The sequence below is a fragment of the Caenispirillum bisanense genome, from assembly GCF_900230255.1.
GTDB classification, from domain to species: domain Bacteria; phylum Pseudomonadota; class Alphaproteobacteria; order Rhodospirillales; family Rhodospirillaceae; genus Caenispirillum; species Caenispirillum bisanense_A.
Genome location: NZ_OCNJ01000009.1, coordinates 112698 through 169260, shown reverse-complemented (window position 1 = coordinate 169260; position 56563 = coordinate 112698). Strand labels below are relative to the sequence as shown.

The following is a 56563-nucleotide window of genomic DNA, read 5'->3' as shown; positions in this document are numbered from 1 at the left end:
GCTGCTCAATTTCATCGTGCTGCTGTTCGTGTCCATGATGCTGGAAGGGCCCATGAAGGACCCCATGGCCATGGGCTGGCCGCAGAGCGCGCCCGTCGTCTCCGACGCCGAGCTGCCGCGCCTGGTGCCGCGCACCCGCCTGCACCTCGGCCTCGTGATCGCCGTGCTGGCGGCGGTGGCCGTGTGGGTCATCAAGTCGCGCACCGTGTTCGGCTACGAGATCCGCTCCGTCGGCAGCAACCCGCGCGCCGCCGCCTTCGCCGGCGTGCCGGTGAACTGGGTGGTGCTGCGCGTCGCCCTGCTGTCGGGCGGCCTCGCGGGCCTCGCGGGCGCCAGCGAGGTCATGGGCCGCACCGGCTACCTGACCCTGGATATGTCGCCCGGCTACGGCTACGGCGGCATCGTCATCGCCATGCTGGCGCAGTTGAACCCGCTCGGCTGCATCGCCGCCGCCCTGCTGGTGGCCGGCGTGTTCGTCGGGGCGGATGCCATGAGCCGGGCCGTCGCCGTGCCCAACTACATCGCCGACGTGCTGGTCGCGGCGTCGCTCCTCTGCATGCTGGTCGGCATGCTGCTGGTGCGCTACCGCCTGCGCTGGCGCTGAGGACGGGGACCGACGACCATGGACATCTTCCTCGACATCCTCATTTCCGCCAGCCTGTGGGCGACCGTGCTGCGCATCGCCACGCCGCTCATCCTCGGCACCCTCGGCGAGCTGGTGTGCGAGCGCGCCGGCGTGCTCAACCTGGGCATCGAGGGCATCATGACCCTCGGCGCCATGGTCGGCTGGATGACCGTCTACCAGGGCGGCGACCTGTGGACCGGCGTGCTGGTGGCGGCCCTCGCGGGCATGCTGGCGGGACTGCTGCACGCGGCCCTGACCGTGCCGCTCGGCCTGTCGCAGCACGTGACGGGCATCGGCGTGACTCTGCTGGCGACCAGCCTGAGCTACTACACCTATCGCCTCGTGCTGCCGCAGGCGACGACGCCGCCCACCGTCACCCCCTTCCAGCCCATCGGCGACGGCAGCCTGCTCGGCAGTCTGCCGGTGATCGGGCCGGTGCTGGCGCAGCAGACGCCGCTCACCTACTTCGCCCTGGCGGCGGTGGTGGTGGTGGCCTGGGTGCTCCATCGCACGCCGGTCGGGTTGGCGGTGCGCATGGTGGGCGAGAACCCGGCCGCCGCCGACGCGCAAGGCCTGAACGTCACCGGCGTGCGCATCGGCGCGGTGATGGCGGGCAGCGCGCTCATGGCCGTCGGCGGGGCGTTCCTCACCCTCTCGGCCTTCAACGCCTTCTTCTTCAACATGATCAACGGGCGCGGCTGGATCTGCATCGCGCTGGTGGTGTTCGCCTCGTGGCGGCCCGGCAAGGCGCTGCTCGGAGCCCTGCTGTTCGCCCTGTTCGACGCCCTGCAGACGCGCCTGCAACAGGTGTCGGGCGCCGCCATCCCCTACCAGATCTACCTGATGATGCCCTACGTGCTGAGCATCGTCGCCCTCATCGTCATGTCGCGGCGCGCCGCCTATCCGCGCGCCCTGATGGTTCCGTTCCGCAAGGGAGAACGCTGACGCCATGTCCGCCCCCGACCTGATCGTCCGCAATGCCACCCTGCCCGACGGCCGCACCGGCCAGGACATCGTCGTCGCGCAGGGCCGCATCGCCGAGGTGCGCCCCGCCGTCGAGGCCGCCGCCGCGACCGAGATCGACGCCGCCGGCCAGCTGGTGACGCCGCCCTTCGTCGACGCCCATTTCCACATGGACTCGACGCTGTCCTACGGCATGCCGCGGGTGAACCTGTCGGGCACGCTGCTGGAGGGCATCGGCCTGTGGGGCGAGCTGAAGCCCGACCTGACGCAGGAGGCCATCGCCGCCCGCGCCCTGGAATACTGCGACTGGGCCGTGGCCCGCGGCCTGCTCGCCATCCGCAGCCACGTCGACGTCTGCGACCCGCGCCTGCTGGCGACGGAAGCCCTGCTGGCGGTGAAGCAGCAGGTGGCGCCCTACCTCGACCTGCAACTGGTGGCCTTCCCGCAGGACGGCCTGTCGCGCTCGCCCAACGCCGAGGCGCAGTTGCTGCGGGCGCTCGACATGGGAGTGGACGTCGTCGGCGGCATCCCGCACTTCGAGCGCACCATGGCCGACGGCGCCGCCAGCGTCCGCCGCCTGTGCGAGATCGCCGCCGAGCGCGGCCTGCTGGTCGACATGCACTGCGACGAGAGCGACGACCCGCTGTCGCGCCACATCGAGACCCTGGCGGCGGAAACCCACCGCCTCGGCCTGCACGGCCGGGTGACGGGCTCGCACCTGACCTCCATGCACTCCATGGACACCTACTACGTCAGCAAGCTGATCCCGCTGATGGTCGAGGCGCAGGTGGGCGTGATCGCCAACCCGCTCATCAACATCACCCTGCAGGGCCGCCACGACACCTACCCCAAGCGCCGCGGCATGACGCGGGTGCCGGAACTGATGGCGGCCGGCCTGACCGTCGCCTTCGGCCACGACTGCGTCATGGACCCGTGGTACGCCATGGGCACCGGCGACATGCTGGAGGTCGCCCACATGGGCCTGCACGTCGCCCAGATGACCGGCGTCGACGGCATGCGGGCGAGCTTCGACGCCGTGACGGTGAACCCGGCCCGCCTGCTCCACCTGGAGGGCTACGGCCTGGAACCGGGCTGCCGCGCCGACTTCGTCCTGCTGCAGGCGCGCGACACCGTGGAGGCCCTGCGCCTGCGGGCGGAGCGGCTGGCGGTGGTGCGCGGCGGGACGGTGATCGCCGAGGCGCCGCGGCGCGAAAGCCGCCTCACCCTGCCCGGCCGCGCGCCGACGACGGTGGACTTCCGCCGCCGCGTGGGGTGAAGGGGTGGCAGCGGGCTTGCCTCGTCGCCCTCCCCCCGCCCTCTCCCTCCTGTCGTGGCCGGACGTGATCCGGCCATCCACGGCTCCCCGGACGGCTGCCGTGGATGACGGCGCCGCAGCGGCGGCTGGCGACGGTGACGCCGTGGATGCGCGGATCGAGTCCGCGCATGACACTGGGGGTGGGTGGGGAAGGCGGTGCGCCACCACCGCCGCCGCCCTCGCCCACGACGCGCGCCACCTGCTCGTCACGCCCGCGACCACCCTCCCCCCGCCCTCTCCCTCCTGTCGTGGCCGGACGTGATCCGGCCATCCACGGCTCCCCGGACGGCTGCCGTGGATGACGGCGCCGCAGCGGCGGCCGGCGCCGGTGACGCCGTGGATGCGCGGATCGAGTCCGCGCATGACACAGGGGGTGGGACGCGCGCCACCTGCTCGTCACGCCCGCGGCCGCCCTCCCCCCGCCCTCTCCCTCCTGTCGTGGCCGGACGTGATCCGGCCACCCACGGCTTCCCCGGCGACCGCCGTGGATGACGGCGCCGCGGTGGCGGCCGGCGACGGTGACGCCGTGGATGCGCGGATCAAGTCCGCGCATGACACTGGGGGTGGGTGGGGAAGACAGTGCGCCACCACCGCCGCCGCCCTCGCCCACGACGCGCGCCACCTGCTCGTCACGCCCGCGACCACCCTCGCACCGCCCTCTCCCTCCTGTCGTGGCCGGACTTGATCCGGCCACCCACGGCTCCCCGGACGGCTGCCGTGGATGACGGCGCCGCACCGGCGGCCGGCGACGGTGACGCCGTGGATGCGCGGATCAAATCCGCGCATGACAAAGGTGGAAGACGGGGGACGCGGGCGCTCCGCCGCCGACAGATGCCCCACCCGAATCGCCTCGCCCCTCCCCACACACGAAAACGCCCGGCTCCGTGAGGAGCCGGGCGTCGTCTGTCAGCAACCGATCATGCGCCTCAGCGGGCCGCCTGCATCTGCTGCACCTTTTCGCTCAGCAGCTTGTTCAGGCCCGACAGGCCCGAGCGGCCGACGATGGAGTCGTATTCCGAGCGGTAGGTCAGCGCCATGGAGACGCCTTCCACCACGATGTCCACCACCTGCGGCTGGCCGTTGCTCTCGCGCAGGCGCCAGACGATGTCGATGGGCTGACTGCCGCCCGAGTCCACCACCTGCGATTCGACGAAGATGCCCTTGTCGCCGTCCGGCTGGGTGCCGGTGACCTGCAGCGACTGGCCCTTGTAGTCGCCGAAGCGCTGCGACCAGATCAGGATGTTGTACTCGCGGAAGAGCTTCTTGAACTCATCCAGCTCGCCGGCATCGGCACCGCGGGAGTGGCGGCCGAGGACGAAGCGGGCGGTGGCGTCGACGTCGAAGGTGTCGATGAACATGTCGCGGAAGCGCTGGGTGCGCTCCTGCTCCGGCACGTCGGCGGCCAGGATGTTGTTGATGCCGCGCTCCGCGACCGTCGAGATGAACTGCTTGGCCTGCTCGGGCGCGATCTCGGCTTGCGCCGCCACCGGGGTGGCCACCAGGGCCGCCACGAGGAACAGCGGCGCGATCATACGGCGGATCATGGGACGTCCTTGCTATGTCAGCGTCAGCGGTGCCTTACGGTACGCGCAGGAGAGCCGATCGGATGCGCGCCGCCTCAGCTGGCGGGCTTGGCCGGCGTCTCCGCCGGCTCGTCCGGCACGTCGAATTCGTAGTTGGGCAGCTGGGCGTCGCCGGTTTCCTGGTTGCGGATCTCCGCCGCCCGGCGCTGGCCGTAGGCGCTGCGCAGCGTGGCGTAGAAGTCGACCGAGCTGTCCCGCAGATCGTCGTAGTACGGGATGAGGCGAGCACGACGGTCGATGCCCTCGGCGGCCAGGCGGCCGTACATGAAGCCTTCCCAGTCGTTGTGGCGGGCCGCCCAGTTGAACGGGTCGGCGAAGCTGTCGACCACGCGGCCGACGGCGTCACGCGGGTTGGTCGGGCCGATCAGCGGCAGGAAGATGTACGGGCCGCTTTCCACGCCCCACACCGCCAGCGTCTGGCCGAAGTCCTCGTCATGGGCGGGGAAGCCGGCTTCGGTCGCGAAGTCCAGCGTGCCGCCGAGGCCGAAGGTGGAGTTCAGCGTGAAGCGCATGAACGTGTTGAAGGCACGGTCGCCGTTGCCCTGCAGCACGTCGTTCAGGAACACCACCGGGGCGCCCAGGTTGGTGAGGAAGCTGTGGATGTAGTACTGGAACTGGTTCGGCAGCACGTTCTTGTACGTCCACGCCACCGGATAGACGACCGCCTGATCCAGCACGTCGTGGACCTGGAACATCGCCCGGTTGAACGGCTCGATGGGGTCGTTGTCGACCGGCTGCACGTCGGCCGCCTGCTGCGTCGAGGCGCAGGCCGTGAGCGTCATGGCGAAGACGGCGGAGACGATGGTCTTGGCGGTGGTTTTCATACCGGTCCAGCTCTTCAAAATACACGTTCCGGATCGTCCGACCGGCGGCACTCGGCCCATCCCGCCACGGTTGATCCCCCATCGTCGGCGCAGGGGGAGGCGCAGACGCTCTTATAGATGGAGGTATCATAGCCGCCTTTCCATTACCAGTTTGCCAACAAGGTCTTGGCCACACGGCGGAGGCGGCTGTTGCACAAATGCCGCAGTGCGGCGGGACCATAGGGGGCAGGACTGCCTCGACTCCGCGCTGGACAATCATATAAAGATATCTTTATATCATGATCCGAGTTTGATTTCGCCACGGAAGGAGAGGAGACGCGGTGAACGGGACCCTGGAGTCGGTGCTGTCGGGCCTGCGCGGCGCGGGGGAGGAAACCCGCCTGCGGCTGCTGGCGTTGTGCGCCCGCGGCGAGCTGACGGTCACCGACGTCACCCGCATTCTCGGCCAGAGCCAGCCGCGCGTCTCGCGTCATCTCAAGGTGATGGTGGAGGCCGGGCTGCTGGAGCGCTTCCGCGAAGGCGCCTGGGTGCTGTACCGACTCGCCTACGACGGCCCCGGCGCCGCCGTGGCGCGCGCCATCACCGCCCTGCTCGACCCCGAGGACCCGACGCTGGCCCTCGATATGCAGCGACTCGCCGCCCTGCGGGCCGAGCGCGACGCCGACGCGGCCGCCTACTTCAGCCGCAATGCCGCCGAGTGGGACCGCATGCGCAGCCTGCACGTCGACGACGCCCTGGTGGAGCGCCGCCTCACCGCCCTGCTGCCGCCCGAGTCGGCGGGCGAACTGCTCGACATCGGCACCGGCACCGGGCGCATGCTGGCGCTCTACGGCCCGCATGTGGAGCGCGCCGTCGGCATCGACCGGTCGCGCGAAATGCTGGCCGTCGCCCGCATGAACCTGGACCACGCCGGCCTCGCCAACTGCATGGTGCGGCAGGGCGACATGTACCAGCTGCCGGCCGCCGACGCCGGCTTCGACAGCGTCGTCGTCCACCAGGTGCTGCACTTCGCCGAACGCCCCGCCGACGCCATCGCCGAGGCCGCCCGCGTGCTGCGCCCCGGCGGCCGGCTGGTGGTGGTGGACTTCGCGCCGCACGCGCTCGAAGAGCTGCGCGAGGCCCACAGCCACCGCCGCCTCGGCTTCGCCGACAAGGAAGTGTTCGACTGGTGCGCCGCCGCCGGCCTGACGCCGCGCACCGCCGAGCACCTGCCCGGCGAGCCGCTGACCGTGACCCTGTGGCTGGCCGACAAGCCCGCCGCCGCCGCCGCTTCCCATTCGCCGCCGTCCGCGGCCACCGCCGTTGCCGAGGAGACCCGCCCGTGACCACCGCCGCCGACTCGACGCTCGCCGCCCTGCGCGCCGGCCTGCCCATCGCCGCCCCGTGCGACGGGCCCATCGACGTCAGCTTCGAGTTCTTCCCGCCGAAGACCGACAAGATGCAGGAAAGCCTGTGGACCTGCATCCGGCGCCTGGCACCGCTGCGCCCCAAGTTCGTGTCGGTCACCTACGGCGCCGGCGGCACGACGCGCGAGCGCACCCACGAGACCGTGGTCGACATCCGCCGCAAGACCGACCTCGAGCCCGCCGCCCACCTCACCTGCGTCGGCGCGACGCGCGAGGAGGTGGACGCCGTCGCCCGCCACTACTGGGAGGCCGGCATCCGCCACATCGTCGCCCTGCGCGGCGATGCGCCCGAGGGCGCCGGCGGCTACGGCCCCCACCCCGGCGGCTACGCCTATGCCGCCGACCTGGTGGCGGGGCTGAAGAAGGTCGCCGACTTCGAGGTTTCCGTCGCCGCCTACCCGGAGACGCACCCGGAGGCGCAGTCGCCCGACGCCGACGTCGAGAACCTGAAGCGCAAGGTGGATGCCGGCGCCACCCGCGCCATCAGCCAGTACTTCTTCAATCCGGAAGACTTCCTGCGGTTCCGCGACCGGGTGCGGGCGGCCGGCATCACCGTGCCGCTGGTGCCGGGCATCCTGCCGGTGACCAACTTCGCCACCGTCTGCAAGTTCTCCGCCGCCTGCGGTGCCGGCATCCCGCCGTGGATGCACGGCCTGTTCGACGGCCTGGACGAGGACCCGGAAACCCGCAAGCTCATCGCCGCCACGCTGGCGATCGAGACCTGCCGGGCGTTGGCGGCGGAAGGGGTGGGCGAGTTCCACTTCTACACGCTGAACCGCGCCGACCTCACCTACGCCATCTGCCACGTGCTGGGCGTGCGGGCCCGCGCCGCCGCCGCGGCCACCCCCGCCGCCGTCTGATCCTGCCCTTTCTCCTGCCAGTGAAGCGACCGACGCCATGACCGATTTCCTCGACCACCTGAAGAACCGAGTCCTGCTGTGCGACGGCGGCATGGGATCGCTGGTGCAGGCCATGTCCCTGTCGGTGGAGGAGGACTTCCTCGGCAAGGAGAACTGCACCGAGATCCTGTCGCGCTCCCGCCCCGACGTGGTGCGCGAGATCCACCGGCAGTACTTCGCCGCCGGCGCCGACTGCGTCGAGACCAACACCTTCGGCGGCAGCCCCATCACGCTGGGGGAATTCGACCTGTCGGACGAGGCCTTCGACCTCAACAAGCGGTCGGTGGAAATCGCCCGCGAGGCGGCGGAGGAATTCGCCGACGGCCGCCGCCGCTTCGTGCTGGGCGCCGTCGGCCCCGGCACCAAGCTGCCGAGCCTCGGCCACATCGATTACGACCGCCTGGAAGCGGCCTTCGCCGTGCAGGCCGACGGCCTCATCGCCGGCGGCTGCGACGCCATCCTCGTCGAGACCTGCCAGGATCCGCTGCAGGTGAAGGCCGCCGTCAACGGCGCCAAGCTGGCGCGCGACAAGGCCGGCGTCGCCATGCCGATCCTGGTGCAGGTGACCGTCGAGACCACCGGCACCCTGCTGGTCGGCACCGACATCGCCGCCGCCGCCACCATCATGGAAAGCCTCGGCGTCGACTCCATGGGCCTCAACTGCGCGACGGGTCCGCAGGAAATGGCCGAGCACGTCAAGTGGCTGGCCGAGAACTGGCCGCGCGCCATAACCCTGCAGCCCAACGCCGGCCTGCCGGAGCTGCGCAACGGCCAGACCTTCTACCCGCTGACGCCCCGCGAACTGGCCGACTGGCACCGCCGCTTCATCCTGGAGGACGGGGTGAACATGGTGGGCTCGTGCTGCGGCTCGACGCCCGAGCACACGGCGGCGGTGGACGCCATGCTGCGCGACCTCGGCAAGGGCGAGCGGCCGCGCGTGGTGGAGCGCTCGGTGGTGTGGGTGCCGGGTGTCGCCTCCCTCTACGGCCGCGTCGACCTGCGGCAGGAGAACGCCTTCCTGTCCATCGGCGAGCGTTGCAACGCCAACGGCTCCAAGAAGTTCCGCGAGCTGCAGGACGCCGAGGACTGGGACGGCACCGTCGCCATGGGCCGCGACCAGGTGAAGGAAGGCAGCCACACGCTCGACGTCTGCACCGCCTTCGTCGGCCGCGACGAAATCAGCGACATGACCAACGTGGTGTCCCGCCTTCGCGGCTCGGTCAACGCGCCGCTGGTCATCGACTCGACAGAAACGCCGGTGCTGGAAGCGGCGCTGAAGCTCTACGGCGGCAAGGCGATCATCAACTCCATCAACTTCGAGGACGGTGAAGGCCACGCCGCCGAGCGCCTGAAGCTGGCGAAGAAGTACGGCGCCGCCGTCATCGCGCTCACCATCGACGAGGAGGGCATGGCGAAGACGGTCGACGCCAAGCTCGCCATCGCCAAGCGGCTGTATGACTTCGCCGTCAACCAGCACGGCCTGCCGGCGTCGGACCTGATGTTCGACCCGCTCACCTTCACCATCTGCACCGGCAACGACGACGACCGCCGCCTCGGCTTGGAGACGCTGGACGCCATCGAGCGCATCGCGACCGAGCTGCCCGAGTGCCAGATCATCCTCGGCCTCTCCAACATCTCCTTCGGCCTGAAGCCGGCGGGCCGGCACGTACTCAACTCGGTGTTCCTGGACCATGCGGTGAAGCGCGGCATGACGGGCGCCATCGTGCACGTCTCCAAGATCATGCCGCTGCACAAGATCCCGGCCGAGGAAGTGAAGGCCGCCGAAGACCTGATCTTCGACCGCCGCGCCGAGGGCTACGACCCGCTGCACGCCTTCATCGACCTGTTCAAGGACCGCACCGTCGCCGCCGCCGTGAAGACCCGGCCGGAAACGGTGGAGGAGCGCCTGAAGCAGCGCATCGTCGACGGCGACCGCCAGGGGCTGGAGGACGACCTCGCCGAGGCCATGAAGACCTACCCGCCGCTGGAGATCATCAACTCCCTGCTGCTCGACGGCATGAAGGTGGTGGGCGAGCTGTTCGGCTCCGGCCAGATGCAGCTGCCCTTCGTGCTGCAGTCGGCCGAGACCATGAAGACCGCCGTGGCGTGGCTGGAGCCGCACATGGAAAAGGTCGACGGCCAGGCCAAGGGCACCATCGTGCTGGCGACCGTGAAGGGCGACGTCCACGACATCGGCAAGAACCTGGTCGACATCATCCTGACCAACAACGGCTACCGCGTCGTCAACCTGGGTATCAAGCAGCCCATCGCCACCATCATCTCGGCGGCCAAGGAACACAAGGCGGACGCCGTCGGCATGTCGGGCCTGCTGGTGAAGTCCACCGTCATCATGCGCGAGAACCTGGAAGAAATGACCCGCGAGGGCCTCGACGTGCCGGTGATCCTGGGCGGCGCGGCGCTGACGCGCGCCTACGTCGAGACCGATTGCGTGAATGCCTATGGCGCCAAGCGCGTCGCCTATGCCCGCGACGCCTTCGACGGGCTCAACCTCATGGCCCGCATCGCCGACGGCCAGTTCGACACCGTGCTGCAGGAGGCGCAGGCCAAGCGCGCCGCCAAGCCGTCCAGCCGCAACCCCGCCAAGGTGGCCGCCGAAGCCGCCAAGCAGGTGCAGCGCCCGGTGGACTGGGAGGTGGTGAACCTGCGCCGCCGCGAGCTGGCGGCCAACGCGCCGGTGCCGACCCCGCCCTTCTGGGGCGCCCAGGTGGTGGAGAACGTGCCGGTCAAGGCGCTGGTGCCCTACCTGTCGGAAACCATGCTGTTCCAGTTCCAGTGGGGCTTCAAGAAGGCCGGCCGCTCGCTGGCCGAGTGGAAGAAATGGGCCGACCAGGAAGTCCGCCCCATCCTCAACCGCCTGGTCATGCAGTGCGAGGCCGAGCAGATCCTCCGCCCGCAGGCCATCTACGGCTACTGGAAGGCGGCCTCGCACGAGAACACGCTCATCGTCTTCGACCAGGACGGCGAGACGGAACTGACCCGCTTCGAGTTCCCGCGCCAGAACGCCGAGGACGGCATCTGCATCTCCGACTTCTTCCGCGACGTGAACGCCGGCGAGCGCGACGTGGTCGGCTTCCAGGTGGTCACCATGGGGCAGCAGGCGTCCGACATCGCGCGGGAGTGGTTCGCCGAGAACCGGTACCAGGACTACCTCTACCTGCACGGCCTGTCGGTGGAGATGGCCGAGGCTCTGGCGGAGTACACCCACAAGCGCATCCGCGCAGAACTGGGCTTCGCGAGCGAGGAAGGCCGCGACATCGAACGCCTGTTGAAGCAGGAATACCGCGGCAGCCGTTACAGCTTCGGCTATCCGGCCTGTCCGAACCTGTTCGACCAGGAAAAGCTGCTCGCCCTGCTGGGCGCGGAGCGCATCGGGGTGGTGATGGCCGACGAGGGCCAGCTGCACCCCGAACAATCGACCTCGGCCCTTGTGTGCCACCATCCGCAGGCCAAGTATTTCAACGTCTGACCCCAGACGCGGACCACGAGACCAACGGAGCGGCTCTGCATGTTGAAGAACGTCCTCGCCAGCATCGGTATCGGCGGCATGAAGGTGGACACCATCGTGTCGGAAACCACCGTCGAGCCCGGCGGCCGGCTGTCGGGCACCATCGGCATCGTCGGCGGCGACGTGCCCCAGCGCATCGACGCCATCGAGCTGGCGCTGGTCACCCGCGCCATCGTCGAGACCTCGGGCGACAACAAGGTCTACGGCGAGGTGACGGTGGCCGTCGCCCGCGCCGCCGACCGCATGGAGGTCGCCCCCGCGCAGCGCCTGGACCTGCCCTTCACCCTGGAGGTGCCGCCGAGCGCGCCCTTGTCCATCGGCCCGGTCCACACGGCGCTGCGCACCCGGCTCGACGTGCCCATGGCGCTCGACCCGCGCGACAGCGACGCCGTGCGCATCGTGCCGGACGCCGCCCAGCGCTCGGTGTTCGAGGGCATGCAGCGCGCCGGCTTCCGCCTGGGCGAGGTGGAGGTGGAATACAAGCCGCGCCGCGTGCCGCCCTTCCTGCAGGAGTTCGACTTCAAGCCGACGTCCTTCCGCGACTGGGGCGTGGAGGAAGTGGAGGTCGCCTTCCTGCCCCGCTCCGGCGGCGGCTACGAGGTGCTGCTGACGGTGGACAGCCGCGGTGGCCTGTTCAGCATGGGCCTGGAACGCGGCTACCGCCTGGCCGTCCCCGCCACCGGCGCCGACCCCGAGGACGTCGCCGCGGCGGTCCGCCAGGCCATCGGCCGGCGGTGAGGGGTGCGAGGGCGTCGTGGGCGGGCGACGATCGTGGATCGCCGCTCACGGCAAGTACTTGATTTAGAATAGAAATTTGTCATGGCCGGGCCTGACCCGGCCATCCACGGCGGCACCGGCGGCGGCGGCCCGGCACCGTCCTCCACGACCGCCGACAGGGGAGGCGTGGATGGCCGGCTCGGAGGCCGGCCATGACAAGTCCCTAATGCAGCGCCACCGCGGTGATGCAGAAGGCGGCAGCCCTGCCCTACGACCTCGCCCCGCGATGGACCCGGCCATCCACGGCGGCACCGGCGGCGGCCGCCCGGCACCGTCCTCCACGGCCGCCGACAGGGGAGGCGTGGATGGCCGGCTCGGAGGCCGGCCATGACAAGTCCCTAATGCAGCGCCACCGCGGTGATGCAGAAGGCGGCAGCCCGTGCGCGACGGCGCCGGCCGACCCCGCCGGTCAGAAGGCGAAGAGCCGCGGACCGTCCGGACCGTCCTCCACCGTCACGTCGCCCATGGGCAGCACCGCCGCCCGCCCCGTCGGGAACAGCAGCACGTTGACCAGCCGGGCGCGCTCGCCGTCGCGGTCGCAGACGGCCGAGATGACCATATAGGCGGGATGTTCCTGCGGCCGGCGCAGCAGGTGGTCGATGCGCTCGCAGCGCAGCGAGGCATCGTGTGCCAGATCGGCCACGGCCTCGCGCAGGGGCGCGGTCGCGTCCGGCGGCAAGGCGGCATCCACCGGCGCCGCCGTCACCAGCGTCACCAGATCGGCATAGGCGCCGCGGTCACCGACCACGGCCCCGTGGGACGTCTTCACGGCCTGCGCCGTTCCCCCAAACCCGAACGCGGCCCCCGTACCCGCCGCGCCGAGCAACAGCGCCGCCGCCAGTACGGCGATGCGGCGCATGGTCCGTCACTCCCCAGTGCACGGTGTTGCTTGTGGGCAGAAGTTTACCCACAAGCTGCACAGGGTCAATAGGCCGAACGTCAGAGGCGAAAAGGGTTACGCCGCCAGCCGGGTCTTCACGCTGTCGAAGCTCTCCAGCTTGTCGAGCGGGCCGAGGGCGGCCATCGTCAGCGGCGTCTGCACCATGCGGCGGGCGAGGCGCGTCATGTCCTCCACCGTCACCGCATCCATGGCCGCCGCCATTTCCTCGACCGAGATGGGGCGCCCGAAGGCCAGCAACTGGCGAGCCAGCTGTTCGCAGCGGTTGGAGGTGCTTTCCATGCCCATGAGCATGCCGGCCTTGAGCTGCGCCTTGGCGCGCGCCAGTTCCGCCGCGTCCACCGACTGCCCGACCTTGAGGATCTCTTCGGTCATGACGGGCACCAGTTCCGCCACTTCCTTCTCGCCGGTGCCGGCGTAGATGCCGAACAGGCCGGAGTCGCGGTAGCTCCAGGTGAAGCTGTAGATGGAGTAGACGAGGCCGCGCTTCTCGCGGATCTCCTGGAACAGGCGCGACGACATGCCGCCGCCGAGCAGCTGGCTCAGCACCTGGATGCCGTAGAAGTCGGGGTCGTCGTAGCGCACGCCGTCGAAGCCGAGCACCACGTGGGCCTGCTCCAGGTCGCGGTCCTCGCGGTATTCGCCGCCGGTGTAGGTGGCGTCTTCCTCGGGCGCGCCGGCGTTGGTCGGCAGGTTTTCGAAGGCCTTGGCGACCATGTCGACGAAGGCGTCGTGCTCGATGTTGCCCGAAGCCGACAGTACGATGTGCGGCGCCGTGTAGCGCTTGCGCATGAAGTCGATGAGGGTGTCGCGCGTCAGGCTGGTGACGATGTCCTCGGTCCCCAGCACCGGCCGGCCGAGCGGCTGGTTCGGGTAGGCGGCGGCCTGCCAGTGGTCGAAGATGATGTCGTCGGGGGTGTCTTCGGCCTGGTTGATCTCCTGCACCACCACGGCCTGCTCGCGCGCCAGTTCCTCGGGGTCGAACACCGAGTGCTGCAGGATGTCGGCGACGATGTCGGTGGCGAGGCCGGCGTCTTCCTTCAGCACCTTGGCGTAATAGGCGGTGTTCTCGCGGCTGGTATAGGCGTTCAGCATGCCGCCGACGTTCTCGATCTCCTCGGCGATGGCCTTGGCGGAGCGCGTTTCCGTGCCCTTGAAGGCCATGTGCTCGAGAAGATGCGAGATGCCGTTGATGGCCGCCGGTTCGTGGCGGGTTCCGACGTCCACCCAGGCGCCGAGGCTGACGGTCTGCACCGTGTCCACGCGGTCGGTGCAGACGCGGAGGCCGTTGGGGAGGGTGGTGACGGAAATGCTCATGCAGGTCCTCTTGTGACGAACTTTACGAAACGTGCAGGGTCTTGCGGATATGGGCGCGCAGGTCGGCGACGTCATTGGGCAGGACGTCGAACTTTTCCGCGCGCTCGAACAGGTCGGCCAGGCGCTCCGGCAGGCCGGGGCGATGGCCGGTGGCGGCTTCCACCGCATCGGGGAACTTGGCCGGGTGGGCCGTCGCCAGCGCCACCACCGGCACGCCGTCGGGCAGGCCGGTCTTGCGGGCGGCGGCCACCGCGATGGCCGAATGGGGGTCGAGCAGCTCGCCCGTGGTGGCGCGCACCTCGGCGATGACGGCCTTGGTCTCCTCGTCCGACAGGCGCAGGCCCTCGAACAGGCCGAGCATCTCGGCCATGGGTTCCTCGGCGACCGTGTAGGTGCCCGACTGGCGGAAGGCGGCCATGAGGTTCTTCACGGCCTGGCCGTCGCGCTCGTAGGCGTCGAACAGCAGGCGCTCGAAGTTGGACGACACCTGGATGTCCATGGACGGGCTGAGCGTCGGCACCACGCCTTCCATGGTCATGGCGCCGGTCTCGAAGAAGCGGGTCAGGATGTCGTTGCTGTTGGAGCCGACGACGAACTTCTCGATGGGCAGGCCCATGCGGCGGGCGACGTAGCCGGCGAAGACGTTGCCGAAGTTGCCCGTCGGCACGGCGAAGACGACGCCGCGGTCGGGCGCGCCCAGGCTCAGCCCGGCCCAGAAGTAATAGACCACCTGAGCCATGATGCGGGCCCAGTTGATGCTGTTCACCGCCGACAGGGCCATCTCGTCGCGGAACTCGGTGTCGGCGAACAGGGCCTTCACGGCGTCCTGGCAGTCGTCGAAGGTGCCTTCGAGCGCGATGTTGTGCACGTTCGGCGCCTGCACCGTCGTCATCTGGCGGCGCTGCACGTCGGAGGTGCGGCCCTTGGGGTGCAGGATGAAGATGTCGATGGCGTCGCGGTCGCGGCAGGCCTCGATGGCCGCCGAGCCGGTATCGCCCGAGGTGGCGCCGACGATGGTGATGCGGCTGCCGCGCTTCTTCAGCACATGCTCGAAGGCATGGCCGACGAACTGCAGCGCGTAGTCCTTGAAGGCCAGCGTCGGGCCGTGGAACAGCTCCATCACCCACTGGTCGGGGCCGAGCTGCTTGAGCGGCGCGACGGCGGCGTGCTCGAAGGTCGCGTAGGCGCGGCCGACCAGCTCCGTCAGCTCCTCGTCGGTCAGGCTGCCGGCGACGAAGGGCTTCATCACCTGCACCGCCAGTTCCTGGTAGGACAGGCCGCGCAGGGACCGGATCTCGTCGACGGTGAAGGTGGGCCAGTGCTCGGGCACGTAGAGGCCGCCGTCGCGGGCGAGGCCCGTCAGCAGCACGTCGTCGAAGGATAGAGCCGGAGCCTCGCCCCGGGTGCTCACGTACCTCACCGTCCCGTCACTCCCAAAGTCCGCGCCGCAGGGGCGCCCCATGGTCCAGAGGCGCGCAGGGTACCTTGCGGGGGTGCGGACGGCAACATCCACCGCGGCCGTCCGAGCGGCGCGATGTGGGGCGGCGGGACGGTCCGGTCAAGCGGCGGCGCGCGGCGGTCAGGCCGGCGGCGCCACCGCCAGCACGGTCAGGGTGCGCGGCTGGCCGCCCGGCGTCGTCCAGTCGATGGCCGCGCCCGGGCGCATGCCGAACAGCGCCGCCCCCACCGGCGTGAGGATGGAGACGGCTCCGGCGTCGGCGCTTTCCTCGCCGGGGAAGACCAGGGTGACGCTGCGCTCGCGCCCCGTGGCGTCGTCGCGGTAGGTGACGCGGCTGCCCATGCCGACGGCATCGGGCGGCAGGTCGGCGGCGGGCACCTGCTGCGCCCGCTCCAGCTCGTCGAGCAGGTAGGCGGCGACCTCGGGCGTGCGGCGCTCGGCGTCCTCGGCGAGCGTGTAGAGGCGGCGGAAGTCTTCCGGCGTCACGAAGACGGGCGGACGGGTGGCGACGGTCATGGCGGAAACTCCTGTGCGGCCGCACGCCAGGAGGGCGGCGGCGGCGGATCGTACGGGTGCGTTGGGGGAACTGCGGGCGTCTCGACCGGGCTCGGCCCCGGACGGGACGGCCGGAAGGGGCGCACGGTCCGGGGCGGGCTAGCCTGTCAGAAGGCAGCCGGCGGCGAGCAGGAAACGGACGGTGCAGCCATGGTGTCGCATGGCACCATTGAAGCCGGCCCGGCGGGTGGTCGTCAAGCTCTTGACCGCGCCGGGCCGATCCGCTAACGGTAGGAGACGTGGTGATTTGAGCGACCGGCTTGCGGCCACGGTAAACAAACGCTAAAAGGTCGAGGCGTCCGTAAGGCAGCCCTGACCGCATCCATTCCGGTCGGGGCTTTTTGTTTTTCGGAGCTGCGCCATGACCCGCGACACTTCTTCCGCCTTCGGCCCCGCGGACTGGTCCGCCCGCACGCGCTTGGTGCGCGGCGGCGTCAACCGCTCGGGCTTCTCCGAGACGTCGGAGGCGCTCTACCTCAACTCGGGCTTCGTCTACGAGAGCGCCGAGGAGGCCGAGGCCAGCTTCAACGGCGAGAAGGACCGCTTCGTCTATTCCCGCTTCCGCAACCCCACCATCGACGTGTTCGAGGAACGCCTGGCGCTCATCGAGGGCGCCCGCTTCTGCCGCTCCACGGCCTCGGGCATGGCGGCGGTGTTCGCGGCGCTCGCCTGTACGGTGAAGGCCGGCGACCGGGTGGTGGCGAGCCGCGCCCTGTTCGGCTCCTGCCGCTACATCATCGCCGAGATCCTGCCGTCGTGGGGGGTGGAGGTGGAATTCGTCCACGGCCCCGACCTCGATGCCTGGGCCGAAGCCTTCCGCCGCCCGGCCAAGGCGGTGTTCGTGGAAACGCCGTCCAACCCGACGCTGGAACTGGTGGACCTGCAGGCGGTGGCCGACCTCGCCCATGCCGCCGGGGCGCTGGTGATCGTCGACAACGTGTTCGCGACCCCCATCCTGCAGCGCCCCTTCGCGCTGGGCGCCGACGTGGTGGTCTATTCCGCCACCAAGCACATCGACGGCCAGGGCCGCTGCCTGGGCGGCGCCATTCTGACCAACGACCAGACGTGGTTCGAGGAGAAGATCGGCCTGTTCCTGCGCCACACCGGCCCCTGCCTGTCGCCCTTCAACGCCTGGGTGCTGGCCAAGGGCCTGGAGACCCTGGATCTCCGCGTGCAGCGCCACGTGGAGAACGCCGAGACCGTGGCGCGCTTCCTCGAAGGCCGCCTCGGCCGCGGCATCGCGCGGGTGATCTACCCGACCCTCGACAGCCACCCGCAGGCCGCCCTCGCCCGCCGCCAGATGACCGCCGGCGGCACCATCGTCGCGCTGGAGGTGGAGAACGGCAAGGAAGGCGCCTTCCGCCTGCTGAACCGCCTGTCGCTCATCGACATCAGCAACAATCTGGGCGACGCCAAGAGCCTGATCTGCCACCCCGCCACCACCACCCACGCCTCCCTCCCCGACGAGGAAAAGGTGGCCCAGGGCCTGACGCCGGGCCTGCTGCGCCTGTCCGTCGGCCTGGAAGACGCCGGCGACCTGGTCCGCGACCTGGAGATCGCGCTGGGGTAGGCAGCCCCTCCCCACCCGCCGCCATCTTCTCCACAAGATCGCCGCACAATGGTCACGCCTCCTTCCCGCGTGCTGCCACGTTGTTTCTCCAGAGTGGGACAACTGGAAGGCACGCGAAGGAGGACATCATGATGAACCGTATCGCGCTCGCCGCCGCCGTCGTCGCCCTCGGCCTCGCCGGTGCCGCGGCTCCCGCCGCCGCCGCTTCGGGCGGCGCCGATCCCGTCGCGCCGCTGCCGGAGGAAACCCTCGGCGAGGTGGCGGACGCCCGCAATCTCCTGGCGGCGCTGGAGGACGGCGGCACCCCCGCCGCCACCCTGGCGCCCGCCGAGGCCGCGCTGGAGTGCTGGGCCGATGCCGGCCCCAACGCCCTGCGCTGCCGCGACGCCTTCTTCGCCCGCGTCGTCGATTCGAGCTGGCAGCCGCCGGCGACCGTGACCACCGCCCTCGCCCAGCAGGCCAGCGTCGACTTGTGGATGGACTGATCGCCGTACCGAGGGAGAAGCCGAGAGCCCCGCTCGGACTCCCGCTGCTCCCTCGGCGGTAGACCGTGTGCCGGAAGAAGTTTCGACCATCGCCGCAACCGGCGAGGTAGGATCGCGTCTTCCGGCGGCGCCGCGGAGCCGTCGCAAGCCGATGCCAGGCAACGATTCGCGCCCTGTCTCAGGCACTTGCGCCATCGCCGCGGCGCCCGCCGCGCCCCATCCTTTCGGTTGAGAGCCTTGCGCGACGCACACTCGCACCCGAAATTTTTTGCGAGGCGGGGTGGAACTTCATGGGGCGTAGAGTCGTTCCCCATACCGAGGTCCATCTCGACTCTCTACTCTCTCACTCTCTCTCACTGCCTTCCCCGCCGGTCTTCCGGCGGGGATTTTTTTTGCAGAACGGCGACATGCGCCCTACTTTAGGGGCCGGCCTGCGCGGGATCATCCGACGGCCGCGGTCGGACGACGCGAGCATCCACTCATGTACGAGCAGACGAGCAACGGCATCACCATCCGGGTTCGCGCCTTCTTCCTGGAAGACCAGTCGCAGCCGGCAGGGAACCATTACGTCTGGGCCTACCATGTGACGATCGTCAACGACCGGCCGCACTCGGTGCAGTTGCTCAGCCGCCACTGGCGCATCACCGATGCGCAAGGGCGCGTGCAGGAGGTGCGCGGGGCCGGCGTGGTCGGCGAGCAGCCGGTCATCCACCCCGGCGACAGTTTCGAATACACCAGCGGCACGCCGCTCGCCACGCCGTCCGGCATCATGGTCGGGTCCTACGGTTTCGTGGACGAAGACGGCGAGACCTTCGAGGCGGACATCCCCGCCTTCTCCCTCGACAGCCCGCACGACAAGGCACCGGTCAACTAGGTGAACCGAAGTGACGCGCGCCCCGTAAACCGGAGCAGCGTGATGAAGAAGACGTCTTCGTTGCACCCGCCGCCCCGGCGCACGACATTGGGGTCGCCGGCACCCCGGCAGGCCGGACCGAAAGATGGGAGCAAGAGCCCGTGAGCGATACCAAAGCCGTCAAGACCCCCGCCCCCCTGCGCGACTACCGCGATGCCGCCGGCTCTGCCAAGGCCGCTCTGGCCGCCGAAGGCCGCCCGTCTCGCGAAGAGGCGGAAGCCGCCGTGCGCACCCTGCTGCGCTGGGCCGGTGACAACCCCTCCCGCGAAGGTCTGGTCGACACGCCGGCCCGCGTGGTGCGCGCCTACGAGGAGTTCTTCGCCGGCTACGAGGAAGACGCCGAAGACATCCTGCGCCGCACCTTCGAGGAAACCGACGGCTACGACGAGATGGTGCTGCTGCGCGACATCCGCATCGAAAGCCACTGCGAGCACCACATGGTGCCGATCATCGGCAAGGCCCACGTCGCCTACCTGCCGGACAAGCGCGTCGTCGGCATATCCAAGCTGGCGCGGGTCATCGAGATCTACGCCAAGCGCCTGCAGATCCAGGAGAAGCTGACGGCCCAGGTGGCCAACGCCATCAACGACGTGCTGCAGCCCAAGGGCGTCGCCGTCGTGATCGAAGCGGCGCACCAGTGCATGACCACCCGCGGCATCCGCAAGCCGGGCGTCACCATGGTGACCAGCCGCATGCTGGGCGCCTTCCGCGACAACCCGACGACGCGGCGCGAGTTCATGGCGCTCATCGCCGGCGAGCGCGGCGGGTTCTGACGCGACGATCGAGGGGGCCGGAAGGCCCCCTCTTTCGTTCCGGCGCTCCGCTGCCGCGGTCAGGGTGATGGACACCCGCCGCCGCCTTCCGCATGATGGCGAAAAGGCCGAGGGGACGCCGGGAGGATCAGTGGTCACCAGTCTCGACTTCCGGCCGGTGACGCTCGTCATCGGCTGGCTTCTGCTCATCCTGTCGGGCGGCATGCTGCTGCCGATGGTGGTGGACGCCTATCTCGCCAACCCGGACTGGGAAGTCTTCGCCGTTTCCGGCGGGCTCGGCCTGTTCTTCGGTGCCGCCATGGTGCTCACCAGCCGCGGCGCCCCGGCCGGCATCAACCTGCGCCAGGCCTTCCTGCTCACCAACGCCACCTGGATCGTGCTGCCGGCCTTCGCCGCCCTGCCCCTGTGGCTGGCCGGCCTGTCCTACACCGACGCCTTCTTCGAGGCCATGTCGGGCATCACCACCACCGGGGCGACGGTCATGGTCGGGCTCGACATGGCGCCGCCCGGCATCCTGCTGTGGCGGTCGGTGCTGCAGTGGCTGGGCGGGCTCGGCATCATCATCATGGCGCTGACCATCCTGCCGCTGCTGCGCGTCGGCGGCATGCAGATGTTCCGCGTCGAGGCCTTCGAGGCGCAGGAGAAGATCCTGCCGCGCGCCACCCAGCTGGCGGGGGCGCTGCTCGGCCTCTACATCGCGCTCACGTTCGGCTGCGCGCTGCTGCTGTGGTTCGCCGGGCTGTCGGGGTTCGATTCGGTGGCGCACGCCATGACCACCATCGCCACCGGCGGCTATTCCACCCGCGACGCCTCGGTCGGCGCCTTCGACAACGCCTGGGTCGACGTCATCATCACCGGCGGCATGATCGTCGGCGGCATCCCTTTCCTGCTGCTGCTGCAGACCGTGCGCGGCAACGGCCGATCGCTGCTGTCCGACACGCAGGTGCACTGGTACCTCGGGACGCTGGCCGTCTCCATCGTGGCGGTGGCGGCGTGGCTGTGGCTGTTCGACGCCTTCCATCCCCTCCAGGCGCTGCGCTACGCCGCCTTCAACGTCACCTCGGTGATGACCGGCACGGGCTACGCCACCGCCGACTTCAATGCCTGGACCGGCTTCCCGGTGGCGGCCCTGTTCTGCCTGATGTTCGTCGGCGGCTGCGCCGGGTCCACCACCTGCGCCATCAAGATCTTCCGCTTCCAGATCCTGTACGAGACGGCGCGCGTGCAGATCAAGCGGCTGCTGCAGCCGCACGGGGTGTTCATTCCCTACTTCAATCATCGCCCCATCCAGGCCGGCGTGCCGGAGGCGGTGATGGGGTTCTTCTTCCTCTACCTGCTGTCCTGCGCCTTCCTGACCATGGCGCTGGCGCTGCTCGGCCTCGATCTGGTGACGGCCTTGTCGGGGGCGGTGACGGCCATCAGCAACGTCGGCCCCGGCCTCGGGTCGACCATCGGCCCGGCCGGCAACTTCGCCCCCCTCCCCGATGCCGCCAAGTGGCTGCTCGCCTTCGGCATGTTGCTCGGGCGGCTGGAGCTCTATACCGTGCTGGTACTACTCCTGCCGCAGTTCTGGCGGGATTGATCCGGCGGCCGCGCGACACCCTATAAGGACGAGGGACACGAAAGGCCGTCGCCATGACCACCGCTGCCGCCACCCTGCCCGTTCGCCTCGCGCCCATCGCCGCCGCCGTCACGGTGCCGCTGCGCCACGCCGTGCTGCGCCCCATGCAGACGCCGGCGGACTGCGTCTACCCGCTGGACGAGGCGCCCGGCGCCTTCCACGCCGGCGCATGGCTCGACGACCGGCTGATCGGGGTGGCGTCGGTGTTCGACGAGGCGGAGGACGGCGGCACCGGCCGCGGCGAGTGGCGCCTGCGCGGCATGGCCGTGGCGCCCGCCTTCCGCGGCCGCCACGTCGGCGAATCGCTGCTGCACGCCGTGATCGCCCACTGCGCCCTGCAGCAGGAGGGCGGCCTGATGTGGTGCAACGGGCGCACAGAGGTCGAGCCCTTCTACCGCCGCTTCGGCTTCGTGCGCATCGGCGCGCCCTTCGATCTGCCGCCGCTCGGGCCGCACGTGGTGCTGCATCGGCCGCTCGGGGCCGGCGACCGGGTCTACCGCATGTGATCAGTCGCGCATCTGGCGGGCGACGCCGAGCAGGCCGCGCGGCTTCAGCGTCAGGAACACGATGAGCAGGCCGAACACCGCCACGTCGCGCCACTCGCCGGGCAGATAGGCGGTCCACAGCGCCTCGCCCATGCCGATGAGCAGCCCGCCCAGCATGGCGCCCGGCACCGAGCCGATGCCGCCCACAACCGCGGCGGCCAGGGCCTTGAAGCCGACGGTCCAGCCCATGAAGAAGTTGACCCCGCCGTAGACCAGCGTCACCAGCGTGCCCGCCACCCCGGCGCAGGCCCCGGCGAGGGCGAAGGTGACCCCGATGGTGCGGCCGACGTCCACCCCCGACAGCCGCGCCATGCCCACGTCGTCGGCGCAGGCGCGCTGCTCGCGGCCGAGGCGGGTGCTGCGCAGCAGGTGCCACAGGGCGAGGTAGACGGCCAGCGTCAGCGCCACCACCGCCGGCTGCGCCTGGCGGACGTGCAAGGCGAGGTCCACGCCCTCCAGCACCGCATAGGGGTCGCCGAACAGCGGCGGCGGCCACAGGTCGCGGGCGCCGGTGAGGATGCGGAACCCCTCCGAGATCGCCAGCGCCATGCCGAGCGACGCGATCAGCGGCGCCTGGGTACCGGCGGCGTGCAGCGGGCGGAAGAACGACCGCTCCATGGTCCAGCCGCTGAGCGCCGCCCAGGCCGCGGCGGCGGCCAGGGTCAGCAGCAGCAGGACGGGGCTGCCGAAGGCGCCGGCCATGACGCTGCCGGCGATCACGGCCCCGGCGGCGAAGGCGCCGATGGTATAGAGCCCGCCGAGCGCCAGATTGATGCGCCCGGTGATGGCGTAGACCAGGGTGAAGCCCATGGCCAGCAGGCCGTAGACGCAGGCGGTGACGATGCCGTTGTTCACCTGCTGCAGCAGATAGAGCACCTGGTCGGGCAGCGGCACCCCGCCGAGCGACGCGGTGCCGCCCAGATCGGGCGCCGTCGACTCGCGCGGCAGGCCGAGAGCGAGGGACAGCCAGGTCAGGCGCATGCGCTCCACGGTGCCGAAGCGGTCGCCCGTCACCTCGGTCAGCACCAGGGCGAGGTCGGGCCACACGCCGCGGCGGAAGGTGCAGCTCAGCCAGTGGTCCTGGCCGGTGGCGTCCTTGTAGGCGAGGTCCACCGTCGGCTCGAACACACCGGGGCCGCGCGCGCTCTGCACCCGGGTGCCGGGATCGAGCAGCGCGAGCACCGCCTTGCAGGCATCCACCCGCGGCCCTTCGCCGCCGCCGGCCCCGCAGGCGGCGAGGCCGAGCACCGCCGCCAGAACCAGGATCGGACGCAGCCATGCCGCGCGCATCTCTTCTCCGCCAAGGGGTTAGCGCGGGTCGATTATCGGCGTACGGGCGCGGTCGGGCAAGCGGGCAGGCGTCGCGGTCCGGTCGAGGCGGGTCTCAGCGGGCGCGGATGTCGTCGACGATGAGGAGGCGGGCGCCATCCACCAGTTCGTAACAGAGCGTGATGGTGCGCGCGTCCGGGTCCCAATAGGCGTTTTCCTCGCCGCACTGCTCGGCGACCATGCGGATCTGGTTGGGGAAGGCGAAGGTGGTGGAGAGTTCCTCGGCAACCACCTCCATCACGCCGCTCTCGCGCAGGACGTCGGCGGCGTCGCCATACTCGCCGGGATCGCCGTAGGACACGACGATGGGCTTCTTCGCCTTGCCCTCGTGCGGCTCCAGCAGCGACACCCAGCTGCGTGCCACCTGGGCCAGCTCGTCGGGGCAGCGCTCGGCGCGCTCGGGCGGCAGTTCGGCGTATTCCGCCAGGTCGGCGAAGCCTTCCGGGTCGGAGCCGTAGATCAGGCAGATGATCTGGTAGTAGCGCTGCAGGTCGAGGCCGTGTTCGCCGGCGTAATCGGCGTATTCCATCTCGCTGTCGTCGAGTTCGTAGACCATGGCGAACCAGTCGGCGGCGGCGATGATCCAGGCGTCCTGCTGCTCGTCGGGCTCCTCGGGGATCATCATGAGGGCGGCGAGCGAATCCACCGCGTCCTCCTCGCGCCCGAGCACCGGCAGCTCGAACTCCGAGACCATGGCGTGGCCGGCCTCGTGATAGAGGGTGAAGAGCACGTTGCCGGCGACGAAGTCGTCTATTTCCTGGCGCTCCTCGGCGGTGAAGGCCTGTCGGGCGCTCTGCTTCTTCGTCGGGTATTTCTCGACGCTGCTGGCGGCCTGCGCCGCCGTCCCCGCGACGATCATGGCCAGCAGGCCGACCACCAGCACCCCCAACCGCACCAGCAACCGCCCCATGCTCTTCGCTCCCCCGAACGGTGTAGAACATCGCCAGAAGTACGCCGCTTCCCGCGCCGGGGGAAGAGGGATTGAGAGGCCGCGGCGGCCTATGCCGTGCACGCCGTGGATCCCCGGCTCGGAGGCCGGCTATCACAAGTGTTTGATTTAAAAGACCACATTGTCATAGCCGGACTTGATCCGGCCATCCACGGCGTCCCCAGCGTCGACCGTGGCTCTGCCCTCCACGGCAAGCGCCTGGGGAGCCGTGGATGCCCGGCTCGGTGGCCGGGCATGACAAAGAAGACTCCAGTGGCAAAAGCAGGCGGCGCCGCACGCCCCGCCCTCACGGGCCGAGGAAGTCACTCGGGCTGGTGGAGGCCTTGAAGTCCATCAGCAGCCAGCCGTCGGCACCGCGGGCGAACTGGACCAGGAAGAACATGAACCGCCGGCCGCCGAAATGCGCCTGATAGGTCCGGCGCAACAGGCTGGTGCCGTAGTTCTCGCTTTCCAGCATGTCGATGTACTGCACCGCGTCCGGCCCGGCCCAGCGCTGCAGGCGGCCGACCATTTCCGACAGCTGGCGCGGGTCGGCCTCCAGCGCGTCCTGGAGGCGCTGCTGGAACTGGTCGTAGCGGCCGGCGCGCAGTTCGGCGAAGACTTCTTCCGTCCAGCCGTCGGGGGTCCCGATCATCTGGGCCGTCGCGAGTCCGGGTGCGGCCACCATGAGCGGCACGAGCACGAGAACGGCGCGCAATCTGCGCAGGACGGCGGGCATGCGGAACTCCTCCAGGACGGCGGCAGCCCTTGATCCGGGCCGCGCGCTCCACCATAACCCGGCGCTTCGTTTCATCAAGCCGCGCCGGGCGTTAAACTGGGCCGGCGCAGCAAGACCTTCACCGACTGTTGCCGCACTGCAACGCTGTGGCCGACGGGAGACGAGCCCCCACCGTGACCGATACCCACCGACTGCTTCGCCAGCACGCCCCGCGCACCTGGCAGCGCATGCTCTCCGGCCGGCGGCTGAACCTGCTGGAACCGTCGCCCATCGACGTGGAGATCACCGACATCGCCCTCGGCCTCGCCCGCAACACGCGGTGGAACGGCCAGACCATCGGCGATCACGCCTGGTCCATCGCGCAGCATTCCGACCTGGTGGTCGACATCCTGCGCGGCTTCCGCCCCAAGCCGCCGCCCTGGGTGCTGATGGCCGGCAAGCTGCACGACGCCAGCGAATACGTGACGCACGACCTCATCACGCCGCTCAAGGCCGTGGTCGGCGACGTCTTCCGCGAGGTGGAGGCGCGCCTGACGGAGGCCATCCACATCCGCTTCGGCGTGCCGGCGCGGCTCGACCCCGAGATCAAGGCGCTCATCAAGAAGGCCGACCAGATCGCCGCCGCCACCGAGGCGGTGCAGTTGGCCGGCTTCACCGCCGACGAGCTGAAGCCGGTGCTCGGCATCAAGGCGCGGCCGCTGCCGAAGGTGGTGCTGACGCCGCTGCCGAGCCGCGAGGCGGAGCGCCGCTTCCTCGACGGTTTCCGGCGCCTGGAGCAGGAGATGGCGCTGGCCGGGCCGCCGCGACCCTGAGGCAATGGCCCTGCCCGGCGCCGGCCGCGGCTGCTAGGGTGCTGCATTAGACCTTTCTGAAGGAGCCCGCGCCGTGGCCGAAGCCGCCGCCTCCGCGCCGCCGCACATGCGGCGCAACGTCCTGCTGCTGTCGGTGGCGCAGGCGCTCAGCATGTCGAGCGCCGTGCTGGTGTTCACCGTGACGGCGCTGGCCGGCGGCACCTTCGACATCGACCCGAGCCTGGTGACCCTGCCGCTGACCCTGCAGTTCGCCACCACCATGGTCGCCACCTTCCCCCTCGCCCACCTCATGGCGCGGCTCGGCCGGCGGGTCGGCTTCACCGTCGGGCAGGTGTTCGGCATCGTCGGCGGGCTGTTGTCCATGCAGGCGCTGCTGATGGGCGACTTCGTGCTGTTCTGCGTCGCCGGCGCCATCATCGGCGTCTACAACGCGAGCTGGCAGTTCCTGCGCTTCGCCGCCGCCGAGGCCAGCGACGAGCGGTTCCGCGCCCGCGCCATCTCGTGGGTGCTGGCCGGCGGCCTGGTGGCGGCGCTGATCGGCGGCGAGCTCGCCAAGGGCACCACCGACCTGCTGCCGGTGGTCTTCGCCGGGTCCTACATCGGCACCGCCGGCCTCGCGGCCCTCACCATCGTCGTGCTGCAGTTCCTGCGCATGCCGCCCCTGCCCAAGGCCGGCGGCAGCGCCGGCAGCGGCCGGCCGCTGGGGCGGATCGCCCGCCAGCCGGCCTTCGTGGTCGCCGTGCTGGCGGCCATGTTCGGCTATGCGGTGATGAACCTGGAGATGACGGCGACGCCGCTTGCCATGGTCGCCTGCGGCTTTCCCTTCACCGACAGCGCCTGGGTCATCCAGTGGCACGTGGTCGGCATGTTCCTGCCCAGCTTCTTCACGGGAAACCTGATCCGGCGCTTCGGCGTGCTGCCGATCATCGTCGCCGGCGGCGTGCTGAACCTCGCCTGCATCGCCGTGGCGCTGGCGGGCGTGGAGCTGGCCAACTTCTGGCTGGCGCTGGTGCTGCTCGGCGTCGGCTGGAACTTCATGTACATCGGCGGCACCACCCTGCTCACCGAAACCTACCAGCCGGAAGAACGCGCCAAGGTGCAGGCCTTCAACGACTGCCTGGTGTTCGGGTCAGTGGCGCTGGCGAGCTTCGGGTCGGCGGCCATGCAGGCCCGCATCGGCTGGGACGGCGTCAACATGGCGACCACCCTGCCCATCGCCCTGTCGCTGGTGGCGGCACTGGGGCTGATGGCGGCACGGCGCAAGCGGGCTGCGGCGGCCGCCTGAGCCTCGGCCTCCGCGCCGCGGGAGCGGGGCGGATCAGCCGAACAGCTTGTCGATGTCGTCCTGGGAGAAGCTCGACCCGCCGGCGGCCGGCGGCTCTTCCTTCTTGGGCGCGGGCGGCGGCGCGGCCGGCTTCGGCGCCGGCGCAGCGGCGGCGGGCTTGGGAGCGGGCGCCGGGGCCACCGGCCGCGGCGCGGCGGCGGGTGCCGGGCTCACCGGCTTGGCCTGCTGCTGTTGCGGCGGCGGCGGCGCCGCTGCCGGGGCGGCAGGCGTCGGGGCGGCGGGCTTGGGCGCAGCGGTGCCGAACATGGCGTCGACGTCGGCCTGGCTGACGCCGTGGCCGGCCAGCTGCGGGCCGTTGAGGTACTGCTTGTACTCGTCGGTCGGCTTCTGGTCGTCGGGCGCCTCGTGGGCGATCTGGTTTTCGCCCCAGATGGAGATCAGCGCGTTGACGCGGTCTTCCACGTATTGCAGCGAGTTGACCACCTTGGTGATGCGCTGACCGGTGATGTCCTGGAAGGCGCAGGCCTCGAAAATGGCGCCCGTCTTCTCCGGCACGGTGTCGAGCAGGGCGCGGCCGTCGGGGTCGGCCACCATGGGCCGCACGGTGTTGATGATGTCTTCCAGCTGCTCGACGTTGGTCATGATGGTGTCGGTCGCCACCTCGGTCGCCTGCACGATGGCGTCGAGTTCGTCCGACATCTTGGAGAAATGGTCCTTTTCGGGATCCGTGCCCGGCCGGCGGATGGCCGCGATCTCCTTGCGGATCTTCTGGATGTGCTGGAACAGGCCCAGAAGTTCGCGCTTGAGGATCAGAACGTCGCTGTGATCGGACATGATGGCCTACTCGATCCCACACAAATTCCAGGCGATTTTCCGCCCCCACAATACTCCGGCCCGCAGCGGGCGCAACGATCTTCAGGCGTCGCCGCCGCCGCGCCCGGGATTCCCCTCGTGCAGCAGACGCCGGATCGCCGCCACCATGCGCCGGCATTGTTCCTCGTCGTCGAACGCGTTGAGGATGGTCTTCTGCGCCGCATCCATGCGCGTGTTCTTCTTCGGATTGTCGAGCCGCGCGATGGCGTCCGTCAGGTCGGGGTTGCCGTCTTCCTCCTCGGCGCCGGCCATGGGCACCAGCGCCCGCGACGGCTGGGCCGCAGACGCCGAAGGGGCGGCCGGGGCGCCGCCTGGGCTGAAGAACTTATCGAAGAACCCCATCGTCTCGCCGGTCGGGTGATCCAAAAGGACGAGCAGTCTACCACAGGAGGACCGCACGTCCGACCCATAATGCACGGCGAGGCTTAAGACTTTGCTGCCGCGACGCCTTCCGCCAACTCCTCGGTGTCGCGGCGGGTGTCGGCGTCCATGGCGGCCAGACGCCCGGCCAGTTGGGCGCTTTCCTGCTGGCGGCGCCACATGCCGGCGTAGACGCCGCCGGCCTCCAGCAGGGCGTCGTGGCGGCCGCGCTCGACGATGCGGCCGGCGTCCATGACCAGGATCTCGTCGGCGTCGATGACCGTCGACAGGCGGTGGGCGATGACCAGCGTGGTGCGGTTGCGCGACACCCGGTCCAGGCTGTCCTGGATGGCACGCTCCGTATGCGTATCGAGGGCGCTGGTCGCCTCGTCGAGGATGAGGATCGCCGGATTCTTGAGGATGGTGCGGGCGATGGCGACGCGCTGCTTCTCGCCGCCCGACAGCTTCAGGCCGCGCTCGCCGACGCGGGTGTCGTAGCCCTGCGGCAGGCTTTCCACGAAGGCGTGGATGGCCGCCGCCTCCGCCGCCGCGCGCACCGCCGCGGCGTCGGCGCCGGGGCGGCCGTAGGCGATGTTGTAGCCGATGGTGTCGTTGAACAGCACGGTATCCTGCGGCACCACGCCGACCACGGCGCGCAGCGACTCCTGCGTCACGTCGCGGATGTCCTGCCCGTCCACCAGGATGCGCCCGCCCGTCGGGTCGTAGAAGCGATAGAGCAGCCGCGCCACCGTGCTCTTGCCCGCCCCTGAATGGCCGACCACCGCCACCTTGCGCCCGGCCGGCACGGTGAAGGAGACGCCGTGCAGGATGGCGCGCTCCGGCCCGTAGCCGAAGTGCACGTCCTCGAAGGTCACGGCACCGCCCGACACCGCCAGCGGCGGCGCATCAGGGCGGTCGGTGACCTCCGGCGGGGCGTCGAGCAGGCCGAACATGCTTTCCATGTCGGTCAGCGCCTGCTTGATCTCGCGGTAGACCATGCCGAGCATGTTGAGGGGCAGCGACAGCTGGATGAGGTAGCTGTTGACCAGCACGAAGTCGCCGACGGTCATGCGCCCGGCCGCCACGCCCTGCGCCGCCATCACCATCATGCCGACCAGCCCGGCGGCGACGATGAGCCCCTGGCCGACGTTGAGCGCCGCCAGCGAGTTCTTGGCCTTCACCGACGCGCCCTCGAGCCGTTCCAGCGCGCCGTCGTAGCGCTCCGCCTCGTGGCGGTCGTTGTTGAAGTACTTGACCGTCTCGAAGTTGATGAGGCTGTCGATGGCCTTGGTGTTGGCGTCGCTGTCGGCGGTGTTCATCACCCGCCGGTGCGCCATGCGCCAGTCGGTGACCACCACGGTATAGGCGATGTAGCCGCCCACCGTCACCAGCGTCACCGCGGCGTAGCGCCAGTCGTAGAGCGTCCACAGCACGGCGCAGACGAAGACCAGCTCCAGGATCTGCGGCCCGGTGCGGAACAGGGCGAGGCGCAGCAGCACGTCGATGGCCCGCGTGCCGCGCTCGATCACCCGCGACAGGCCGCCGGTCTGGCGGTCCAGGTGGAAGCGCAGCGACAGGCGGTGCAGGTGGGTGAAGACCTGCAGGGCGACGCGGCGGGTGGCCCGTTCGCTGACCTTGGTGAAGACCATGCCCTGCAACTCGGCGAAGACCTGCTGCAGCACGCGCAAGCCGCCGTAGCCGAGCAGCAGCGCCAGCGGCACCGCCACCACCGCCCCGGCGACGTCGCCGGGCACGGTCAGGGCGTCGACGGCGCGCTTGTAGAAGATGGGAACGCCGACGGTCGCGACCTTGGCGGCGACCAGCAACACGATGGAGACCACCACCCGCAGGCGCAGCTCCGCCTCCCCCGCCGGCCACAGGTAGGGCAGCAGGCGGCGGGCGGTGTGCCAGTCGGCGCGGGCGCCGGAGCCGGCGGCGGCACCGCCGCCGGGAGGATCGGGAAGAGTGGTGCGCAAGGGGCTCCGCCGGCCGTCAGCCCGCGGCGCCGGCGCCGGCCCGCGGGTCGGCACCGACCGGCCCCTCGGCCATGGCGCCGAACAGCGGCATCTCGGAGGCCGCCCTGTCCTTGCGGCCGCGGCGGCGCGGTTCCGGCAGCAGGTCGAGGTCGACCTCGCCGCCCGGCTCCTCGCCGAAGTCGGTGGGCGCCATGGCACTGCCCGGCGGCAGGTCTTCCACCGCGCCGAAGCCGTCGGCATAGGGAGACGGGGCGGCGGCGCGCGGGGCGGCCGCAGTGCCGGCGGGCTCGGACGCGAAGGCCTCGGCCGGCGGCGGGGTGTCGCCGTCGCCGCCGCTCATCAGGCCGACGGCGGTGGTTTCGACGCGCAGCAGGAAGGCGAGCAGGCGGTCGGCGGGGCCGTCCTCCAGGGTCTCGCGCAGCAGCTTGTCGGCCTCGTTCTCCTTCAGCACCGCCAGCAGGCGGCGCCAGCGGCGCAGGTAGGCCTGCAGGGCGACGGCCGCCTCGGGCGCCTGGGCGACGCGCTCGCCGAGGATCTCCGGCAGGTCCTGCTGATAGGCCCAGGGCGTCAGGAAGGCGTTGGCGAAGGCCCAGCGGTCGCCGGCGGCGGTGCGGGCCCAGGTGAGTTCGGTCTCTTCCGCCGACAAGAGGCCGGTGCGCTCGGCGATGACGGCGAGGCTGCCGCGCATGTCGGCCAGCGCCTCGTCCAGGCCCTCCAGCATGCGGCGGCGGCGGGTGTCTTCCTGCATCTGCAGGAGCGTGCGGACCTGCACCTCGGCTTGTTCGGTGGCACGGCGGGTGTGGAACAGCACCGCCCGCAGCGCCCGCTCCGACCGGCGCGCCGACACGGCGGAGGCGCCGACCGCGAGGCCCAGCCACAGCACCGCCGGCGGCGCCGCCAGGGCGGCCAGCACGGCGGCGGTTTCCGACGGCGTCAACGCCGCCAGGCCTTCGGCCGGCACCAGCGCCTGCCAGGCGCCGAACAGCCACAGGCCGGTGATCAGGCTGGTCAGGGCGACGACGATCAGGGTCGCGGGCATGGTGCGGCTCTCCCCCGGCGAAGCTTCTGAGACGTCCTCCGCCTCGGTGATGGCGGTGCGGTCCGTGGACGCGCGCCGGAATCCGGTCAGCATTGTGGCATAATCCGTTCAAATGTCACGCTTGCACCGGACGAATGCCGGCCGTGTCGACGGTTGGCCTGCCCGGTCGGGTCCCGGTATACCATCCGGCAAGGGGGCATTGGAACCTTGGGACGGCGCCGCAGGCCCGAGCGCCGAGCGTTCTACCGCAGCGCGACGTTGCCTTGATGCACCGCGTAGCCGCTTGCGCTACGCTGCAAGAGGCCGCCCGCCCGACCCGCCGGAGGAGGATCGCCCGTGAGCTACCTGCGTCACATCGCCGCCTGCAACACCTTCGACCCGGCGGGATACCGGCCGTTCCTGGTGGACGGAACCGCCGTCGGCTGGGTGCGCCCGGCGACCGCCCGCCTGCTCGCCCGCTTTCCCGCCACCTTCCGGCTGGAGGACCAGGCGGTGTGCCTGCACCCCGGGCTCACCAGCCCGACGGCCCGCAGCGCCGCCGTCGCCGACGTGCTGGCCGAACTGGCGGCCGACGGCAGCATCGAGCCCCTGCGCGACGAACTCTACGCCGCCAAGACCACGTGGCACGGGCCGGAACTCTTCCGCCTGGACCGCACGGCCGCGCCGCTGTTCGGCCTGCGCGCCTGGGGCGTGCACGCCACCGGCTGGCTGCGCCGACCCGACGGTGGCTATCGCCTGTGGATCGGCCACCGGGCGCCGAACAAGCGGGTGGCGCCGAACAAGCTCGACAGCCTCATCGGCGGCGGCCAGCCGGCGGGCCTGACCTTCCGCGACAACCTGCTGAAGGAAGCGGCGGAGGAAACCAGCATGGATGCCGCCCTCGCCCGCACCGCCGTCTCCTGCGGCACCATCACCTACGCCATGGAGAGCGAAACGGGCCTGAAGGCCGACACGCTGGTGCTGTTCGACATCGCCGTGCCGGAGGACTTCACGCCCCGCTCCACCGACGGCGAGCACCAGGCCTTCCACCTGATGGACGCCGAGGAGGTGCTGGCGCGCCTGCGCGACGGCGACGACTTCAAGTTCAACATCCCGCTGGTGCTGCTGGACTTCTGCATCCGCCACGGCATCCTCGGCCCCGACGACACGCCGGAGTACGAGGCCCTGGTGACCGGCCTGCATCGCGAGCATCCGGCGGCGGGGCGGTAGGCAGACGCAGGCCGGCGGCCCTACAGGCTGCCGCGCGTCGTCGTCAGGTGTTCGCGCAGGCGGGGCATCAGCTCGACGAAGTTGCACGGCTTGAAGCGGCTGTCGAGCTGCTGGTGCAGGATGCCGTCCCACGCATCCTTGCAGGCGCCCGGGCTGCCCGGCAGGGCGAACAGGTAGGTGCCGCGGGTGACGCCGGCGGTGGCGCGGCTCTGGATCGTGGAGGTGCCGATCTTCTGGTAGCTCTGCCAGCGAAACAGCTCGCCGAAGCCGGGGATGTGCTTCTCGTACAGGCCCTCGAAGGCTTCCGGCGTGACGTCGCGGCCGGTGACGCCGGTGCCACCCGTGGCGATGACGCAGTCGACGTCGTCGCGGTCGATCCAGTCCGTCACGGCGGCGCGGATCTCGCCCACGTCGTCGCGCACGATGCGGCGGTCGGCCAGCGTGTGGCCGTCGGCGGTGAGGCGGTCCACCAGCACCTGGCCGGAGCGGTCGTCGTCGAGCGAGCGGGTGTCGGACACCGTCAGCACGGCGATGCGCACCGGCAGGAACGGGCGGTCCTCAGTAATCTTGGACATTGTGGACTCCGGCCATCGTGGGGTCTTCGCGTTCGGCCGCAGTATAGATCGGCCACTCACCGGCGACCACCGAGTCGAGCGAGGCCAGCGACTGCCCCATGCGATGGCGGTAGATCCACAGGTTCGCAAGCACGCGCTCGATGAAGACGCGCGTCTCGCGGCTCGGCATGCTCTCGATGAACAGCAACGGATCGTTCTGGAAGTTGGCGCGCCCCACCCACTTCTGCAGGTTGCCCGGCCCGGCGTTGTAGGCCGCCGCCAGGAAGAACAGGTTGCCGGAAATGACGGGTTCGGACAGCAGGCGGTCGATGTAGGCCTGCCCCAGCGCCAGATTGATGGACGGCTCGTCGATGTGGCCGTCGGCGACGCTGATGCCCGTGGCGTCGCGCATGAGCGCCGCCGTGCCCGGCATGAGCTGCATGAGGCCACGGGCGCCGGCCCAGCTGCGGGCCTCCGGATTGAAGCCGCTCTCCTGGCGGATGAAGGCGTAGACCAGGGCGCGGTCGATGGCCCAGCCGTTGACCGGCGTCCACGGCGGGATGGGGTAGTGCGCGCCCGCGCGGCCGCCGAATTGCGCCGTCTCCAGCGCGCCGTTCATGCTGTCGGGGTCGTCGCCCGTATCCATGAGGCCGCCGAGCCGCAGCGCCAGGCCCGGCATCTCGGCCACTTCGGCCAGCGCCGTGATGGCGGCGGCGAGGCGGCGGTCGGACCCGGGGTAGAGGCGGCGCAGTTCCGCCTCGCAGCGCTCCCGCTCGCCGACCTGGGCCAGCGCCATGGCGCGCCTGCCGCCGGGCAGCGCGTCCAGCGCCTGCGCCTCGACCTCGGACAGGCCGCCGTCGCGCCACTGGAAGGGCAGCGGCAGGCCGAGCGCCCGGCGGGCCAGCAGGCCGTAGAAGGTGCGCCCCTCCTCCGCCGCGATCTGCAGCATGGGGTAGGCCTCGGCCGGGCGGCGCAGGCGCAGGTGGGCGCGCGCCGCCCAATAGCCGCCGCCGGCCCGCAGCCACGGCGAGGCGGTCTCGGAGCGCGCCAGCTTCTCGAACCACTGCGCGGCCTTGTCGACGTGCCCGGCCCGCCACTCGGCGAGGCCGGCGGCCCAGTAGCCGGTCGGCGCCTTGTCGCCGGAGCCCTGCACAGCCCGCGACGCCCACTCCAGCGCCTTGTCGTCCATGCCGTCGATGAAATAGGCGTAGCCGAGGGCCGCCCGCATGCGGTCGTGATCGAGCTTGGTGAGCAGGCGCTTGGCCTCGTCGCTCTCGACGATCTCGCGGGCGTTGAGGGTGGCGCCGCGGCTCAGCCACTTGCGGAAGTTGGCCCACTGGCGGATGGCGATCTTGCGGTCGGCCGCCGACAGGTGATCGTAGCCCGAGCGCGGCAGCCAGGACTGGTGCTCCACGCCGCCGGCGCCGGTCAGTTCGCCCTGGCCCTGGGGCGCCTGCGGGTTGCGGGCGCCGCGCTGCTGGGCAAGGGCGTGGATGCGGTCGGCCTCCGGGTGGTCGGCATAGGCCGCCAGCCAGTCGCGCAACTCGCCGGGCGTCGAGCGCCAGGCGGTCGGGTGCATGTAGCGCTGGGCCAGCACGTGGCCGAGCAGCACGCGATCGGACAGGCGGGCGATCAGCCGGTCGGCGCCGGCCATGTCACCGTCCTGCTGCAGGCGGAAGATGTCGCGGTAGAGCCCGACATCGGCCTCCGACAGCACCGCATCGGGTGCCGCGGGCCGGCCGGCCGGGGCCGGCACCAGAGCCTGCTGCGCCGGACCGGCTCCGACGGCCGGTTGTGCCGGATCTGCTCCTACGGCCGGCTGCGCCGGCGGGGCGGCGACGGCGGCAGGCACGCCGGCGGCCGTCGCCGCAGCGGCGAGGCAGCCGGCCAGAACGGCGGCGCACAGCACGGTGCGCCCGCCACGGCGGCGGTGTGGATGGATCCCCCTCGTCATGGGGATTGCTTATATCGAAGGGTGCAGTGCGGTACAAGCCGGCCGACAGGCATACGAAAACCCCGCCGCCGGGACCGGCAGCGGGGCTTTCGACACCTCAGGAAACCCTGGTGACCGCAGGCCGCACTCAGTGCAGCTTGGCCGGCAGGTCCCGGATGGTCTGCTCCACCAGGGCGTCGGCCTTGGCGGCGGGAAGGTTGTCCTGCAGCAGGCGGCCGGCGGCGGCGATGGCGATGTCGACGGCCTGGTTGCGCACCTGGCGCAGGGCCTCGGCCTCGGCATTGGCGATGCGCTCCATGGCCTGCTGCTCGCGGCGACGGATGCTCTCCTCCAGCGCGACTTCGGCATCGGCGCGCACGCGCTCGGCTTCCGCCTTGGCGTGGGCGATGATGTCCTCGGCCTCGCCGAGGGCGTCGCGCTGCTTGCGCTGGTATTCGGCCAGCAGGGCCTGCGCGTCTTCACGCAGCTTGCGGGCTTCTTCCAGCTTGGTGCGGATCTGCGCGGCGCGAGTGTCGAGGCCGGCGGTGATGGCCCGCAGCACCGGACGCGCGAAGGCCACGATCACCAGCAGCAGGGCGATGGCGACCCAGAACGTGGGGTCGGCGTAGAACGGCAGGTCGTGGGCGCCTTCGGCCGTGGCGGCGAGAGCGGGGCTGATCATCAGCGGGACTCCTGCAGGGCGGCACCGACGGCGGCGTCCACCTTGTCGTCGGCGAGCGACACGTCGGCCAGCTTCACGGCGATGGCCTGGGCGGCACCGGTCGCGACCTCGCGGACCGAGGCGAGCGCCTCGTCACGGGCCTTGCCGATGCGGGCTTCACCGTCGGCGATTTGCTGGGCGAGACGGCCGGCGACCTCACGGTTGCGCTCTTCCGCCTTGCGCGACATTTCGTCGGTGGCGGCCTTCATGACCTCGTGCGCCTTGGCGCGCGCGTCGGCCAGGGCCTTCTCGTAGGTCTGGACGGCCGTTTCCGCTTCCGCCTTGAGCTGGGCGGCACGGTCGAGATCGTCGTCCATCATCTTCTGGCGCTGCTCCATCACGTCGCCGATGCGCGGGATGGCAAAGCGCGAGATGAGCACGTACAGAATGACGAAAGTCACCACCAGCCAGAACAGCTGGGACGGAAACGACGTCGGGTCGAACTGCGGCATTACCTGGGGCTCCTGGTGGCGGAAGGGCCGTCGGCTCCTGCACCCACGCCTCTCTCCGCCGGCCCAGGGGCCGGGGATCGGGCGGCGGTGCCGGACGGGCACGACCCCCTTTCACGAAACGGGCCGGGAAGGCGGCCGGGGCTCGCTGGCCCCGCACCGCCTGCCGGCGTCGTCAGTCTCCGCGGAACTTACGCGGCGAACAGGAGGATCAGGGCGACGACCAGAGCGAACAGCGCGATGGCTTCCGTCACGGCGAAGCCGATCCAGCCGTACAGTTCGACGCTGCTCTTGGCAGCCGGGTTACGGCCGACGGTGGCGATCAGGTTGGCCCAGATGTTACCCACACCGATACCGGAACCGATCATGCCGATGGCGGCCAGGCCGGCACCAATCATCTTCGCAGCTTCAGCGTCCATTTCTCTCTTCCCTTGTCAAAGGCACAGGTTGAAGGGGCTCATGCATGACCCGCGGCAGGGTCTACCCGGCGGCCGCGCCGAAGGCAAGGCCGCCGCGACACCTCAGTGCATGTTGATGGCGTCGTTGAGGTAGATGCAGGTCAGGATGGTGAACACGTAGGCCTGCAGGGCGGCGATGCCGATCTCCAGCAGGGTGACGCCGAACACGACGGCCAGCGGAATGAAGCCGAACACGCCCAGCGCAACGACGAAGCCAGCCAGGACCTTCAGCATGATGTGGCCGACGGTCATGTTGGCGAACAGACGGACCGACAGGCTGAAGGGGCGGGACAGATAGGAAATCAGTTCGATCGGGATCAGGATCGGCGCCGTCGCGATGGGCGCGCCGTGCGGGAAGAACATCCGCAGGAAGTGCGTGCCGTGGCGGGCGAAACCGATGATCGTGACCGCGATGAAGATGAACACCGCCAGCGCCGCGGTGACCGCGATGTGGCTGGTGAAGGTGAAGCTGTACGGCAGCAGGCCGAGCATGTTGCCGAGGAACACGAACATGAACAGCGTGAAGATGAAGGGGAAATACTTCATCCCTTCCTTGCCCACGTTGTCGCGGATCATGTTGGCGATGAACTCGTAGAACACCTCGTTCATCGACTGCCAGCGGCTCGGCACCAGGGCGCGCTTGCGCGTGCCGTACCAGAAGAACAGCGCCGACACGCCCACGGCGATCGTCATGAACAGGGCCGAGTTGGTGAAGGAGATGTCGACGCCGCCGACCTGGATCGGAATGATCGGCTTGACAGCGAATTGCTCAACCGGACTAGCCACTGTCGTTCCTCTTGTTTGGGCCCAGCAGGGCCGGCCAATCTCTTTCAGGGAAAGGGCGTGCCGTGAACCGGCCCGTCACCCCCCCGTCTCGTCGCCGGAGCGTCGCTCCGCCTCCTTCCGTTCCACCGCCTGGCCCAGCCCGACACTCTGGTCGAGCCCCTTGACCACGCGGTAGACGTTCATCGCGCCGGACACGAAGCCCAGCAGCAGGAACAGCACCATGAACCACGGCGCGGTGTCGAGCCACTGGTCCAGCAGGTATCCGATTCCGAACCCCACCAGGACGCCGGCGGTGAACTCGATGCTGATGCGGAAGGCGATGCCGATGCCCGAGACGTTGCGTGGCCCGGGCCCCTCCTCGTTCACCCCCGCACCCTTCCCCGAACCGCCACGGGCGGCCCGGATCCGGGCATCGATATCCTCCAGCGAGGGCTTGTCGCGGTCGCTCATCTCGTCTTCGGTCCTCAACCTTCCGGGTGGTCCCCGTGCGGGCGAGAACCCCGCGAACGGCAGCGCGAGCCCCCTGAAAATCGCGCGCACCATAAGGTTTGGCTCCAGCCCTGTCAAGCCGGAAAACCCTGCCCCACGGCCGGGGTGCAGTGCACAAAACCGTTATAGTTCAATGGCTTGAGACGGTTTCGGCGGGCAGGCGACAAAACTACCCTTTCGGGGCGGGCCGCCGCCGGGGGTGGCCGTCGGAGGGGCCACCGGCCCGCAACCCCTACCCCGCCTCGCGCAGGCGCTCCGCCTCGTGCAGGTCGACCGACACCAGCGTCGAGACGCCGCGCTCCGCCATGGTCACGCCGAACAGGCGGTCCATGCGGGCCATGGTCATGCGGTGGTGGGTGACCACCAGGAAGCGGGTGGAGGCTTCCGACATGCGGGTCAGTTCGTCCAGCATGGCGCAGAAGCGGTCGACGTTGGCGTCGTCGAGCGGCGCGTCCACCTCGTCGAGCACGCAGATGGGCGCCGGGTTCACCAGGAACACCGCGAACAGCAGCGCCAGCGCCGTCATGGCCTGCTCGCCGCCCGACAGCAGCGACAGGATCTGCAGGCGCTTGCCCGGCGGCGAGGCCATGATTTCGAGCCCCGCTTCCAGCGGATCGTCGGATTCGGTCAGCGCCAGATGCGCCCGGCCGCCGCCGAACAGGCGCACGAACAGGGTGCGGAAGTTGCGGTCCACCTTCTCGAAGCTGGCGAGCAGGCGCTGGCGGCCTTCGCGGTTCAGCTCGGCGATGCCCTGGCGCAGGCGGGCGATGGCGCCGGTCAGGTCGTCGCGCTCGGCGGTGAGCGTCGCCACCTGTTCTTCCAGCTCCTGCGCCTCCTGCTCGGCGCGCAGGTTCACCGGCCCCATCATCTCGCGCTCGCGGCTGAGGCGCTGCAGGCGGTCTTCCGCCTCGCCCAGGTCGGGGGCGGCCGGCGCCTCCGGGTCGTCGAGGCCGGCCAGCGCGCGGGTCTGTTCCGGCGTGCAGTCGAGTCGCTCGGCGATGGCGGCGGCGATCTGCTGGCACTGCTGGCGCCCGGTCTCCACCGCGCCTTCGCCGCGCACCCGTTCCTCGCGCGCCTTGGCGAGCGCCTGTTCGGCCTCGCGCAGGGTGCGGTCGGCGTCGCGCAGGCGCGAATCGCCCTCGGCCAGCCGGTCGGCGGCGATGCGGCGCTGCACCTCGGCGCGCTCGATCTCCTCGGCCAGCGTCTCGCGCTGCTCGGCGATCTCCACCGGGCGTTCGGCGAGGTGGGCGAGGTCTTCCATCACCGCCTCGCGGCGGGCTTCCAGTTCCTCGAACTGACCGGCGGTGCCGTCCTTGCGGCGATGCCACGACTCCAGTTCCGCCTCCACCGCCTTCACCCGGCGGGCGCGCTCCTCGGCCTCGCGGAACACGCGGTCGTGCAGCGAGCGGGCCTCGGCGAGGCGGGTGCGCAGTTCTGCCACTTCGGCGCGCAGGGTATCGACGCGCTGGCGGTCGCCGCCGCCGTCGCCCAGGCGGGCGCGCTGCTCGCGGGCCTCCTCCACCTGAGCACGGGCTTCGGCGAGGTCGGCGGCCAGTTGCTCCAGCGTCTGGTCGAGGGCGGACAGGCGGCTCTCCGTCGCGGCGTTGCGGCGCGACAGCTCGATCTGGCGGTTGCGGGCGTCGGTGAGCGACTGTTCCGCCGCCCGCTCGCGGTCGCGGGCGGTGCGGGCGGCTTCCTGGGCGTGCTCGACGGCGAGGCGGGCGTCTTCCACCCGCGTCTCGGCGACCTCCACCCGCTCGTCCAGTTCGACCAGCGACTCGCGCAGCTCGGCCAGTCGGTTGCGCTGCTTCAGGCGGGTGGCGGCGGCGGACGGCGCCCCGGCCTCGGCGACGAAGCCGTCCCACCGCCACAGGTCGCCCTCCGGCGTCACCAGCCGCTGGCCGGGCGCCAGTTCGCGGGCGAGCGCCGCGGCGGTGTCGCGATCCTTCACGAGGCCGGTGGCGGCCAGACGCCGCGCCAGTGCCGGCGCGCCGGACACCATCCGGTCGAGCGGTTCCACCCCGGCCGGCAGGCCGGCGGCCCCGGCCACCGGCGGCAGCGCCTGCCAGCGCCGGGCGCCGGTCTCGGCCACCGGCGCGGCGAGATCGTCGCCGAGCGCCGCGCCGAGCGCCTGTTCCGACCCCGGCCGCACGGCCAGGGCATCGAGCACCGGCGCGGTCGCTTCGCCCGTCGTTTCGTCGCGGTCGCCGGCCAGCAGGTCGGTCAGGGCGTCGATTTCCGCCTTCAGGCGGGCGCGGGCGGCGGATTCGGTCTGCAGGGCATCGCGCGCCGCCTCGTAATCGCCCTGGCGGGCGTCGCGCGCCTCCTCGGCGGCGGCGCGGGCGGCGCGGGCGGTTTCCAGGGCTTCTTCGGCGGCGTATAGCCGTTCCTCGGCGACGTCGAGATCCTCGCGCGGCACGCCGGCAGCGGCGGCGGAGGCGCGGCTGTCCTCGGTTTCGCGCAGGCGGCGCTCGGCGCGCTCGGCCCGCAGGTCGGCTTCCTCGGCGCGGCGCAGCAGGGCCTTGCGCTGGGCGTCCTCGGCGGCGGCCCGTTCGGTGAGGCGCGTCAACTCGGCCTCGCGCTCGGTGACGTCGTCGTTCACCCGCTGGAGGCGTTCGCGCGCTTCCTCCTGCTCCAGTTCCTCGTCGGACGAGGCCTCGATGAGGGCGTCGCGCTCCTCCTCCAGGCGGGCGACGGCCTCGTCGGCGTCCTGGGCGCGCAGGCGTTCGCGGTCGATGTCGTCGGCGATCTGGCGCAGCCGCACCTCGGCGTCCTGGCGGGCGGAGGCGATGCGGCGTTCCTCGGCATCCAGCTGTTCGCGGGCCAGCACCAGACGCTGCAGCCTGGCCGCCGCCTCGGCTTCCGCCTGGCGCAGGGCGGGCATGGCCTCGTCGGCTTCGAGATGCGCCCGCGAGGCCGAGGCGGCGAGGCCGGTGAGTTCGGCGACGCGCCCTTCGGCCAGCCGGAACTGCTCCTTGGCCTTCTCCAGGGCGGTGATCGCCTTGGTCCAGCGCAGGTGCAGGACCAGCGCCTCCACCTGGCGGATCTGCTCCGACAGGGCGCGGTAGCGGGCGGCCTGGCGGGCCTGCTTGCGCAGGTTGCCGAGCTGGGCGCCGAGGGCCTGGAGCACGTCCTCCAGGCGCTGCAGGTTGGCTTCCGCCCCCTTCAGGCGCAGCTCCGCCTCGTGCCGGCGGGTGTGCAGGCCGCCGATGCCGGCCGCTTCCTCCAACAGGGAACGACGCTGGCTCGGCTTGGCGTTGATGAGCGCGCCGACGCGCCCCTGGCTCACCATGGCCGTCGACCGCGCGCCGGTGGCGGCGTCGGCGAACAGCAGCATGACGTCCTTGGCGCGCGTCTCCTTGCCGTTGACGCGGTAGACCGAGCCCTTGCCGCGTTCGATGCGGCGGGTGATCTCCAGTTCGTCGACGGTATTGAACAGGGCGGGCGCGCTGCGGTCGCGGTTGTCGAGGGAGACGGTCACCTCGGCGATGTTGCGCGACGGGCGCGTCGCCGTGCCGCCGAAGATGACGTCGTCCATCTCGCCGCCGCGCATCTGCTTGGCGGAGGTTTCGCCCATCACCCAGCGCAGCGCTTCCACCAGGTTGGACTTGCCGCAGCCGTTCGGCCCGACGACCCCCGTCATGCCCGGCTCGATGAGCAGGTCCGTCGGGTCGACGAAGCTCTTGAAGCCGGACAGGCGAAGCCGGGAGAAGCGGATCACGGGGCGGGGTCCAACCGGTGGCGGGGCGGCGGCGGCTTATTTCGTGGCTTCGGCCAGCGCCGCGGGCAGGTCGGTGTAGGCCGGCAGCACCTTGCCGTTCACCACCAGCGTCGGCGTGCCCTGCACGCCGTACTGCTGCGCGGCCTGCTGCTTGGCGGCGTTGATGCCGTTCAGCATGTCCTGGCTCTGCAGGCAGGCGGTCACCTGCTCCGGCGGCAGGCCGGCGAGGCGGGCGTAGCCGGTCAGCGCGTCCAGCGGCTTCTGCGAGCGGGCCCAGGTGTCCTGGTTGGCGAACAGGGTCTCGAGGAAGCGGAAGTAGGTGTTCTCCGGCACGCAGCGGCCGATCATGGCGGCGGCGGTGGCCAGCGGGTCGAGCGGGAAGTCGGTGAAGACCAGCTTGGCCTTGCCGGTGTCGATGTAGTCCTTCTTCACCTGCGGCAGCACGGTCTTGTGGAACTCGGCGCAGTGCGGGCAGGTGAGCGAGCTGAATTCGAGGATGGTGACCGGGGCGTCCGCCTTGCCCATCACCCGCTCTTCATAGGCGGGGACGGCGGGCTTGTCCTGCGCGGCCGCGAGGCCCGGCAGGGCGACGACGGCGAGGATCAGGGCGGTGAACAAAGACGCGATACGGGTCACTGAGGCCTCCTCCAGTGATGCGGGTGCGACGGCGGGGTCGGGAAACTCGCTGGCGGCGCCGACGGTTCCGAACCCGGACCGAGCCTGCCGCGCCACTGTGGCGCATCTTAGGCGAGGCGCCGCGGCGCGGGCAAGCGGCGTGACCGCGGCCGCGCGATCACGCCTGCGTGGGGAGGAGGTGCCGGGCGCGGTCCGGTCCCTGGCGCGCCAGGGCCTCGGAGCCTTGGACGGCGCGACCGCGCCGCGCGGCCCCTGCCGCGGGAGCCAAGCGCGCACCGCGCGCGCCCGGCGCCTGAGGGGCTTAAACTTTATGCAGCAGGTTCCACGTCATGGGCCGCGTCACCCGCTCGTAGAAGGCGCGCGACAGCAGCACGCCGCCGCCGCTGGCGTTGGTGCCAGTCCAGGCGAGGTTGCCGTCGAGCGGCGCGCACTGGTTCTGGAACACCGCCCCCACCCGCAGGCCGGCGGCGATGCGGGCGGCCTCGCGCGCGTCCTGCGTCCAGATGGAGGCCGAGCGGCCCCAGTCGCCGTCATTGACGAGGGCCGCCGCCTCCTCGTCGGAGGACACGCGCATCACCGCCAGCACCGGGCCGGGCGTCGGCTCGCGCAGGAGGTCGAGATCGGGCGTCACCTCGGTCACCACGCGCGGCGCGATATAGAGTCCCTTGCCGTCGTCGGCCGCGAAGCCGGCCGGGTCCACCGCCTCCACCGCGCCGCGGGTCACCGCTTGGGCAACGTGCTGGCGCAAGGCGACGGCTTCGGTCAGGCGGGCGACGGGGCCGAGGGTGGTTGCGGGCTTCAACGGATCGCCGAGCATCAGGGCGCGGGCATGGTCGCCCAGCTGGTCGACCAGCGGGTCGTGGGCGTCGGCATGGACATACAGGCGCTTGACGGCGCCGTAGCCGCGCCCGGCATCGCGGAAGGCCGCGCCGGCGATGGCTTCGGCGGCGGCGGCCAGGTTGGCGTCGCGCCGCACGTAGGCGGCGTCGAGCCCGGCGCCGATGATCTCGATGGGCCGGTTGCGGGCGGCGACGGCGGCCACCAGCCAGCGGGTCATGTCGGGCTCGCCGGCGTGGATCACCATGTCGACCTCGACCGCCCCGGCCACCCGCGCCGCCTCCGCCTCCGACAGGTGGAGCGACTGCACGACGCCCTTGGGCAGGCCCGATTCCCGGAACGCCTTGGCGATCACCTCGGCGGCCAGCGGCGCCTGCGGGCTCGGCCGCACCACCAGGGCATTGCCGGCCAGCAGCGCCGGCACCATGACCGACAGCGCCACCAGCCACGGCTGCGCCCACGGCAGGGTGACGAACACCACGCCATGCGGCACCCGGCGCACGAAACGTTCGACGCCCGGTTCCTCCGGCCCGTGGATGTCGGCCAGGACATGCGGGCCGAGGCCCATCATGGTGCGCGCCAGATCCTCGGCGTCGCGCAATTCCTGCATTCCCTGCGCCAGCGGCGTGCCGACCTGCCACGCCAGGCTCTCGGCGATGCGCCCAGCCCCGCCCTTGACGCGGTCGAGCAGGCGGGCGCAGACGGCCACCCGCTCGGTCACCGGCTCGCGCGCCCAACGGTCGCAGGCCAGCCGCGCCTCGGTGAGCGCGGTGGCGATCTGCTGCTCGGTGGCGAGCGCCCGCTCTATATAGACGGAGCCGTCGACGGGCGAGACGACGGAGAGGGTGGTCTGCGGTTCAGCGGTCATCGGTCTCGGCGTCTCCCCTCCTGCGGCGCGTGGCAGGGATCACACCATGAACGGGCGGGGGGCATCAATGCTCCCCGTGGCGCAACAGCCGGGAATCGAACGCGAAGGGCTCCATCGCGGCGATCCGGACCGCCGCCATGCGGGGGTGGCGCGGGTTGAGGATCAGGTTGGTTTCCTGCGGCAGCACGGCCGAGGGCACCAGCAGCCCCACCGTCTCGCCGCCGTCGAGCCACGCCTCGCCCGCCGCCCGGCAGGCGGTGCGGCCATCCAGGCTGCGCCAGTCGGGCGGCAGGGTGGCGGCGTCGAGGCGGGTCAGGGGCATGTCCGCCGGCACATCGAGACGCAGCAGCACCAGGTCGTCGGGCAGCAGGTCGGGCACCAGTTCGGCGTTGACCAGGAATTCGAGCAGGCACACCGCCGGCGTCAGCCCGGTGTAGAGCACCGGCCGGCCGCGCGCGTGCCAGCGGCCGGCGGCGTACAGCCCGCCGGAGCCGCTCAGGTCGGCGAAGGGCCGGCGGGTCAGCCGCCACGCCTGCATCAGGCGAGCAGCCCGTGGCCGATGGCGTGCAGCAGGTCCTCCACCGCCCGGCCGCCGATCTCGGTGTCGAGCATGTCGAGCGGCGTGCGGCCGTCGAAGCGGGCGAGCGGCCGGCGCAGCCAGCGGTGCGCCTTTTCGGCGGTGCCGAAGGTGTCCTCGGCCAGGGCGGCGATCATGGCGACGCGCAGGGCGCGCTCGGACTCGGCCGGAGTGAGCGCCTCGTCGCGCTGGCGCCGGTGGCGGTAGGTGCGCGCCGGCAGGACGAGGCGGTCCAGTTCCGCCGCCGTGAAGCCGTCGCGCTCCAGGCGGTCGACGGCATCGTGCGGCAGGCCGCGCCGCACCGCCTCGGCGACACCCCCGGGGCCGGCGGCGGTAGGACCGCCCAGGTGACGAAGGGCTTCGCTCCAGACATCCTGCATGATCGGCGCGCTCCGGCAATCTGCCCCGAGTATATCGGCACCCTGCCGGCCGCCGTCAACACCCTTTCTCCGGCCGCCCTGCTGCCTGTATAACCGCCGCCATGCAGCCCGATCCCAGAAGCGTCCTGCGCAGCGTCTTCGGCTACGACTCCTTCCGCGGCATGCAGGAAGACGTCATCGGCCACGTCATCGGCGGCGGCGATGCGCTCGTCATCATGCCCACCGGCGGCGGCAAGTCGCTGTGCTACCAGATCCCCGGCCTCGTGCGGCCGGGCGTCGCCGTGGTGGTGTCGCCGCTCATCGCCCTCATGCAGGACCAGGTGGAGGCGCTGAAGCAGCTCGGGGTCAAGGCGGCCGCGCTCAACTCCACCCTCGACCGCTTCGAGCAGCAGGAGGTGGAGCGCCAGATGCGGGCCGGCGAGATCGACCTCGTCTACATCGCGCCCGAGCGGCTGATGGGCGAAAGCTGCCTCGCCAACCTCGCCCACGTCGACCTCGCCCTCTTCGCCATCGACGAGGCCCATTGCGTCAGCCAGTGGGGCCACGACTTCCGGCCCGAATACCTGCAGCTGCGCGCCCTGCACGACCGCTTCCCGCACGTGCCGCGCATCGCGCTGACCGCAACCGCCGACGGCCCGACCCGCAAGGAGATCGTCGAGCGCCTGGCGCTGCAGGACGGCCGCCAGTTCATCGCCGGCTTCGACCGGCCGAACATCCGCTACCACGTGCGCGCCAAGACCAACGCCAAGGCCCAGCTGCTCGACTTCATCAAGCGCGAGCACGCCGGCGACAGCGGCATCGTGTATTGCATGTCGCGCGCGAAGGTGGAGGAGACGGCGCAGTGGCTCTCGGGCGAGGGCTTCACCGCCCTGCCCTACCACGCCGGCCTGCCCAAGGAAGTGCGGTTCGAGAACCAGGACCGCTTCCTGAAGGAAGAAGGCCTCATCGTCTGCGCCACCATCGCCTTCGGCATGGGCATCGACAAGCCGGACGTGCGCTTCGTCGCCCACCTGGACCTGCCCAAGAGCCTGGAAGCCTATTACCAGGAAACCGGCCGCGCCGGGCGCGACGGCCTGCCGTCCAACGCCTGGATGGTGTTCGGCATGCAGGACGTGGCGCGCCTGCACCAGATGATCGACGGCTCCGAGGCCGGCGAGGAGCAGAAGCGCATCGAGCGCCGCAAGGTCGACGCCCTGCTCGCCTACGCCGAGACCGCCAAGTGCCGCCGCCAGGTGCTGCTGGAGTACTTCGGCGACAGTTGCGAGCCCTGCGGCAATTGCGACAGTTGCCTCGACCCGCCGGAGACCTACGACGCCACCGAGGTGGTGCGCAAGGCGCTGTCCGCCGTCTACCGCACCGGCCAGCGCTTCGGCGCGGCGCATGTGGTCGACGTGCTGTTGGGCAACGCCACCGAGAAGGTGAAGCAGTTCGGCCACGACAGCACCACGACCTTCGGCATCGGCACCGAATTCAACAAGGAGCAGTGGCGCACCGTCTTCCGCCAGCTTGTCGCCTACGGCCTCGTGCGGTCCGACGCCGAGGCGCACGGGGCGCTCGTGCTCACCGACCGCTGCCGGCCGGTGCTGCGCGGCGAGGAGACGGTGATCCTGCGCAAGGACCGCGGCAAGGGCGAGCGCCGCGCCGACCGCAAGGCGCGGCCGCAGCTCACCGATCCAGCCGACGACAAGCTGTTCCAGGCCCTGCGCGGCAAGCGCATGGAGCTGGCCCGCGCGCAGGGTGTGCCGCCCTACGTCATCTTCCACGACGCGACGCTCATGGCCATCGCCCGCGCCCGGCCCATGGACCTGGACGAGCTGGCCGACATCGAAGGCGTGGGTGCGTCCAAGCTCGCCCGCTACGGCGAGGACATCATCCAGGTGGTGGTGGACGAGAGCTGAGGCCCGTTTACGAGCCGGCGGCGGGAACCAGCGGCGCCGGGAACGAGGCGGGGGGCGACGGTGCCCGCGCCGGCACGGGGGTGCCGGTGACGCAGTCGAACTGGGCGAAGGCCCGCTTCTCCATGACGAAGCGCCCGACCAGCACCGCCCGGCGGCCGTACTGGGCGCAATAGAGCGCGGCGCGGTCGGTGGTCGCCTTCAGCGACGGCCCGACCAGATCCGGCAGCTCGGCGGCGGCGGAATAGACCACGGTGTAGGGGCTGAGGGTTTCCGGCGCCGTCGGCATCGCGGTTTCGGGCGCCGTCGTGCGGCAGGCCGCCACCGCCGTCACCAGCACCGCCATCGCCGTCAGCCGAACCACCCGCATGCGCCGCCCCTCCGTCGCGTCATCCCCGTACTTGCGGCAAGGACGATGCCACAGCCGGCGCGGCTTGACCAGCGGGCCGGATCACCAGGGATCACCAGGGGCCGGGCTCGAACACCTTGCGCCACGGCGGGTCGTTGCGGCAGAGGTCCCACACGCGCGGGCCGATCTCGGCCTCCATGGCCTTCAAGCCCTCCAGGATGGCCGGGCGGAAGCGGGCGGCGGTGGCGTCGTCCGGCTCCTCGTAGATCCACCACGCCAGGAAGTCGGCGAAGACGTCGCGCGCCTCCTCCGCCGACAGGCCGGAGAAGGGCAGCACCGCCGGCAGCCAGGTCTCCGGGTCCTCCGGCACGAAGACGCGCGCCGCCGGCACCACGCGACGATTGCCCTGATACGCGCGCAGGAAGTTGCGGTAGGCGGCATAAAGCGCGTACTGCGTCAGCGCCGCCCCCTCGCCGCCGCGCTGGCCGGCGGCGCGGTAGCCGAGGTTGAAGGCCCAGCGCGCGTCGTACCGCAGCTTGGCGGGCGTCGGATTGATCTGCGGCACGGGCGACGGAAGCGACGGCGAAAGCGGCGGCTGGCGATCGGGCATGCGGACTCGGCTGAAAGAAACGCGGCTCCGACACACTAGCGCCGCGACTCGGCCGGCGGCATTGCCCGGAAGCAGCAGTCCTGCGCCCTTCGATCGGGTGCTGGCACGGACGGCGGCGGGGATGCTATGCTGCGCGCGGCCCCCAGCGACGTCTTCCCTGACCCGAAGCGATTCGCGAGGACCCTGCTCATGCCGCTATATTCCTACCGCTGCACCGCCTGCGACGGCACCTTCGAGACCCTGGTGCGCAGCGGCGAGACACCCGCATGCCCGTCGTGCGGGTCAGAGGCGCTCGACAAGCTGCTCTCCATGCCCGCCCCCGACACCAAGAGCGGCCGCCTCCTCGCCGCCGGCCGCGCCGCCGCCGCCCGCGAAGGCCACTTCAGCAACTACAGCCGGGCGGAGACGAAGGGGAAGGTGTAGCCCCTCCCCCTCCCCTCACCCCCTGTCCCTGACCCGGCGGTGGTAGTCGCCTGGCCGGCCGCCGGTCCATTTGCGGAAGGCGCGGTGGAAGGCGCTCGGTTCGGCGAATCCCAGGTCGGCCGCCACGTCCGCCACCCGCGCCGCCGGGTCGGCCAGCAGCGCCAGCGCCAGGTCGCGGCGCAGCTGGTCCTTGATGGCGCGGAAGCTGGTGCCGTCCAGGCGCAGGCGGCGGCGCAGGGTGGGCGGAGAGCTGGACAGCTGGGCCGCCACCGTCTCGAAGTCCGGCCACTCGGTCGGCGGGATGCCGCGCAGCAGGCGGCGCACGCGGCTCGCGTCGCTGGCGACGTTCTTGTACTTCACCAGCATGTTTTCCGGGTTGTCGCGCAGGAAGGCCTTCACCGTCTGCTCGTCCTGCAGGCACGGCAGGTCGAGCAGCGCCGCGTCGAAGGTGATGGCCGTCGCCGGCTGGTCGAAGCGCAGGCGGGCGCTGTAGAGCACGTGGTATTCCGCCGCGTGCTCCGGCCGGGGATAGGCGAAGTCGGCCCGCAGGATGGGGATGCGCCGCCGCACCAGCCAGCAGGCGATGCCGTGCATGAAGATCAGCAGCGTCTCGTAGAGGAAGACGTGGCGCGGCAGGCCGGGCGCACGGGGATAGAGCACCAGGCTCGCCGTCCGGTCGCCGCGGCTGACCGTCGCCCCCACGTCGTCCATCACCGTGCCGAAGAACCGCGTCATGCGCTCCAGCGCCTTGCCGAGCGTTTCCGCATGGACGACCGAGCGGCACAGGAGGGCGAAGGTGCCCACCTTCATGCGGCGGCTGTCCTGGCCGAACAGCTCATCGTCCAGCACCTGGGCGATGACCTTGAGCAGGATGCCGTAGGCGGCCGGCGACACCCGCGCCCGCGGGCTCGCCAGCAGCTCCGGCGGGATGGCGGCCTTGCGCAGCACGGGCGCGGGGTCGTGGCCGTGCTCGATCAGGCCTTCGAGCGCCGCGTGGACGAAACAGACGGAGACGGTTCCGGTATCCTTCATGGCGCCACTTTAGGCACGGAACATGGTAAAATCGATCACGTTTGCTGATTCCTCGCGTCATGGATTCGCCGGACCGCCGCGCCTACAGTCCGGGTGCCGAAAAGAGCGAAGTGGAAACCACATCCAAGAAGGGACGAAGACCGCATGTCGGCTGATCTCGATGTTCTCGCCGGGCAGACGCCCGCCTACGACGCCTATGTCGCCGGGTTCGACTACGAGGCGCTGGCCGCCAAGGTGCTGTCCGGCTCGGTCACCGGCGGGCTGAACGCCTGCGTCGAGTGCTGCGACCGCCATGCCGGCGACACCGCCGCGGTGGCGCTCCACTGGGAGAACAAGGACGGCGACCGCGCCACCGTCACCTTCGCCGAATTGCAGGCGCGCGCCGCCCGCTTCGCCAACGTGCTGAAGGCCCAGGGCGTGCAGCCGGGCGACCGCGTCGCCGGCCTGCTGCCGCGCATCCCCGAACTGCTGACGGTCATCCTCGGCACCTGGCGCGCCGGTGCCGTCTACCAGCCGCTGTTCACCGCCTTCGGCCCCAAGGCCATCGAGTACCGCTGCGGCGCCTCCGAGGCCAAGCTGGTGGTCACCGATGCGGCCAACCGTTCCAAGCTCGACGACGTGAAGGGCTGCCCGGCGATCATGACCATCGCCGCCCCGCGCGACGGCGACCTCGACTTCGCCGCCGAGATGGACCGCGCGTCGGAAGACTTCGCGCCGGTGATGCGCGGAGCGGAAGACCCGTTCCTCATGATGTTCACCTCCGGCACCACCGGCCTGCCCAAGGGCGTGGCCGTGCCGCTGAAGGCCATGGTGGCGTTCTACGAATACATGCGGTTCTCGGTCGACCTGCGGCCCGACGACCGCTACTGGAACATCGCCGATCCCGGCTGGGCCTACGGCCTCTACTACGCCGTCACCGGCCCGCTGATGATGGGCCACGCCACCACCCTCTACGACGGCCCCTTCACGGTCGACGGTACCTACAAGGTGATCCTCGACAACGGCATCACCAACCTGGCCGGCGCGCCCACCGCCTACCGCCTGCTCATGGGCGCCGGCAAGGAGCCCGCGGCGGCCGTGAAGGGCAAGCTGCGCGTGGTGTCCTCGGCCGGCGAGCCGCTGAACCCGGAGGTCATCCGCTGGTTCGACGACGCGCTCGGCTGCCCCATCTACGACCATTACGGGCAGACGGAAATGGGCATGGCGGTGTGCAACCACCACGCCCTGCTCCACCCGGTGGAAGCCGGCTCGGCCGGCGTGCCGCTGCCCGGCTTCGCCATCGGCGTGCTGGATGAAGAGACGCTGGAGGAACTGCCGCCGCACAAGCCCGGCATCCTGGCGGTGCGCCGCCCGGCCTCGCCCGGCTTCTGGTTCCAGGGCTACTGGCAGCAGGAGACCAAGTCGTTCAAGGGCGACTGGTACCTGACCGGCGACACCGTGGAACTGAACGAAGACGGCAGCATCGCCTTCGTCGGCCGCAGCGACGACATCATCACCTCCTCGGGCTACCGCATCGGCCCGTTCGACGTGGAAAGCGCCCTCATCGAGCACCCGGCGGTGGCGGAAACCGCCGTCATTGGCAAGCCCGACCCCGAGCGCACCGAGATCGTGAAGGCCTTCGTGGTGCTGAAGAAGGGCATCGAGGGCACGCCGGAACTGGCCGAGGAACTCCAGATGCTGGTGAAGAAGCGCCTCGCCGCCCACGCCTATCCGCGCGAAGTGGTCTTCGTGGAGGAACTGCCGAAGACGCCGAGCGGCAAGATCCAGCGCTTCCTGCTGCGCAAGCAGGAAAGCGTGTGAGTGTAATGATGTACGTGTCATGCCCGGGCTCGACCCGGGCATCCACGGCGTCCCCGGCGCCGGCCGTTATCGCCCGGCTCCCCGCACGTGGATGGCCGGATCAAGTCCGGCCATGACAACTCTATGGATACGGAAGAAAGACGACCCGCCATGAACATCACCGACAAGGTCTTCATCGTCACCGGCGGCGGCTCCGGCCTGGGCGCCGCCACCGCCGAGGGGCTGGTGGCCGCCGGCGCCCGCGTGCTGCTGGTCGACCTCAACGGCGAAGCGGCCGCCGCCAAGGCCGCCGAGCTGGGCGCGCAGGCGAAATGCGTCGCCGCCGACGTCACCGCCGAGGCCGACGCCCAGGCTGCCATCCAGGCGGCGCTGGACGCCTTCGGCCGCGTCGACGGGCTGGTCAACTGCGCCGGCATCGCGCCGGGCGAGAAGGTGGTCGGCCGCAAGGGGCCGCACCGGCTGGAAAGCTTCGCCCGCGCGGTGAACATCAACCTGATCGGCACCTTCAACATGCTGCGGCTCGCCGCCGAGGCCATGATGAAGAACGATCCCGACGCCACCACCGGCGAGCGCGGCGTCATCGTCAACACCGCCTCCATCGCCGCCTTCGACGGCCAGATCGGCCAAGCCGCCTATGCCGCCTCCAAGGCGGGCGTGGTGGGGCTGACCCTGCCGGTGGCGCGCGAGCTGGCGGGCTCGGGCATCCGCGTCGTCACCATCGCGCCGGGCATCTTCGAGACGCCGATGATGGCGGGCATGCCGGACGAGGTGAAGGATACCCTGAACGCCATGGTTCCGTTCCCCCAGCGCATGGGCAAGCCGGCGGAATTCGCCGGCCTCGTCCGCCACATCGCCGAGAACGGCTACCTCAACGGCGAGGTGATCCGCCTGGACGGCGCCATCCGCATGCCGGCGAAATAAGGGCGGACGGGCGCGGCGGCAGGCGCCCCCGTCCCGCAGGGACGGCCGGCGCGACCGCGCCGGCGCCGCGCGAGCGGCGGGAGCCGAGGGCGCGAGGAGCGCCCGCCCGGCGCCTGAGGGGCAAAACAAAAAGGGAGCGCAACGACCATGATCCTGACCGAAGACCAGAAGATGATCCAGGAGACGGCGGCAAGCTTCGCCCGCGACCGTCTCAAGCCCTTCGCCGAGCAGTGGAGCCGCGAGCACCGCTTCCCAAAGGAAGCCATCGCCGAAATGGGCGAACTCGGCTTCATGGGCATGACCGTGCCCGAGGAATGGGGCGGTGCCGCCACCGACTACATTTCCTACGTGCTGGCGCTGGAAGAGATCGCGGCCGGTGACGGCGCCGTCTCCACCATCATGAGCGTGCACAACTCGGTCGGCTGCGCCCCCATCCTGAAGTACGGCACCGAGGCGCAGAAGGAACGGTTCCTGAAGCCGCTGGCGCGCGGCGAGATGCTCGGCGGCTTCGCCCTGACCGAGCCGCACGTCGGCTCCGACGCCTCGGGCCTGAAGACCCGCGCCCGCCGCGACGGCGACCATTGGGTGCTGAACGGCGCCAAGCAGTTCATCACCTCCGGCAAGTCGGGCGACGTCATCATCGCCTTCGCCGTCACCGATCCGGAGGCCGGCAAGAAGGGCATCAGCGCCTTCATCGTGCCGACGAACACCCCCGGCTATCAGGTGGTGCGGGTGGAAGAGAAACTCGGCCAGCATGCCTCCGACACCTGCCAGATCGCCTTCGAGGACATGCGCCTGCCGGCCGACCTGATGCTGGGCGAGGAAGGCCAGGGCTACAAGATCGCGCTCGCCAACCTGGAAGGCGGCCGCGTCGGCATCGCCGCCCAGTCCGTCGGCATGGCGCGGGCGGCCTACGAGGCGGCGCTGGCTTATGCGCGCGACCGCCAGACCTTCGGCAAGCCCATCATCGAGCACCAGGCGGTGGCCTTCAAGCTGGCCGACATGGCGACGCAGATCGAGGCGGCGCGCCAGATGGTGCTGCACGCGGCCTCCCTGCGCGACGCCGGCCTGCCGTGCCTGAAGGAAGCCAGCATGGCCAAGCTGTTCGCCTCGGAAATGGCCGAGCGCGTGTGCTCCGACGCCATCCAGATCCACGGCGGCTACGGCTACCTCGCCGACTTCCCGGTGGAGCGCATCTACCGCGACGTCCGCGTCTGCCAGATCTACGAAGGCACCAGCGAGATCCAGCGGCTGGTCATCAGCCGCTCGTTGTAACGGCCCCCGGATCGGTACGGTCTCCGATCCCGCCTCACGCCCCACCGGCCTCCCCGCCGGTGGGGCGTTTTTTCGTCTGGCGCCGGTCGGGCGTCGCGCCCCCCTCACACCACGCGGAAGTTCTTGAACTGCCAGGGGTCGTCGGTGTCGACGTCTTCCGGGAACAGCACGCCGCGGTCCTGCAGCGGCGTCCAGTCGCCATAGGTGCCGGCGACCTCGCCGAGGTAGGGTTCGGCGATTTCCAGGATGCGGCGGAAGTCCAGCTCCTCGGGCTCCACCACGCCGCGCGCCGGGTTTTCCAGCGCCCAGATGAGGCCGCCCAGTACCGCCACGCAGACCTGCAAGGAGGTCGCGTTGTTGTAGGGCGCCAGCGTCCGCGCCTCCTGGATCGACAGGCGCGAGCCGTACCAGTAGATGCCCTTTTCGTGCCCCATGAGCAGCACGCCCAGCTCGTCGGTGCCGGCGACGATCTCTTCCATCATCAGCCGCTTGTTGGGCTGCATGTGCCAGTTCTTGCCGGCCAGCTCGTGCACGCTGATCACCGCGTCGTCGCAGGGGTGATACGCGTAGTGCACGGTCGGGCGGAAGGCCACCGCGTCGCCGTCGCGGACCGTGAAGTAGTCGGCGATGGAGATGGACTCGTTGTGGGTGATGAGGAAGCCGTGGAACGGGCCTTCCTTCGGCGTCCAGGTGCGCACGCGGGTGGAGGCGCCGGGGCGCATGAGGTAGATGGCGGCGTCGCTGCCGAACTCGTGGCGGCGGCCGTCGGGCGGCAGGGCCTTCTCGTGGCTGCCCCAGCCCAGTTCGGCGGGCTGGCAGCCTTCGCCGACGAAGCCGTCGATGGACCACGTGTTGACGAACTCGCCCACCTTCTTGTGCACGTGGCTCGCCTGGGTGTCGCGCTCGGCGATGTGGACCACCTTCACGCCCAGGTCCTGCATGAGCGCGCCCCAGCCGGCGCGGTCGGCGGGGGCATCGACGGCGCGGCCGGTGTCACGGGCGATGTCGAGCAGCGCCTGCTTCACGAAATGGGTCACGAGGCCCGGATTGGCGCCGTGGGTGATGACGGCGGTCGGCGCGCCGGGGCCGTGGCCGTTGCGGCGCTGCTCCAGCGCCGTTTCGCGCAGGGCGTAGTTGGAGCGCAGCGACGGCGACAGCGAGGTATCGGTATAGCCGCCGGCCCACGGCTCGATGCAGGTGTCGAGGTAGAGGGTGCCGCGCTCGCGGCACAGCTCCATGAGCGCCACCGACGACACATCCACCGACAGGTTCAGCAGGAAGTCACCCTCGCCCAGCATGGGCTCCAGCACGGCGCGGTAGTTCTCGCGCGTCACCGGTTGCACCACGAAGCGGATGCCGTTGGCCTTGGCGACGTCGCGCCCGCGTTCTTCCGCCGTCACGATGGTGATGCGCGTCGCGTCCATGCCGACATGCCGCAGGACGAGCGGCAGAACCCCCTGGCCGATGGAACCGAAACCGAGAATGACCAGACGGCCGGCGAACGTGACGTGCTTCATGCGATCCCCCTGTCGACGGTGGAGCCCCACGGATGCGGCTTTGGCACCGGAATACGGGATCGGGACAGGGGGTGCAAGATCGGCGTGGGGAATGTCTTTGATCGGTAACGATCAGTCGACCACGGCCACGTGGTCCAGTTCGCGGAAGCGTTCGGCCCAGTCGATGCCGTAGCCGACCACGAAACGGTCGCCGATGGTATAGCCGACGAAGTCCGCCTTGCAGTCCACCGCCCGCCGCGCCGGCTTGTCGAGCAGCACCACCAGCGCCGCCCGCGTCGCCCCCGCCTCGCGCATCAGATCGAGCGCGCGCGAGGCGGTGCGGCCGGAATCCAGCACGTCCTCGACCACCAGCACGGTCTCGCCGGCGACCTGCGGCAAGGCGCCTTCCTGGCGCACGACGCCCGAGCTTTCCTTGGCGTCGCCGTAGCTGGCGAGCCGCAGGAACTCGATGCGCAGGTTGACGTGGGCGCCGTGGCGGCCGAGGGCGCGCACCAGATCGGCGGCGAAGATGAAGGCGCCCTTCAGCACCGGGATCAGGGTGATCTCCGGTCCCAGCTCGGCGACGATTTCCTGCGCCATGACGTCGAGGCGGGCCGCGATCTCCTCGGCGGTGATGAGGGGAACGGGGGTCGCGGTGGCGGGATCGAGGTCGCTCATGGGGGCTGCCGATGCTTGGTGTGGGGAAAGGCGCCACAGAATGGAGCAGGCGGCGGCCGGCGGCAAGGGCGGCGGCGCGGCCCGGACGTCAGTCCGGGTCCTCGCCCTCCAGCCCCGCCGTGTCCTTCATGCCCGCCGGGCGGGTGAAGCGGATGTAGCGGCCGACGAAGATCGGCAGCACGAAGCCGACGATGGAGATGGTCCACAGGCCGATGGCGAGCCAACTGCCCCACAGGATGCTCCACTCGCCGTTGGAGATGGTCAGCGCCCGCCGCAGGTTGGCCTCCATCAGGTTGCCGAGCAGCACCCCCAGGATAACCGGCACCAGCGGCACGTCGAGCTTGCGCAGCACCCAGCCCAGCACCCCGAAGCCGACCATCACCAGCAGGTCGAAGGTGGAGCCCGAAATGCCGTAGATGCCGACCGCCGAAATCATGGCGACGGCCGGCATGAGGATGCGCGGCGGCACCTGCAACACCCGCACGAACAGCCCGACCAGCGGGATGTTCATGGCGAGCAGCATGAGGTTGCCGATGAACAGGGCGGCGATCAGCCCCCAAACCACATCGGGGTTGTTCTGGAACAGCAGCGGGCCGGGCGTGATGTTCAACGCCAGCAGCATGGCGAGCAGCACCGCCGTGGTGCCCGATCCCGGCACGCCGAGCGCCAGCATGGGCACCAGCGCCCCGCCGGCGGCGGCGTTGTTGCCGGCTTCCGGGGCAGCCACGCCGCGCGGGTCGCCTTTGCCGAAGGTGCCCTTGCGGTCAACCAGGCGCTTTTCCACCGTATAGGCGATGAACGAGCCGAGCGACGCACCCGCCCCCGGCAGCACGCCGGCGATGAAGCCGAGCACCGTGGACCGGCCCATGGTGCCGGCCGTCTGCTTGATCATGGCGAAGGGCACGGTGATGCGCCCGACCGGGCCGGTCTTGCCGCCGACACCCTCGCCGCGGTGTTCGAGGAAGATGAACACCTCCGACACCGCGAACAGGCCGACGATGGCGACCAGGAAGTCGATGCCGTCGTAGAGGTGGATGTTGTCGAAGGTATAGCGCGGCATGCCCGTCTGGT

At 70.7% G+C, this 56563-nt stretch carries 52 protein-coding genes and 1 riboswitch (2 of these 53 only partly in view); of the genes, 21 read left to right on the top strand and 31 right to left on the bottom strand.

The window, feature by feature from the left end:
* The 3 genes in view from CRP50_RS19295 to CRP50_RS19285 are tightly spaced (at most 18 nt apart) and all read left to right on the top strand, a layout consistent with a single transcriptional unit that may run on beyond the window.
* Positions 1-604 carry the 3' portion of an ABC transporter permease gene (locus CRP50_RS19295; RefSeq protein WP_097280815.1) on the top strand. 446 nt of this gene lie to the left of the window's left edge, so 604 of the gene's 1050 nt are visible here — the last part of the coding sequence; its start codon lies off the left edge, out of view; its stop codon occupies positions 602-604.
* An 18-nt stretch (positions 605-622) separates the two neighbouring features.
* Entirely contained in the window at positions 623-1570 is a 948-nt protein-coding gene (locus CRP50_RS19290; protein WP_097280814.1) for an ABC transporter permease, read from the top strand.
* Between the two features lie 4 nt (positions 1571-1574).
* The gene (locus CRP50_RS19285) at positions 1575-2864 is read left to right on the top strand and encodes an amidohydrolase family protein (RefSeq protein WP_097280813.1); all 1290 of its coding nucleotides are present in this window, start codon (positions 1575-1577) and stop codon (positions 2862-2864) included.
* Positions 2865-3829: 965 nt separating this feature from the next.
* Here CRP50_RS19285 and CRP50_RS19280 read toward each other — a convergent pair.
* Both CRP50_RS19280 and CRP50_RS19275 read right to left on the bottom strand, forming a co-directional pair.
* Positions 3830-4447, bottom strand: a complete 618-nt coding sequence (locus CRP50_RS19280; RefSeq protein ID WP_097280812.1) for a phospholipid-binding protein MlaC — start codon at positions 4445-4447, stop codon at positions 3830-3832.
* A 74-nt stretch (positions 4448-4521) separates the two neighbouring features.
* Positions 4522-5310, bottom strand: a complete 789-nt coding sequence (locus CRP50_RS19275; RefSeq protein WP_176525265.1) for a VacJ family lipoprotein — start codon at positions 5308-5310, stop codon at positions 4522-4524.
* Between the two features lie 320 nt (positions 5311-5630).
* On the opposite strand from CRP50_RS19275, the gene CRP50_RS19270 reads away from it, so the two are divergent.
* The 4 genes from CRP50_RS19270 (at position 5631) to CRP50_RS19255 (ending at position 11879) form a co-directional block, all read left to right on the top strand.
* On the top strand, positions 5631-6635 hold the full coding sequence (locus CRP50_RS19270) for an ArsR/SmtB family transcription factor (protein WP_097280810.1): 1005 nt from the start codon (positions 5631-5633) through the stop codon (positions 6633-6635).
* 113 nt (positions 6636-6748) lie between these two features.
* Entirely contained in the window at positions 6749-7576 is an 828-nt protein-coding gene (gene metF, locus CRP50_RS19265) for a methylenetetrahydrofolate reductase [NAD(P)H] (RefSeq protein ID WP_245913546.1), read from the top strand.
* A gap of 37 nt (positions 7577-7613) precedes the next feature.
* On the top strand, positions 7614-11102 hold the full coding sequence (gene metH / locus CRP50_RS19260; protein WP_097280809.1) for a methionine synthase: 3489 nt from the start codon (positions 7614-7616) through the stop codon (positions 11100-11102).
* A gap of 39 nt (positions 11103-11141) precedes the next feature.
* The gene (locus tag CRP50_RS19255) at positions 11142-11879 is read left to right on the top strand and encodes a sporulation protein (RefSeq protein ID WP_097280808.1); all 738 of its coding nucleotides are present in this window, start codon (positions 11142-11144) and stop codon (positions 11877-11879) included.
* Positions 11880-12327: 448 nt separating this feature from the next.
* Here the strand turns inward: CRP50_RS19255 and CRP50_RS19250 are convergent, their stop codons facing one another.
* From CRP50_RS19250 to rnk, 4 genes are all read right to left on the bottom strand, one after another.
* The gene (locus CRP50_RS19250) at positions 12328-12777 is read right to left on the bottom strand and encodes a hypothetical protein (RefSeq protein WP_097280807.1); all 450 of its coding nucleotides are present in this window, start codon (positions 12775-12777) and stop codon (positions 12328-12330) included.
* A 96-nt stretch (positions 12778-12873) separates the two neighbouring features.
* Entirely contained in the window at positions 12874-14133 is a 1260-nt protein-coding gene (locus CRP50_RS19245) for a M16 family metallopeptidase (protein ID WP_097280806.1), read from the bottom strand.
* Between the two features lie 22 nt (positions 14134-14155).
* Positions 14156-15553 carry a threonine synthase gene (thrC, locus tag CRP50_RS19240; protein ID WP_097280805.1) on the bottom strand — a complete coding sequence of 466 codons (1398 nt, stop codon included), beginning with the start codon at positions 15551-15553 and terminating at the stop codon, positions 14156-14158.
* A gap of 159 nt (positions 15554-15712) precedes the next feature.
* The gene (gene rnk / locus CRP50_RS19235; RefSeq protein WP_097280804.1) at positions 15713-16108 is read right to left on the bottom strand and encodes a nucleoside diphosphate kinase regulator; all 396 of its coding nucleotides are present in this window, start codon (positions 16106-16108) and stop codon (positions 15713-15715) included.
* A gap of 268 nt (positions 16109-16376) precedes the next feature.
* Positions 16377-16453: riboswitch (SAM riboswitch) on the top strand.
* A 55-nt stretch (positions 16454-16508) separates the two neighbouring features.
* On the opposite strand from rnk, the gene metZ reads away from it, so the two are divergent.
* From metZ to CRP50_RS19205, 6 genes are all read left to right on the top strand, one after another.
* Positions 16509-17717 carry an O-succinylhomoserine sulfhydrylase gene (metZ, locus tag CRP50_RS19230; RefSeq protein ID WP_097280803.1) on the top strand — a complete coding sequence of 403 codons (1209 nt, stop codon included), beginning with the start codon at positions 16509-16511 and terminating at the stop codon, positions 17715-17717.
* A 128-nt stretch (positions 17718-17845) separates the two neighbouring features.
* Positions 17846-18202 (top strand): hypothetical protein, encoded by a 357-nt coding sequence (locus CRP50_RS19225; protein ID WP_097280802.1) that lies wholly within the window; start codon positions 17846-17848, stop codon positions 18200-18202.
* A gap of 481 nt (positions 18203-18683) precedes the next feature.
* Positions 18684-19076, top strand: coding sequence for a Co2+/Mg2+ efflux protein ApaG (gene apaG / locus CRP50_RS19220; protein WP_097280801.1), 393 nt, complete (start codon positions 18684-18686; stop codon positions 19074-19076).
* A gap of 176 nt (positions 19077-19252) precedes the next feature.
* On the top strand, positions 19253-19888 hold the full coding sequence (gene folE, locus CRP50_RS19215) for a GTP cyclohydrolase I FolE (protein ID WP_245913545.1): 636 nt from the start codon (positions 19253-19255) through the stop codon (positions 19886-19888).
* 130 nt (positions 19889-20018) lie between these two features.
* The gene (locus tag CRP50_RS19210; RefSeq protein ID WP_097280799.1) at positions 20019-21470 is read left to right on the top strand and encodes a TrkH family potassium uptake protein; all 1452 of its coding nucleotides are present in this window, start codon (positions 20019-20021) and stop codon (positions 21468-21470) included.
* Between the two features lie 53 nt (positions 21471-21523).
* The gene (locus CRP50_RS19205) at positions 21524-22015 is read left to right on the top strand and encodes a GNAT family N-acetyltransferase (protein WP_097280798.1); all 492 of its coding nucleotides are present in this window, start codon (positions 21524-21526) and stop codon (positions 22013-22015) included.
* Here CRP50_RS19205 and CRP50_RS19200 read toward each other — a convergent pair whose 3' ends face one another.
* The 3 genes from CRP50_RS19200 to CRP50_RS19190 form a co-directional block, all read right to left on the bottom strand.
* Entirely contained in the window at positions 22016-23344 is a 1329-nt protein-coding gene (locus CRP50_RS19200; RefSeq protein ID WP_245913542.1) for a branched-chain amino acid ABC transporter permease, read from the bottom strand.
* 94 nt (positions 23345-23438) lie between these two features.
* On the bottom strand, positions 23439-24293 hold the full coding sequence (locus CRP50_RS19195) for a DUF4344 domain-containing metallopeptidase (protein WP_097280797.1): 855 nt from the start codon (positions 24291-24293) through the stop codon (positions 23439-23441).
* Between the two features lie 325 nt (positions 24294-24618).
* Positions 24619-25050: a hypothetical protein gene (locus CRP50_RS19190; RefSeq protein ID WP_097280796.1), complete on the bottom strand. Its 432-nt coding sequence runs from the start codon at positions 25048-25050 to the stop codon at positions 24619-24621.
* 173 nt (positions 25051-25223) lie between these two features.
* Here CRP50_RS19190 and CRP50_RS19185 point away from each other — a divergent pair, with 173 nt between their 5' ends.
* Together CRP50_RS19185 and CRP50_RS19180 are read left to right on the top strand one after the other, a co-directional pair.
* Positions 25224-25862 (top strand): HD family hydrolase, encoded by a 639-nt coding sequence (locus CRP50_RS19185; protein ID WP_217992084.1) that lies wholly within the window; start codon positions 25224-25226, stop codon positions 25860-25862.
* Between the two features lie 73 nt (positions 25863-25935).
* On the top strand, positions 25936-27147 hold the full coding sequence (locus tag CRP50_RS19180; RefSeq protein WP_245913541.1) for an MFS transporter: 1212 nt from the start codon (positions 25936-25938) through the stop codon (positions 27145-27147).
* 33 nt (positions 27148-27180) lie between these two features.
* On the opposite strand, the gene CRP50_RS19175 is transcribed toward CRP50_RS19180, so the two are convergent.
* From CRP50_RS19175 to CRP50_RS19160, 4 genes are all read right to left on the bottom strand, one after another.
* Positions 27181-27981 carry a protein phosphatase CheZ gene (locus CRP50_RS19175; protein WP_141415200.1) on the bottom strand — a complete coding sequence of 267 codons (801 nt, stop codon included), beginning with the start codon at positions 27979-27981 and terminating at the stop codon, positions 27181-27183.
* An 81-nt stretch (positions 27982-28062) separates the two neighbouring features.
* Positions 28063-28362, bottom strand: a complete 300-nt coding sequence (locus CRP50_RS19170) for a hypothetical protein (protein ID WP_097280795.1) — start codon at positions 28360-28362, stop codon at positions 28063-28065.
* 83 nt (positions 28363-28445) lie between these two features.
* Positions 28446-30356 carry an ABCB family ABC transporter ATP-binding protein/permease gene (locus CRP50_RS19165; RefSeq protein WP_097280841.1) on the bottom strand — a complete coding sequence of 637 codons (1911 nt, stop codon included), beginning with the start codon at positions 30354-30356 and terminating at the stop codon, positions 28446-28448.
* 16 nt (positions 30357-30372) lie between these two features.
* Positions 30373-31395: a hypothetical protein gene (locus CRP50_RS19160; protein ID WP_141415199.1), complete on the bottom strand. Its 1023-nt coding sequence runs from the start codon at positions 31393-31395 to the stop codon at positions 30373-30375.
* A 336-nt stretch (positions 31396-31731) separates the two neighbouring features.
* On the opposite strand from CRP50_RS19160, the gene CRP50_RS19155 reads away from it, so the two are divergent.
* The gene (locus CRP50_RS19155; RefSeq protein ID WP_097280793.1) at positions 31732-32604 is read left to right on the top strand and encodes an NUDIX hydrolase; all 873 of its coding nucleotides are present in this window, start codon (positions 31732-31734) and stop codon (positions 32602-32604) included.
* Positions 32605-32624: 20 nt separating this feature from the next.
* Here CRP50_RS19155 and moaB read toward each other — a convergent pair whose 3' ends face one another.
* From moaB to CRP50_RS19095, 12 genes are all read right to left on the bottom strand, one after another.
* Positions 32625-33179, bottom strand: coding sequence for a molybdenum cofactor biosynthesis protein B (gene moaB, locus CRP50_RS19150; RefSeq protein WP_097280792.1), 555 nt, complete (start codon positions 33177-33179; stop codon positions 32625-32627).
* On the bottom strand, positions 33163-35112 hold the full coding sequence (locus CRP50_RS19145) for a lytic transglycosylase domain-containing protein (RefSeq protein ID WP_097280791.1): 1950 nt from the start codon (positions 35110-35112) through the stop codon (positions 33163-33165). Before CRP50_RS19145 ends, moaB begins: the two co-directional genes overlap by 17 nt.
* Before the next feature lie 127 nt (positions 35113-35239).
* Positions 35240-35773, bottom strand: a complete 534-nt coding sequence (locus CRP50_RS19140) for a F0F1 ATP synthase subunit B (RefSeq protein ID WP_097280790.1) — start codon at positions 35771-35773, stop codon at positions 35240-35242.
* Positions 35773-36264, bottom strand: a complete 492-nt coding sequence (locus tag CRP50_RS19135; RefSeq protein ID WP_097280789.1) for a F0F1 ATP synthase subunit B' — start codon at positions 36262-36264, stop codon at positions 35773-35775. The genes CRP50_RS19140 and CRP50_RS19135 overlap by 1 nt, the downstream gene beginning before the upstream one ends.
* A gap of 188 nt (positions 36265-36452) precedes the next feature.
* On the bottom strand, positions 36453-36680 hold the full coding sequence (locus CRP50_RS19130) for a F0F1 ATP synthase subunit C (RefSeq protein WP_097280788.1): 228 nt from the start codon (positions 36678-36680) through the stop codon (positions 36453-36455).
* Between the two features lie 102 nt (positions 36681-36782).
* Positions 36783-37505, bottom strand: coding sequence for a F0F1 ATP synthase subunit A (locus CRP50_RS19125; protein ID WP_097280787.1), 723 nt, complete (start codon positions 37503-37505; stop codon positions 36783-36785).
* Between the two features lie 75 nt (positions 37506-37580).
* The gene (locus tag CRP50_RS19120; protein WP_097280786.1) at positions 37581-37955 is read right to left on the bottom strand and encodes an AtpZ/AtpI family protein; all 375 of its coding nucleotides are present in this window, start codon (positions 37953-37955) and stop codon (positions 37581-37583) included.
* Between the two features lie 271 nt (positions 37956-38226).
* Positions 38227-41715, bottom strand: coding sequence for a chromosome segregation protein SMC (gene smc, locus CRP50_RS19115; RefSeq protein ID WP_097280785.1), 3489 nt, complete (start codon positions 41713-41715; stop codon positions 38227-38229).
* Between the two features lie 36 nt (positions 41716-41751).
* Complete coding sequence (locus CRP50_RS19110; RefSeq protein ID WP_097280784.1) at positions 41752-42351, bottom strand: DsbA family protein; 600 nt, start codon at positions 42349-42351, stop codon at positions 41752-41754.
* A 301-nt stretch (positions 42352-42652) separates the two neighbouring features.
* Entirely contained in the window at positions 42653-44056 is a 1404-nt protein-coding gene (locus CRP50_RS19105; RefSeq protein WP_097280783.1) for an aldehyde dehydrogenase family protein, read from the bottom strand.
* 64 nt (positions 44057-44120) lie between these two features.
* Positions 44121-44594: an RES family NAD+ phosphorylase gene (locus CRP50_RS19100; protein ID WP_097280782.1), complete on the bottom strand. Its 474-nt coding sequence runs from the start codon at positions 44592-44594 to the stop codon at positions 44121-44123.
* Positions 44594-45013, bottom strand: a complete 420-nt coding sequence (locus CRP50_RS19095) for an antitoxin Xre/MbcA/ParS toxin-binding domain-containing protein (protein WP_097280781.1) — start codon at positions 45011-45013, stop codon at positions 44594-44596. Before CRP50_RS19095 ends, CRP50_RS19100 begins: the two co-directional genes overlap by 1 nt.
* Before the next feature lie 101 nt (positions 45014-45114).
* Between CRP50_RS19095 and recQ the strand changes: the two genes are divergently transcribed.
* Positions 45115-46911, top strand: coding sequence for a DNA helicase RecQ (recQ, locus tag CRP50_RS19090; protein ID WP_097280780.1), 1797 nt, complete (start codon positions 45115-45117; stop codon positions 46909-46911).
* A gap of 7 nt (positions 46912-46918) precedes the next feature.
* Here the strand turns inward: recQ and CRP50_RS19085 are convergent, their stop codons facing one another.
* Together CRP50_RS19085 and CRP50_RS19080 are read right to left on the bottom strand one after the other, a co-directional pair.
* Positions 46919-47278: a hypothetical protein gene (locus CRP50_RS19085; protein ID WP_097280779.1), complete on the bottom strand. Its 360-nt coding sequence runs from the start codon at positions 47276-47278 to the stop codon at positions 46919-46921.
* A 91-nt stretch (positions 47279-47369) separates the two neighbouring features.
* Positions 47370-47867 carry a hypothetical protein gene (locus CRP50_RS19080; protein WP_097280778.1) on the bottom strand — a complete coding sequence of 166 codons (498 nt, stop codon included), beginning with the start codon at positions 47865-47867 and terminating at the stop codon, positions 47370-47372.
* A 189-nt stretch (positions 47868-48056) separates the two neighbouring features.
* Between CRP50_RS19080 and CRP50_RS19075 the strand changes: the two genes are divergently transcribed.
* The gene (locus CRP50_RS19075; protein WP_097280777.1) at positions 48057-48290 is read left to right on the top strand and encodes an FmdB family zinc ribbon protein; all 234 of its coding nucleotides are present in this window, start codon (positions 48057-48059) and stop codon (positions 48288-48290) included.
* Positions 48291-48305: 15 nt separating this feature from the next.
* Here the strand turns inward: CRP50_RS19075 and CRP50_RS19070 are convergent, their stop codons facing one another.
* Positions 48306-49322 (bottom strand): AraC family transcriptional regulator, encoded by a 1017-nt coding sequence (locus CRP50_RS19070; protein ID WP_097280776.1) that lies wholly within the window; start codon positions 49320-49322, stop codon positions 48306-48308.
* Positions 49323-49466: 144 nt separating this feature from the next.
* Between CRP50_RS19070 and CRP50_RS19065 the strand changes: the two genes are divergently transcribed.
* From CRP50_RS19065 to CRP50_RS19055, 3 genes are all read left to right on the top strand, one after another.
* Complete coding sequence (locus CRP50_RS19065) at positions 49467-51122, top strand: AMP-binding protein (RefSeq protein ID WP_097280775.1); 1656 nt, start codon at positions 49467-49469, stop codon at positions 51120-51122.
* A 150-nt stretch (positions 51123-51272) separates the two neighbouring features.
* Complete coding sequence (locus CRP50_RS19060) at positions 51273-52043, top strand: SDR family NAD(P)-dependent oxidoreductase (RefSeq protein WP_097280774.1); 771 nt, start codon at positions 51273-51275, stop codon at positions 52041-52043.
* A gap of 147 nt (positions 52044-52190) precedes the next feature.
* Positions 52191-53318 (top strand): acyl-CoA dehydrogenase family protein, encoded by a 1128-nt coding sequence (locus CRP50_RS19055; protein WP_097280773.1) that lies wholly within the window; start codon positions 52191-52193, stop codon positions 53316-53318.
* Positions 53319-53422: 104 nt separating this feature from the next.
* Here CRP50_RS19055 and CRP50_RS19050 read toward each other — a convergent pair whose 3' ends face one another.
* The 3 genes from CRP50_RS19050 to CRP50_RS19040 form a co-directional block, all read right to left on the bottom strand.
* Positions 53423-54835: a homospermidine synthase gene (locus CRP50_RS19050; RefSeq protein WP_097280772.1), complete on the bottom strand. Its 1413-nt coding sequence runs from the start codon at positions 54833-54835 to the stop codon at positions 53423-53425.
* 111 nt (positions 54836-54946) lie between these two features.
* Positions 54947-55492 (bottom strand): phosphoribosyltransferase, encoded by a 546-nt coding sequence (locus tag CRP50_RS19045; RefSeq protein WP_097280771.1) that lies wholly within the window; start codon positions 55490-55492, stop codon positions 54947-54949.
* Between the two features lie 88 nt (positions 55493-55580).
* Positions 55581-56563 carry the 3' portion of a tripartite tricarboxylate transporter permease gene (locus tag CRP50_RS19040; protein ID WP_097280770.1) on the bottom strand. The gene runs 562 nt beyond the window's last position, so the window shows 983 of its 1545 coding nt (coding positions 563-1545); its start codon lies off the right edge, out of view — the gene reads right to left on this strand; its stop codon occupies positions 55581-55583.

Coding starts and splice junctions, on each gene's coding strand:
- CRP50_RS19120 (WP_097280786.1), bottom strand. CDS start 37,955: ATGAGCGACCGCGACAAGCCCTCGCTGGAGGATATCGATGCCCGGATC.
- CRP50_RS19085 (WP_097280779.1), bottom strand. CDS start 47,278: ATGCGGGTGGTTCGGCTGACGGCGATGGCGGTGCTGGTGACGGCGGTG.
- CRP50_RS19275 (WP_176525265.1), bottom strand. CDS start 5,310: ATGAAAACCACCGCCAAGACCATCGTCTCCGCCGTCTTCGCCATGACG.
- moaB (WP_097280792.1), bottom strand. CDS start 33,179: ATGTCCAAGATTACTGAGGACCGCCCGTTCCTGCCGGTGCGCATCGCC.
- CRP50_RS19245 (WP_097280806.1), bottom strand. CDS start 14,133: ATGAGCATTTCCGTCACCACCCTCCCCAACGGCCTCCGCGTCTGCACC.
- CRP50_RS19225 (WP_097280802.1), top strand. CDS start 17,846: ATGATGAACCGTATCGCGCTCGCCGCCGCCGTCGTCGCCCTCGGCCTC.
- apaG (WP_097280801.1), top strand. CDS start 18,684: ATGTACGAGCAGACGAGCAACGGCATCACCATCCGGGTTCGCGCCTTC.
- CRP50_RS19075 (WP_097280777.1), top strand. CDS start 48,057: ATGCCGCTATATTCCTACCGCTGCACCGCCTGCGACGGCACCTTCGAG.
- CRP50_RS19060 (WP_097280774.1), top strand. CDS start 51,273: ATGAACATCACCGACAAGGTCTTCATCGTCACCGGCGGCGGCTCCGGC.
- rnk (WP_097280804.1), bottom strand. CDS start 16,108: ATGACCGTCGCCACCCGTCCGCCCGTCTTCGTGACGCCGGAAGACTTC.
- CRP50_RS19145 (WP_097280791.1), bottom strand. CDS start 35,112: ATGACGAGGGGGATCCATCCACACCGCCGCCGTGGCGGGCGCACCGTG.
- CRP50_RS19080 (WP_097280778.1), bottom strand. CDS start 47,867: ATGCCCGATCGCCAGCCGCCGCTTTCGCCGTCGCTTCCGTCGCCCGTG.
- CRP50_RS19140 (WP_097280790.1), bottom strand. CDS start 35,773: ATGATCAGCCCCGCTCTCGCCGCCACGGCCGAAGGCGCCCACGACCTG.
- CRP50_RS19170 (WP_097280795.1), bottom strand. CDS start 28,362: ATGGGGTTCTTCGATAAGTTCTTCAGCCCAGGCGGCGCCCCGGCCGCC.
- CRP50_RS19195 (WP_097280797.1), bottom strand. CDS start 24,293: ATGGGGCGGTTGCTGGTGCGGTTGGGGGTGCTGGTGGTCGGCCTGCTG.
- CRP50_RS19065 (WP_097280775.1), top strand. CDS start 49,467: ATGTCGGCTGATCTCGATGTTCTCGCCGGGCAGACGCCCGCCTACGAC.
- CRP50_RS19050 (WP_097280772.1), bottom strand. CDS start 54,835: ATGAAGCACGTCACGTTCGCCGGCCGTCTGGTCATTCTCGGTTTCGGT.
- CRP50_RS19135 (WP_097280789.1), bottom strand. CDS start 36,264: ATGCCGCAGTTCGACCCGACGTCGTTTCCGTCCCAGCTGTTCTGGCTG.
- CRP50_RS19190 (WP_097280796.1), bottom strand. CDS start 25,050: ATGCCCGCCGTCCTGCGCAGATTGCGCGCCGTTCTCGTGCTCGTGCCG.
- metH (WP_097280809.1), top strand. CDS start 7,614: ATGACCGATTTCCTCGACCACCTGAAGAACCGAGTCCTGCTGTGCGAC.
- metF (WP_245913546.1), top strand. CDS start 6,749: ATGCAGGAAAGCCTGTGGACCTGCATCCGGCGCCTGGCACCGCTGCGC.
- CRP50_RS19095 (WP_097280781.1), bottom strand. CDS start 45,013: ATGCAGGATGTCTGGAGCGAAGCCCTTCGTCACCTGGGCGGTCCTACC.
- CRP50_RS19280 (WP_097280812.1), bottom strand. CDS start 4,447: ATGATCCGCCGTATGATCGCGCCGCTGTTCCTCGTGGCGGCCCTGGTG.
- metZ (WP_097280803.1), top strand. CDS start 16,509: ATGACCCGCGACACTTCTTCCGCCTTCGGCCCCGCGGACTGGTCCGCC.
- recQ (WP_097280780.1), top strand. CDS start 45,115: ATGCAGCCCGATCCCAGAAGCGTCCTGCGCAGCGTCTTCGGCTACGAC.
- CRP50_RS19250 (WP_097280807.1), bottom strand. CDS start 12,777: ATGCGCCGCATCGCCGTACTGGCGGCGGCGCTGTTGCTCGGCGCGGCG.
- CRP50_RS19200 (WP_245913542.1), bottom strand. CDS start 23,344: ATGCGCGCGGCATGGCTGCGTCCGATCCTGGTTCTGGCGGCGGTGCTC.
- CRP50_RS19055 (WP_097280773.1), top strand. CDS start 52,191: ATGATCCTGACCGAAGACCAGAAGATGATCCAGGAGACGGCGGCAAGC.
- CRP50_RS19100 (WP_097280782.1), bottom strand. CDS start 44,594: ATGCAGGCGTGGCGGCTGACCCGCCGGCCCTTCGCCGACCTGAGCGGC.
- CRP50_RS19175 (WP_141415200.1), bottom strand. CDS start 27,981: ATGTCCGATCACAGCGACGTTCTGATCCTCAAGCGCGAACTTCTGGGC.
- CRP50_RS19045 (WP_097280771.1), bottom strand. CDS start 55,492: ATGAGCGACCTCGATCCCGCCACCGCGACCCCCGTTCCCCTCATCACC.
- CRP50_RS19130 (WP_097280788.1), bottom strand. CDS start 36,680: ATGGACGCTGAAGCTGCGAAGATGATTGGTGCCGGCCTGGCCGCCATC.
- CRP50_RS19255 (WP_097280808.1), top strand. CDS start 11,142: ATGTTGAAGAACGTCCTCGCCAGCATCGGTATCGGCGGCATGAAGGTG.
- CRP50_RS19160 (WP_141415199.1), bottom strand. CDS start 31,395: ATGCCCGCGACCCTGATCGTCGTCGCCCTGACCAGCCTGATCACCGGC.
- CRP50_RS19070 (WP_097280776.1), bottom strand. CDS start 49,322: ATGAAGGATACCGGAACCGTCTCCGTCTGTTTCGTCCACGCGGCGCTC.
- CRP50_RS19105 (WP_097280783.1), bottom strand. CDS start 44,056: ATGACCGCTGAACCGCAGACCACCCTCTCCGTCGTCTCGCCCGTCGAC.
- CRP50_RS19290 (WP_097280814.1), top strand. CDS start 623: ATGGACATCTTCCTCGACATCCTCATTTCCGCCAGCCTGTGGGCGACC.
- CRP50_RS19285 (WP_097280813.1), top strand. CDS start 1,575: ATGTCCGCCCCCGACCTGATCGTCCGCAATGCCACCCTGCCCGACGGC.
- CRP50_RS19205 (WP_097280798.1), top strand. CDS start 21,524: ATGACCACCGCTGCCGCCACCCTGCCCGTTCGCCTCGCGCCCATCGCC.